At 40.6% G+C, this 57,671-nt stretch carries 48 protein-coding genes (1 of these 48 running past the window's edge); 35 read left to right on the top strand and 13 right to left on the bottom strand.

The genetic code is table 11. The features are described 5' to 3' along the window. The 7 genes from L1264_RS04690 to L1264_RS04660 all read left to right on the top strand — a co-directional run. Nucleotides 1-1,392: the 3' end of an NAD-glutamate dehydrogenase gene (locus L1264_RS04690; protein WP_135924798.1), read on the top strand. The gene continues 3,447 nt to the left of window position 1, outside the view; only the last 1,392 of its 4,839 coding nucleotides appear in the window; its start codon lies off the left edge, out of view; its stop codon occupies nt 1,390-1,392. A gap of 114 nt (nt 1,393-1,506) precedes the next feature. Then, nucleotides 1,507-2,517 carry a quinone-dependent dihydroorotate dehydrogenase gene (gene pyrD, locus L1264_RS04685; protein ID WP_135924796.1) on the top strand — a complete coding sequence of 337 codons (1,011 nt, stop codon included), beginning with the start codon at nt 1,507-1,509 and terminating at the stop codon, nt 2,515-2,517. 119 nt (nt 2,518-2,636) lie between these two features. After that, complete coding sequence (locus L1264_RS04680; protein ID WP_135924794.1) at nt 2,637-3,167, top strand: cell division protein ZapC domain-containing protein; 531 nt, start codon at nt 2,637-2,639, stop codon at nt 3,165-3,167. A gap of 178 nt (nt 3,168-3,345) precedes the next feature. Continuing rightward, nucleotides 3,346-5,463, top strand: coding sequence for a bifunctional 23S rRNA (guanine(2069)-N(7))-methyltransferase RlmK/23S rRNA (guanine(2445)-N(2))-methyltransferase RlmL (rlmKL, locus tag L1264_RS04675; RefSeq protein ID WP_138557573.1), 2,118 nt, complete (start codon nt 3,346-3,348; stop codon nt 5,461-5,463). Next, nucleotides 5,456-5,689 (top strand): glutaredoxin family protein, encoded by a 234-nt coding sequence (locus tag L1264_RS04670; RefSeq protein WP_138557572.1) that lies wholly within the window; start codon nt 5,456-5,458, stop codon nt 5,687-5,689. The genes rlmKL and L1264_RS04670 overlap by 8 nt, the downstream gene beginning before the upstream one ends. A gap of 14 nt (nt 5,690-5,703) precedes the next feature. Further along, on the top strand, nt 5,704-7,614 hold the full coding sequence (gene uup, locus L1264_RS04665; RefSeq protein ID WP_199526431.1) for an ATP-binding cassette ATPase Uup: 1,911 nt from the start codon (nt 5,704-5,706) through the stop codon (nt 7,612-7,614). Nucleotides 7,615-7,625: 11 nt separating this feature from the next. Beyond that, complete coding sequence (locus tag L1264_RS04660) at nt 7,626-9,368, top strand: DUF3466 family protein (RefSeq protein WP_138557571.1); 1,743 nt, start codon at nt 7,626-7,628, stop codon at nt 9,366-9,368. 86 nt (nt 9,369-9,454) lie between these two features. Here L1264_RS04660 and L1264_RS04655 read toward each other — a convergent pair whose 3' ends face one another. Continuing rightward, nucleotides 9,455-9,964 carry a DUF2062 domain-containing protein gene (locus L1264_RS04655; protein ID WP_135924782.1) on the bottom strand — a complete coding sequence of 170 codons (510 nt, stop codon included), beginning with the start codon at nt 9,962-9,964 and terminating at the stop codon, nt 9,455-9,457. A gap of 360 nt (nt 9,965-10,324) precedes the next feature. Here L1264_RS04655 and L1264_RS04650 point away from each other — a divergent pair, with 360 nt between their 5' ends. The 7 genes from L1264_RS04650 to tcdA are packed head-to-tail and all read left to right on the top strand — an operon-like array spanning nt 10,325 to nt 17,390. Next, complete coding sequence (locus L1264_RS04650; RefSeq protein WP_199526432.1) at nt 10,325-12,208, top strand: DNA internalization-related competence protein ComEC/Rec2; 1,884 nt, start codon at nt 10,325-10,327, stop codon at nt 12,206-12,208. A gap of 59 nt (nt 12,209-12,267) precedes the next feature. Continuing rightward, entirely contained in the window at nt 12,268-14,010 is a 1,743-nt protein-coding gene (msbA, locus tag L1264_RS04645) for a lipid A export permease/ATP-binding protein MsbA (protein WP_235403680.1), read from the top strand. Beyond that, a complete protein-coding gene (lpxK, locus tag L1264_RS04640) occupies nt 14,010-14,987 on the top strand; it encodes a tetraacyldisaccharide 4'-kinase (protein WP_199526434.1) in 978 nt (325 codons plus the stop codon). Before msbA ends, lpxK begins: the two co-directional genes overlap by 1 nt. Beyond that, nucleotides 14,977-15,174: a Trm112 family protein gene (locus tag L1264_RS04635; RefSeq protein WP_036968654.1), complete on the top strand. Its 198-nt coding sequence runs from the start codon at nt 14,977-14,979 to the stop codon at nt 15,172-15,174. The genes lpxK and L1264_RS04635 overlap by 11 nt, the downstream gene beginning before the upstream one ends. Then, the gene (kdsB, locus tag L1264_RS04630) at nt 15,162-15,917 is read left to right on the top strand and encodes a 3-deoxy-manno-octulosonate cytidylyltransferase (protein WP_199526435.1); all 756 of its coding nucleotides are present in this window, start codon (nt 15,162-15,164) and stop codon (nt 15,915-15,917) included. Before L1264_RS04635 ends, kdsB begins: the two co-directional genes overlap by 13 nt. Nucleotides 15,918-15,920: 3 nt before the next feature. Further along, on the top strand, nt 15,921-16,595 hold the full coding sequence (locus L1264_RS04625; protein WP_135924770.1) for a TIGR01621 family pseudouridine synthase: 675 nt from the start codon (nt 15,921-15,923) through the stop codon (nt 16,593-16,595). Next, complete coding sequence (gene tcdA / locus L1264_RS04620; protein ID WP_054561573.1) at nt 16,596-17,390, top strand: tRNA cyclic N6-threonylcarbamoyladenosine(37) synthase TcdA; 795 nt, start codon at nt 16,596-16,598, stop codon at nt 17,388-17,390. 3 nt (nt 17,391-17,393) lie between these two features. Here tcdA and L1264_RS04615 read toward each other — a convergent pair whose 3' ends face one another. From L1264_RS04615 to L1264_RS04605, 3 genes are all read right to left on the bottom strand, one after another. Beyond that, nucleotides 17,394-17,807 carry a SufE family protein gene (locus L1264_RS04615; protein ID WP_199526436.1) on the bottom strand — a complete coding sequence of 138 codons (414 nt, stop codon included), beginning with the start codon at nt 17,805-17,807 and terminating at the stop codon, nt 17,394-17,396. Between the two features lie 13 nt (nt 17,808-17,820). Continuing rightward, the gene (locus L1264_RS04610) at nt 17,821-19,035 is read right to left on the bottom strand and encodes an aminotransferase class V-fold PLP-dependent enzyme (protein ID WP_135924765.1); all 1,215 of its coding nucleotides are present in this window, start codon (nt 19,033-19,035) and stop codon (nt 17,821-17,823) included. A 111-nt stretch (nt 19,036-19,146) separates the two neighbouring features. Beyond that, nucleotides 19,147-20,433 (bottom strand): citrate synthase, encoded by a 1,287-nt coding sequence (locus L1264_RS04605; RefSeq protein WP_135924762.1) that lies wholly within the window; start codon nt 20,431-20,433, stop codon nt 19,147-19,149. A 408-nt stretch (nt 20,434-20,841) separates the two neighbouring features. Here L1264_RS04605 and sdhC point away from each other — a divergent pair, with 408 nt between their 5' ends. From sdhC to argA, 9 genes are all read left to right on the top strand, one after another. Then, complete coding sequence (gene sdhC / locus L1264_RS04600; protein ID WP_075593614.1) at nt 20,842-21,219, top strand: succinate dehydrogenase, cytochrome b556 subunit; 378 nt, start codon at nt 20,842-20,844, stop codon at nt 21,217-21,219. Continuing rightward, nucleotides 21,210-21,557: a succinate dehydrogenase, hydrophobic membrane anchor protein gene (sdhD, locus tag L1264_RS04595; protein ID WP_135924759.1), complete on the top strand. Its 348-nt coding sequence runs from the start codon at nt 21,210-21,212 to the stop codon at nt 21,555-21,557. The genes sdhC and sdhD overlap by 10 nt, the downstream gene beginning before the upstream one ends. Beyond that, nucleotides 21,558-23,330 (top strand): succinate dehydrogenase flavoprotein subunit, encoded by a 1,773-nt coding sequence (gene sdhA / locus L1264_RS04590; protein ID WP_135924757.1) that lies wholly within the window; start codon nt 21,558-21,560, stop codon nt 23,328-23,330. A gap of 10 nt (nt 23,331-23,340) precedes the next feature. Next, nucleotides 23,341-24,057 (top strand): succinate dehydrogenase iron-sulfur subunit, encoded by a 717-nt coding sequence (locus L1264_RS04585; protein WP_199526437.1) that lies wholly within the window; start codon nt 23,341-23,343, stop codon nt 24,055-24,057. Nucleotides 24,058-24,141: 84 nt separating this feature from the next. Next, nucleotides 24,142-26,961 (top strand): 2-oxoglutarate dehydrogenase E1 component, encoded by a 2,820-nt coding sequence (locus L1264_RS04580; RefSeq protein ID WP_199526438.1) that lies wholly within the window; start codon nt 24,142-24,144, stop codon nt 26,959-26,961. A gap of 3 nt (nt 26,962-26,964) precedes the next feature. Next, nucleotides 26,965-28,476, top strand: coding sequence for a 2-oxoglutarate dehydrogenase complex dihydrolipoyllysine-residue succinyltransferase (odhB, locus tag L1264_RS04575; protein ID WP_135924749.1), 1,512 nt, complete (start codon nt 26,965-26,967; stop codon nt 28,474-28,476). A 177-nt stretch (nt 28,477-28,653) separates the two neighbouring features. Beyond that, the gene (gene sucC / locus L1264_RS04570) at nt 28,654-29,820 is read left to right on the top strand and encodes an ADP-forming succinate--CoA ligase subunit beta (RefSeq protein WP_135924747.1); all 1,167 of its coding nucleotides are present in this window, start codon (nt 28,654-28,656) and stop codon (nt 29,818-29,820) included. After that, nucleotides 29,820-30,692 carry a succinate--CoA ligase subunit alpha gene (sucD, locus tag L1264_RS04565; protein WP_036968616.1) on the top strand — a complete coding sequence of 291 codons (873 nt, stop codon included), beginning with the start codon at nt 29,820-29,822 and terminating at the stop codon, nt 30,690-30,692. Before sucC ends, sucD begins: the two co-directional genes overlap by 1 nt. 195 nt (nt 30,693-30,887) lie before the next feature. Next, on the top strand, nt 30,888-32,228 hold the full coding sequence (argA, locus tag L1264_RS04560; RefSeq protein WP_135924744.1) for an amino-acid N-acetyltransferase: 1,341 nt from the start codon (nt 30,888-30,890) through the stop codon (nt 32,226-32,228). 74 nt (nt 32,229-32,302) lie between these two features. Here the strand turns inward: argA and L1264_RS04555 are convergent, their stop codons facing one another. Continuing rightward, nucleotides 32,303-33,373, bottom strand: coding sequence for a DUF3083 family protein (locus L1264_RS04555; protein WP_199526439.1), 1,071 nt, complete (start codon nt 33,371-33,373; stop codon nt 32,303-32,305). Nucleotides 33,374-33,601: 228 nt separating this feature from the next. Here L1264_RS04555 and glnS point away from each other — a divergent pair, with 228 nt between their 5' ends. Next, complete coding sequence (gene glnS / locus L1264_RS04550) at nt 33,602-35,269, top strand: glutamine--tRNA ligase (protein WP_135924739.1); 1,668 nt, start codon at nt 33,602-33,604, stop codon at nt 35,267-35,269. A gap of 90 nt (nt 35,270-35,359) precedes the next feature. On the opposite strand, the gene L1264_RS04545 is transcribed toward glnS, so the two are convergent. Beyond that, nucleotides 35,360-37,771, bottom strand: coding sequence for a TonB-dependent receptor (locus tag L1264_RS04545; protein ID WP_199526440.1), 2,412 nt, complete (start codon nt 37,769-37,771; stop codon nt 35,360-35,362). Nucleotides 37,772-37,925: 154 nt separating this feature from the next. Here L1264_RS04545 and L1264_RS04540 point away from each other — a divergent pair, with 154 nt between their 5' ends. Next, nucleotides 37,926-38,453 (top strand): YaeQ family protein, encoded by a 528-nt coding sequence (locus L1264_RS04540; RefSeq protein WP_135924734.1) that lies wholly within the window; start codon nt 37,926-37,928, stop codon nt 38,451-38,453. Here the strand turns inward: L1264_RS04540 and yfaE are convergent. The 5 genes from yfaE to ubiG all read right to left on the bottom strand — a co-directional run bounded on the left by yfaE (nt 38,450) and on the right by ubiG (nt 43,985). After that, nucleotides 38,450-38,722 (bottom strand): class I ribonucleotide reductase maintenance protein YfaE, encoded by a 273-nt coding sequence (yfaE, locus tag L1264_RS04535; RefSeq protein WP_135924731.1) that lies wholly within the window; start codon nt 38,720-38,722, stop codon nt 38,450-38,452. The genes L1264_RS04540 and yfaE overlap by 4 nt on opposite strands. Next, entirely contained in the window at nt 38,722-39,852 is a 1,131-nt protein-coding gene (gene nrdB / locus L1264_RS04530) for a class Ia ribonucleoside-diphosphate reductase subunit beta (protein ID WP_130051426.1), read from the bottom strand. The genes yfaE and nrdB overlap by 1 nt, the downstream gene beginning before the upstream one ends. Before the next feature lie 70 nt (nt 39,853-39,922). Next, nucleotides 39,923-42,208 (bottom strand): class 1a ribonucleoside-diphosphate reductase subunit alpha, encoded by a 2,286-nt coding sequence (gene nrdA / locus L1264_RS04525; RefSeq protein WP_135924729.1) that lies wholly within the window; start codon nt 42,206-42,208, stop codon nt 39,923-39,925. A gap of 392 nt (nt 42,209-42,600) precedes the next feature. After that, nucleotides 42,601-43,275, bottom strand: a complete 675-nt coding sequence (locus tag L1264_RS04520; protein WP_199526441.1) for an HAD family hydrolase — start codon at nt 43,273-43,275, stop codon at nt 42,601-42,603. Continuing rightward, entirely contained in the window at nt 43,275-43,985 is a 711-nt protein-coding gene (gene ubiG, locus L1264_RS04515) for a bifunctional 2-polyprenyl-6-hydroxyphenol methylase/3-demethylubiquinol 3-O-methyltransferase UbiG (protein WP_199526442.1), read from the bottom strand. The genes L1264_RS04520 and ubiG overlap by 1 nt, the downstream gene beginning before the upstream one ends. 176 nt (nt 43,986-44,161) lie before the next feature. Here ubiG and gyrA point away from each other — a divergent pair, with 176 nt between their 5' ends. From gyrA to pyrF, 9 genes are all read left to right on the top strand, one after another. Next, on the top strand, nt 44,162-46,858 hold the full coding sequence (gene gyrA / locus L1264_RS04510; protein WP_135924722.1) for a DNA topoisomerase (ATP-hydrolyzing) subunit A: 2,697 nt from the start codon (nt 44,162-44,164) through the stop codon (nt 46,856-46,858). Between the two features lie 69 nt (nt 46,859-46,927). Then, nucleotides 46,928-48,016: a 3-phosphoserine/phosphohydroxythreonine transaminase gene (gene serC, locus L1264_RS04505; RefSeq protein ID WP_199526443.1), complete on the top strand. Its 1,089-nt coding sequence runs from the start codon at nt 46,928-46,930 to the stop codon at nt 48,014-48,016. After that, nucleotides 48,017-49,297, top strand: coding sequence for a 3-phosphoshikimate 1-carboxyvinyltransferase (aroA, locus tag L1264_RS04500; protein WP_199526444.1), 1,281 nt, complete (start codon nt 48,017-48,019; stop codon nt 49,295-49,297). Between the two features lie 104 nt (nt 49,298-49,401). Next, nucleotides 49,402-50,115 carry a (d)CMP kinase gene (gene cmk, locus L1264_RS04495; protein WP_135924714.1) on the top strand — a complete coding sequence of 238 codons (714 nt, stop codon included), beginning with the start codon at nt 49,402-49,404 and terminating at the stop codon, nt 50,113-50,115. 92 nt (nt 50,116-50,207) lie between these two features. Beyond that, nucleotides 50,208-51,875, top strand: a complete 1,668-nt coding sequence (rpsA, locus tag L1264_RS04490) for a 30S ribosomal protein S1 (protein ID WP_063528811.1) — start codon at nt 50,208-50,210, stop codon at nt 51,873-51,875. Nucleotides 51,876-51,940: 65 nt separating this feature from the next. Further along, on the top strand, nt 51,941-52,228 hold the full coding sequence (gene ihfB, locus L1264_RS04485) for an integration host factor subunit beta (protein ID WP_036968575.1): 288 nt from the start codon (nt 51,941-51,943) through the stop codon (nt 52,226-52,228). Nucleotides 52,229-52,248: 20 nt separating this feature from the next. Continuing rightward, complete coding sequence (locus tag L1264_RS04480) at nt 52,249-52,530, top strand: lipopolysaccharide assembly protein LapA domain-containing protein (protein ID WP_054551349.1); 282 nt, start codon at nt 52,249-52,251, stop codon at nt 52,528-52,530. Nucleotides 52,531-52,532: 2 nt separating this feature from the next. Then, a complete protein-coding gene (lapB, locus tag L1264_RS04475) occupies nt 52,533-53,669 on the top strand; it encodes a lipopolysaccharide assembly protein LapB (protein WP_135924712.1) in 1,137 nt (378 codons plus the stop codon). A gap of 32 nt (nt 53,670-53,701) precedes the next feature. Beyond that, nucleotides 53,702-54,406, top strand: a complete 705-nt coding sequence (pyrF, locus tag L1264_RS04470) for an orotidine-5'-phosphate decarboxylase (RefSeq protein ID WP_138557554.1) — start codon at nt 53,702-53,704, stop codon at nt 54,404-54,406. 351 nt (nt 54,407-54,757) lie between these two features. Here pyrF and accD read toward each other — a convergent pair whose 3' ends face one another. After that, nucleotides 54,758-55,624 carry an acetyl-CoA carboxylase, carboxyltransferase subunit beta gene (gene accD / locus L1264_RS04465; protein ID WP_199526445.1) on the bottom strand — a complete coding sequence of 289 codons (867 nt, stop codon included), beginning with the start codon at nt 55,622-55,624 and terminating at the stop codon, nt 54,758-54,760. A gap of 105 nt (nt 55,625-55,729) precedes the next feature. Here accD and L1264_RS04460 point away from each other — a divergent pair, with 105 nt between their 5' ends. Beyond that, nucleotides 55,730-56,635 carry a LysR family transcriptional regulator gene (locus L1264_RS04460; protein ID WP_206769108.1) on the top strand — a complete coding sequence of 302 codons (906 nt, stop codon included), beginning with the start codon at nt 55,730-55,732 and terminating at the stop codon, nt 56,633-56,635. Nucleotides 56,636-56,893: 258 nt separating this feature from the next. On the opposite strand, the gene L1264_RS04455 is transcribed toward L1264_RS04460, so the two are convergent. Next, nucleotides 56,894-57,214, bottom strand: coding sequence for a DUF2834 domain-containing protein (locus L1264_RS04455; protein ID WP_199526446.1), 321 nt, complete (start codon nt 57,212-57,214; stop codon nt 56,894-56,896). Between the last annotated feature and the right edge of the window lie 457 nt (nt 57,215-57,671).

Raw genomic sequence — 57,671 nt, 5'->3', positions numbered from 1 at the left:
GGTGGTCGTGTTAACACTGACTTCATCGATAACGTAGGTGGTGTTGCGTGTTCAGATAACGAAGTAAACATTAAGATCTTACTTAATGGCTTAGTTGCTGAAGGTGACTTAACGCGTAAACAACGTGATGAGCTACTTTATGCTATGACCGATGAAGTATCGCAGCTGGTTCTTAAAGATTGTTATCGTCAAACGCATACCTTATCGATTACACAGTCAAAAGGCACATCAACACTTAAAGAAAAAGTACGTTTTATCCATGCCCTTGAAAAAGATGGCAAGTTAAATCGTGCAATTGAGTTCATTCCAACTGATGAAGAACTTGCAGAGCGCGCAGCAGCGGGTAAAGATTTAACTCGTCCAGAACTATCTGTACTAGTTTCTTACGCGAAAATGGTACTTAAAGAGTCTTTAGTGGTTGATGAAATCACTGAAAACCCTTATTACCGTCAGTTATTGGTTAATTCATTCCCGGTACCACTTCGTGAGAAGTTCAACGATGCAATGGATAACCACCCACTTCGTAAAGAAATTATCGCAACAAAACTTGCCAATAATATTGTTAACGATATGGGCCTTAACTTCATGGTTCGTATGCACGAAGAAACAGGTGCTAACGAAGCAGAAATCGCGCTTTGCTATTCAATTGCAAAAGAAGTGTTCCAGATGCCAGAAACATGGTCATCAATTGTTGCACTTGATAATAAGATCCCAGCAGCTGTACAAACAGAAATGCTCTATCAGTTACGTCGTACGGTTCGTCGTGCAACACGTTGGTTCTTACGTCATCGCAATAAAGCACAAACGATTGAGCAAGCAATTGAGTTCTTTGCACCAACATTTGCTGATTTAAGTGAAAACTTAAATAGCTACATGGTTGAAAAAGAAAGCGAGCGTTTAGTTAAAGCAGCTGAGAAGCTAATTGATAGCAATGTACCAAAAGCACTTGCGACACGAGTTGTGTCTCTATCAAGCCTATTCTCTGTAATGGACTTAGCCGAAATTGCTAATAATTCAGAGCGTAGCATTGCTATGGTATCTAACACGTACTTCAAGTTGGGTGCGCGTATGGGCTTACATTGGTTCCTTGACCAAATTACTAACCAACCGGTTGCAAATCACTGGCAAGCACTTGCTCGTGCTTCTTACCGTGAAGAGCTTGATTGGCAACAACGTACATTATCGGCTGTGGTACTTAATAGCTTTGCAGCAGACAGCAAAGACATAGATGCACAAATTGATGAGTGGATGGATAACCAAGATCTACTTCTACAACGTTGGAAACAGATGCTATCTGAATTCAAAACATCACAAAGCCATGATTTTGCGAAGTTCTCAGTAGCACTTCGTGAACTAATGTTGTTAAGCCACAACTGTGACACTTCCAAATAAGTGAAAAGTCGTTAAAATACATACCCCAGCTCGCTGGGGTATTTTTTTGCCCTTAATTTGCAATGGTCCGTTTATAAGCGGCTACCTTGTTTATTTTTACCTAAGGAACAAACCATGTTTTATGATCTAGCTCGCCGTTTTATGTTTACCCGTGATGCGGAGTGGGCTCATGAATTTGCACTTAATAATTTACGCCGATTTGCTCATACTCCATTGAGTGCAGCGTGGTCTCAATCTGTCCCTAATAAACCAGTTAACTTTTTGGGTTTAGAATTTAAAAATCCAGTAGGTTTAGCGGCAGGCTTAGATAAAAATGCAGAGTGTATTGATGCATTTTCACAAATGGGTTTTGGCTTCGTTGAAGTGGGTACTGTTACTCCTCGCCCTCAAGCTGGTAACGATAAGCCGCGTATTTTCCGTTTACCAGAATCAAATGCGATCATAAATCGTATGGGCTTTAACAACAAAGGCGTTGATAACCTAGTTAATAACGTAAAAGCGGCGAAATATGACGGTATTCTAGGTATAAATATAGGTAAAAATAAAGATACACCAAACGAGCAGGGTAAAGATGACTACATTCATTGTATGCGCAAAGTATTTGAGCATGCATCGTACATCACAGTAAATATTTCTTCACCAAATACTCCGGGTCTTCGTGATTTACAATATGGTGAAGCGCTTGATGACTTGCTACAAAGCTTAAAGAATGAACAACTTGATTTAGCTGCAAAGCATAACAAACAAGTGCCTATGCTTGTTAAGATCGCCCCAGATCTTGATGAAATACAAATTGCGCAAGTTAGTGAGTCATTGATCAACAATCAGATCGATGGTGTTATTGCTACAAACACCACACTTGAGCGTGCTGCAGTGCAAGGCCAACAATATGCAAACGAAGCGGGCGGTTTATCTGGACAACCAGTACGTCAGCGCTCAACCCACGTGGTTAGTGAGCTGAAGCGTTTAACTGATGGTAAGTTACCTATCATTGGTGTGGGTGGTATTGATGATGCAGACTCTGCAAAAGAAAAATTTGCAGCGGGTGCCGACCTTGTACAAGTTTATACTGGCTTTATTTATAAAGGCCCAGAATTGGTAAAAACGATCCTTAACGGCTTATAAGGATCAGTTATCTAAGCATTTGATCATTAATAAAATGTTCTAAAAAAGTATTTTATTAATGGTCAGGCTTAGCTATAATTTATGATTAATCGCACAGAATTCTAAGTTAGGGAGGAGACATGTTACAAGCATCGAAGCAATGGAAATGGCTTGCTTGTGCAAAAAATAATCGTCTTTTGGTTGACCTTGACCAAGATATGCAACTGTGCACACCTTACAAATTACGCCAACTTACTGATGCTGTTTTACAAGAGCCAAACTTCAGTCTTGAAGATGCTGCATTTTATCAGCAAGTTTATCAATATCTTGAAACATTCTCATTATGGAGTCCGGCAGAGCTTTGCCAAATTGCTCTTAACGCTACAGCAGTTAAATTTCATTTGAAGCCAGTACTTGCAAAGAGTTGGTTTTTTCATGAATACCAGGGTAGCCAGCCAAGTGTTGAAGCGGTTGTAAAGTTATACTCTAAGTCACAAGAAGGTGAGTTTTTAATTGTCGATCATTCACCAGAAGCATCTGTTTGTATTAATCTGAGCGCACACTTTCAGTTAGACGAAAATCTATCTCTAGAGCAGTTTGAAGCCATCAAGGTTCTAAATAATCGTATCCATCCTGTTTATATTCAACAAAAACAGTTTAAAACGGCCTAGGGCGTGTTGACCTTTGTGAATTAAAATATGTTCACTCTAGAGGCAATTTAATCGCGGCGAGAGATTCGCAACCTAGTGGGCTAAGTAAAAATCTAGCTAATATCCCTGCAAATGTTGGCGTTTTTGTTCGCCAAGCTATGCTATAATCCTGCGCAATTAGCATTTAAGGGTTTTTACTTTGCAATTTATCGCACTTACTTCTATCGGAATAGAAAATTTACTTGTTGATGAGCTTACAGCACTTGGTGCAGAAGTCTCTAAACAAACCGTGGGCTCTGTACGTTTTGAAGCAGATAGCTTGTTAGCACAAAAAATTTGTTTATCGAGTCGCTTCGCCACTCGTATCATGATGCTGATAGAAGAAAAAGAAGGCGTTAAAGACAAAGAAAGCCTTTATCAATTTGCACGACTACAGCCCTGGCAAGAGTGGTTTGGCCCAAAACAAACTTTCGCTGTTGATTTTAGTGGTACTAACAACGATTTAAAAAATACCCAGTTCTCTGGTCTTGTCGTAAAAGATGCGATTGTTGATTATTTTTCAGATCTATTTGAACAGCGTCCAGATGTTGATAAGTACAACGCTAATGTGCGTGTTGTAGCAAGATTAAATCGCCAAGGTGTTGCGCTTTATATTGACTATTCAGGTCCACGTTTATCTGAACGTGGTTATCGTCAAGACCAAGGTAAAGCACCGATTAAAGAGCATTTAGCTGCAGCACTTGTAAAGCGAAGTGGCTGGCTTGAAAATGTACAACAACCTTTATTTGATCCATGTTGCGGTGCTGGTACCATTTTAATTGAAGCAGCAAGCATGGCTCGTAATGAAGCGCCTGGCTTATTCCGAGAAGGTTTTGCATTTGAGCGCCTACCAAGTTTCCGCATCCAAAAATACAAAGAGTTAAAAGCAGAACTAACGGCTCAAATTACTGATCCAAAGCTTTGGCTTATTGGACATGATATTGATGCTGGTGTAATTAAAAAAGCACAAGAAAACGCAGAACGCGCAGACCTTGGTAATGTAATTAAATTTAAACAAAGCGATGCAACAAAGCTTACCTCAGTTGCTAAGCTTCCTGGTGTGGTGATTTCAAACTTACCTTATGGTGAGCGTTTAGGCTCGATGGCAGAGTTGGTTAACTTACACCGAAGCTTAGGTGTTGGCTTCAAAAAGCACTTTAACCATTGGAAGCTTGCTTTACTTGGCACCGACGAAAGCCTATTTAAGTTATTAAAGCTTGTTAAATTAAAACGCTATAAGTTCAAAAATGGCCCGTTAGATGTGGTGCTAAATTTATATCAACTTGACGATAAACAAGTTGAGCTAAGCAAAGAAGATAAACCAGCTCTTAATTTTGAAGGTTCAACAGCATTTGCAAACCGCTTAAAGAAAAACAAGCAAAACTTGAAAAACTGGTTAAAGCAAAATGAAGTAAGCTGTTATCGTGTCTACGATGCGGATATTCCAGAATATAACGTTGCAGTTGATGTGTACGATGATTCAGCGGTTATTTTTGAATATGCCGCACCTAAAGAAATCGATGACACTACGGCACAAAAGCGCTTACAAGATGTGATTAGCCTGACCGCTGAGCAGTTAGAAATTGCGCCAGAGAATATCGCAGTTAAAGTACGCAAAAAGCAAAAAGGCGAAGAGCAATATACTAAGGTATCAAAACAAAATCGCACACAAGTAGTCGAAGAGTTTGGTGCTAAATTTAAAGTAAATCTATTTGATTATTTAGATACAGGTTTATTCTTAGATCACCGTTTGGCTCGTCGTTATATTCAACAAAACGCACAAGGTAAACGTTTCTTAAACTTGTTTGCTTATACGGGCAGTGCATCTGTTCATGCTGCGATAGGTGGTGCCAAAGCAATTACTACCGTTGATATGTCAAAGACCTATTTAAAATGGGCGCAAGAGAATTTCGCGCTTAATGACTTGAGCAATACTCGTTTTCGTTTTGAGCAAGCTGACTGCTTGAAATGGCTTGAATACGCACAAGGTCAATATGATTTAATTTTCTTAGATCCACCGACGTTCTCAAACTCAAAACGTATGAAAGACGCATTTGATGTTCAGCGCGACCATATCAAGCTTCTTACTTGGGTTAAAAAGATTTTAAGTCCAAATGGCACGCTTATATTCTCTAACAACAAGCGTGGCTTTATCATGGATGAAGTTGGTTTAATGGGGCTTGGCTTAAAAGCAGAGAATATTTCTGACAAAACTTTATCGCCAGATTTTAAACGCAATAAGCAAATTCATAATAGTTGGCTTATTACACATGGCTAGTTTTACCTTGTATCACACAGATGGCTGTCATTTGTGTGAAATGGCAGATGAATTATTAGTTGCAGCAAACGTTTCCTTTGCTGCAAAAGATATCATGGATAGTGAACAGCTTATCGCGCTTTACCAAACCAGTATTCCGGTTGTTGAAGCTCATCAAGGCGAAAAATTATTTTGGCCTTTTGATGCACAGCGATTAGCGCAATTTATTGCTGATAATAAAGAATAAGAGTAGTAATCACGATGGATTTAATCAGAATAGCCAAAGCGCAACTCGCTTATGGTACGCATCCGTTACTAGATGATGCTGATGCAGTTATTGAGTCGGGTGAGCGTGTATGTATTGTTGGTCGTAACGGTGCAGGAAAATCAACATTACTTAAAGTACTTGATGGCCAAGTTATCTTGGATGATGGTGAAATAAACCAACTAGGTGGTATACGAATTTCGCGTCTAGAGCAAGATCCACCAAAGGGGGCTGCAGGATCAGTATTTGATTATGTAGCGCAGGGTATGCCTGATATTGCTAACTTATTGATTGAATATCACCAAGTTAGTAATCAGATGCAAACAGACTATAACGATAAGTTACTAAATAAGTTAGAGCGCTTATCAAATCAATTAGAAACAGTTGACGGCTGGCGTTTTGATACGCGTATTCAACTTGTGTTATCGCGCCTAGAGCTAGATCCAGAGGCTAAACTTGAATCATTATCAGGCGGTTGGTTACGTAAGGTTGCTTTAGCAAGGGCCCTAGTTAGTGAGCCTGATTTATTGCTACTTGATGAGCCTACCAACCACTTGGATATGAGCAGTGTTATTTGGCTCGAGCAATTTTTAAAAGAATTTAAAGGCGGTATCGTTTTTATTTCTCACGACCGTGCGTTCATTCGCGCAGTAGCTACTCGTATTCTTGATTTAGACCGCGGAAAACTAATTTCATATCCGGGTGATTATGCAACATACCTTGAACAAAAAGCGCATGATTTAAAGGTAGAAGAAACGCAAAACGCGTTATTTGATAAACGCTTAGCCGAAGAAGAAGCGTGGATCCGCCAAGGTATAAAAGCCCGTAGAACACGTAATGAAGGACGCGTTCGCGCATTAAAAGAGTTGCGTAAAGAGCGTAAGCAGCGAGTAGAGCAGGTTGGTAAAACAGATTTCAACATTGAAACTGCTGAGCGTTCAGGCAAGCTTGTTTTTGAAGCGAAAAACATAAGTCATGCATTTAAAGACAAAGTGATCGCTAAAGACTTCTCTACACTTGTTATGCGTGGCGATCGTATTGGCCTTGTAGGCCCTAATGGTATTGGTAAAACAACACTGCTTAAAATTTTATTTGGTGACTTAACACCTGATAGCGGCAGTGTTAAGCAAGGTGTTAACTTAGAGTTTGCTTATTTTGATCAGTATCGTCAAAAGCTTGATGAAGAAGCCACAGTACAAGATAACGTAGCTGAAGGTAAGCAAGAAGTGATGATGGGCGGGCGCTCACGTCATGTGCTTGGTTACTTACAAGACTTCTTATTTCCGCCAGCAAGAGCCCGCACACCTGTAAAAGCACTTTCTGGTGGTGAGAAGAACCGCTTGTTACTTGCAAAGCTATTTTTAAAGCCGTCTAATATTTTGGTACTCGATGAGCCAACCAATGACTTAGATATCGAAACATTAGAATTACTTGAAGATATTATTAACCAATATCAAGGTACCGTGCTTATTGTTAGCCATGACCGCGAATTTATAGATAATACCTGTAATTCAGTCTGGGCATTTGAAGGTGATGGTAAGATTACCGATATTATTGGTGGCTACAGTGACTATGAGGCTTATGCTGCCTACTTAGTTGAGCAAGAGAAACAACAACAGCAACAAACTAAGCAAGAAAAACCCGTGGTGCAAAACCAAGATAAACCACAAAAGAAAAGTAATAAACTCTCTTACAAATTAAAACTTGAATTAGAGGAATTACCCAGTAAAGTGGAACAACTTGAAAAAGCGCTCGATGCTCAGCAAGTTGTGGTCAATGACCCTGACTTTTTTAAGCAAGATGCTGCAATTACATCAGAAGCATTGAACCATTTAGCCCAGTTAGAGTCTGAGCTTGAAGCCGCTTTTGAGCGCTGGGAAGAACTCGAAGATTTAAAGAATCAGTAGTAAGGATTAAAATGAAATATAAATTACTCGCTGCCAGTATTTTAGCTACTCTAAGTACCTCAGCGATGAGCGCGACCTATAAATTAGAAGAGTTAGGTGGTCTGGAAGGCTCTAAGCATAATTATATAACGGATGTTAGTGAAAACGGTCATATCATTGGTCTTGCAAATGGTACCTATAAACTACCTGTAGACGTTTCTTATATCGATTTTGATGCAAGCAACATTAAAAACGCCTACGACCGAGAAAAAGCGCGATTTGAGTCAATTGACAAAGAAATTACGTTTACGTTAGATGATATCCAAAATAACGATGCAGTAAATACCAATGCTGATGCACACGCATTTATGATTTGGTTTTTATCTACTGATAGTCGTCCTAATGATTCTGAGTATCAAAAAATATCGAGTGCAATTGCCACTACTTATACTGCAGAAGGGTCTCAAGAGCAGGTTTTATTTGATGAAGCATCGCTTGATTATGATGGCTTAACTCGCTCAACATCAAACCTTCTATCTGCTGTTGCTGACGATGGCGTGATGGTGGGCTGGGGCAGTGCGCCTTACGAAAAGACCGCCTTTACCCAAACAGATGAAACCGAAGAAGAAACTCACTTCTTACGTGACTTTATAAGTCGCGGTATTGTTATTGGTGCTAATGGTGTCGAAGTACCTTTAGTTCCTGAATTTGATGAGCACGGTGGTATTAGTGCCGCATATGACATAGTCAAAACCAATAGTGGCTACGAAGTAGTAGGTACCGTATCTACCGGTATTCCAGTTGATCCTCAAGATGATATTGACGATCGTTGCGATAACGAAGATGAGCCAGTTTCAGATTGTGTTGAAACGCTTAATCGTAGCTTTAGTACGGGTATTTTCGATAAACGAGCCGTTAAATGGACCTTGGATAACGACCTAAATATTATCAATACGGAAATATTTGGCTTAGGTCTTACGCCAAAAGATGACGAAGATTTTGCATTTAGAAGCAGCGCTTTTGTCATTAATGAAAATGGGGTAATAGCTGGTACTTCAGATGTTCGCTATAAAGATCGAGATATTCGTATCACTATGCCGGTTATTTTTGAGAATGGTGAAGTAAAAGAGTTTCTTGACCAAGAAGATGATTGGACCTCGGGTCAGCCTTTAGCTATCAATAATGACGATGTTGTGGTTGGTTATGCAACCAAAAGAATCGAAGGTACAAACCGTACTAAATTTTTCTATTACGACAAGAAAAGTGACAGTGTTGTTTTCCCGACAGATTATTTCTCAAGTTCTAGCTCAATCGCTAATGACATAAATGATAATGGTGTGATTGTTGGTGAGGGTGAAACCGATATCTACAATACGTCTACACGTCGTCGTGAAGGCTTTATGTACACTATCGGTGAAGATAAAGTCGTAAATTTAAACGATTTATTACCTTGCTATGAAGAAGATGGTGAAACACGATTTAAATACGTTGTTGCTGAAGCCAAGTCGATTAACAACAATAATGAAATATTTGGTGTTGCTACCAAAACGGTAGAAAAAACAGATTCATTCGGTAACACGGTAGTGGATCTTAACGGTAATGTTGAATATGAAAGTATTGCAGTACCTGTTAAGTTAACACCAATTAGTGGTTCAATTGAAGAGTGCCCTGCAGAAGAAGTTGAACAATATGAGCGTCAGTCTGCAAGCTTCCCTTGGTATGCATTAATCTTGTTACCATTTGCAGCAGCACGTCGCTTTTTTAAAGCAAAGTAGCGTAAAAAATAACTTTTCAACTACATTAAAAAACCCAGCTTACAGCTGGGTTTTTTGTCTATACTCATATTTGAATTGTCAGTTTTTTATTTTTGATGTCGATGTAACCATGCTTTTCTTACAGAGCGCTTCCAAAGCATATCTGTTACGAAATAGCCAAGTATAGCCGCGGCTGTTGCACAAATAAGTGAACCAACTAAGAAAGCCGGACCAATGGTTGTTAAGCTTTCTAAAAACCATTGCCAGCTAGGCTCAAAATGGAAGTGTTGTGTAGGTTGCGCTAAGGCAATTGTTCCAACAATATACGAGCAGTAAAAAATAGGAGGCATTGTCAGTGGATTTGTGATCCACACCGTAGCAACAGAAATAGGCAAGTTTACACGAAATGGAATGGCCAGGGCGGCTGCTAGAACCATTTGAAAAGGAACAGGGATGAAAGCAAAAAATAAACCTACAGCAAATGCTCCTCGAGCAGAACGGCGATTTAAATGCCATAAATTGGCATCATGTAATAAACGGCCAAAAATTCTTAAGTATTTATGATCTCTTACCTTGTTGTGATCAGGTAAAAACCGTTGGATCGTTTTCTTAGCCATTTAAAGCAACCATTTACATCTGTTTGGTTATGCAGTGGTTTTATATTGGGTTGTTTTATTACCCTTTATACAGCAAACACTGCAGTGTTTTATCTAATAAGTTTTGCTGTTATTTTAGCAGCTGCCTATTTTAAGCCTTTTTTGCCAATATTGTCAGGGTTTATTTGCGGTATTTTTTTAGTATTTTTTCATTACTTAGTCTTTTATTCTCAAAGCGAATGCGACTTAAGACCTAAAAAACCAGTAATTGCTAATTTTCAAGTGATTTCAATACACTCAGCCCAGTCTCCTTTCTACGTTAAAGCAAGCCTGAAAAGCATACAGGGGTGCAGTCTCTCTATATTAAAACCACCTCTAGCAATGATTAGTGTTAGCACAGCGCAAAAACTGACGGTTGGTGATGAAGTGAGTGCGCAAATAAAGCTTAAGCCGTTTAGAAGCGTAAAAAATTATAATAGTTTTGATCGTGAACGACATGCGTTTAGACAAAGACTTTTTTATAAAGGGCGCACCGTTTCTAAAATACAGATAGAAAATCAGACTGGTAAACCTACTAGTACTGAGGTATATCGCAATTATATATCGACTATAACTACTGGCAGCCAATTACAATGGCTATACTATGCTTTGCTAACTGGCGATAAAAGCAAAATATCGCAACAAAATAAACAACAACTACGTGAATTAGGTATAAGCCATCTCTTGGCAATCTCAGGACTACACATCGGGCTTGTATATGCAATCGGCTTTTACTTCAGTAAATATATCACCCGTATAATGCGAATACCTGTCTCTCAAACCCGTCAGATTAATAGTTGGTTTATGCTGATAGGTTTTTGTTTTGCTGCTACCTATGTATATCTAAGTGGTTTTGCCGTGTCTGCAGTGCGCGCATTGTTGATGTTAGGCTGTTTACTATTTATCTACATCTTAAATAAGAATCCATTGCGATGGCGAACAATTCTTTATGCTCTTACACTAGTGCTTATTATTGATCCATTTACGTTATTAAACCCCGGTTTGTATTTTAGTTTTATTGCTGTTGCTATTATTTTTCTTGTTATTCGAAGCTCTCTAGGCAAAAACTTAGGTTTTTACAGACGTGTTATACAGCTTGGCTTAATACAATTAGCGTTATTTATAGGCCTGTTGCCATTGTCACTGTTTTACTTTGATGGCGTAAGTACGATTGGCTTGCTGGTAAATTTAGTTGCCGTGCCAATAATTAGTGTCATTGTTTTACCATTCTTAGTTTTGTACAGTTTTTTATCCTTACTTTTAGATTTATCGCTACTTCTATATGGCTTAGATTTTGTTTTAAATTACCTTTATCAATCGATAATGTTAGTCCCAAAACAATGGCGTTGGCTTGAGTTCGCATTTGTTGAGTTCAATACCTTAGTTTTGATTTACAGCACTCTGTTATTGTTTCTTTGTTATCCTTATCGATCATTTGCCATTATTCCTGTATTGATTGTAACTTTTGATTGGCTTTTGTCGCCGAAAAGCACTTTTCAGTTAGATGTATTTGACGTTGGTCATGGCTTAATGGTGATGCTCAGCGAAGAAAATAAGGCGGTGGTCTATGATTTAGGTCCACGTTATTTTGGTCGATATGACTATATTCAGTCAGTTTTATTAGCAAACATAAATGCGCTTAAGCTTGAGGTGATTGCCACTATAGTAAGTCATCAAGATAATGACCACATTGGAGGTCTTCACTCTTGGAATGAAAATGGCTTTGGAGCAACGTTAAAGTATTTTCATCCGCATGGCGTGAATGCTCGTTGTGAGCCAAAGCTTTTAAAAATCGGCAATGTTAGTTTAACTAGCTTTAGTATGCCTGGTGATAATAACAATGATCAATCTTGCATTTTGAGGGTGAAGTCGGGTGAGTATAGTGTGTTATTAACCGGCGATATTTCAGCTGAAGCAGAGCAACAACTCATCACCAGGCTCCCAGACCTGCAAGCGACAGTACTCGTCAGCCCTCATCACGGTAGTAATACATCGTCAAGTCAGGCGTTTATTGAGCAGGTGCGGCCTAAACTGGTTATCCACTCAAGTGCATATCAAGGGCAGTGGCAGTTTCCTCACCCTGAGGTTGTAAAACGTTATCAAGACCGTGATATAGCGCAGTTAAGTACAGCAGACAGTGGCCATATTAGAATAAAATTCTATAACGATACCTTTTTAGTTGAATCAGCTCGCGAGCATGAAAGTTACTGGTTCGAACAAGATTGACGTTTTGTTTTTACCCCCATAAGGCTACAATAGTCGAAGTCTATGAATAAGAGAGTGTTATGGATCAAACTACATCCCAAATTTATAAGCGATTAATCAGTTATGTGGGTGATTATAAATTAATCGCATTTTTCGCTATTGTTGGCATGGTTGGCTATTCTGCCATGGATGCACTGTTTATCAATTTAATGAAACCTTTTATTGATGAAGGCTTAAATGCTCGTAATACTGATGTATTAACTTATGCACCATTCGTTGTTATCGCGTTAGTGTTTGGTCGAGGCATGTTTAATTACATGTCATCTTACTGCTTGAGTTATGTTGGCTCCCAAGTTGTTAGAACTCTTCGCCAACAATTATTCGAACATATATTACATTTACCTGTGTCTTTTCATGACAAAAATTCTAATGGTGATTTAATTTCTAAAATCACTTTCGATACAGAGCAAGTACAACAGGCAATTACTAAAGCGCTGTTAATTGTGGTGAGAGAAGGGGCGTTTGTTGTTTTTTTACTTTTCAATATGTTTTATACAAGTTGGAAGTTATCGCTGATTTTCTTGGTTATTATTCCGCTGGTGGCAGTGATTGTTGCCTTTGTATCGAAACGCTTTCGGATGATCTCTAAAAAAATTCAATCAGCGATGGGGCAAGTTACTCGTAGTTCAGAGCAGATGCTCTCTGGGCATAAAGTAATCCACGGATTTGGTGGTCAGCAGCAAGAGATTGCTCAGTTTTCAGCGATTAATAACCATAATCGTCAGCAACGTATTAAAATGGATGCAACAAAGGCGTTAAGTGTTTCGGTTATTCAGATCTTAGCTGCGAGCGCAATGGCAGTGATTTTATGGGTCGTGTCAATGCCATCAATGATAGACACAATCAGCTCTGGTGATTTCGTATTACTAATATCATCAATGATGATGTTATTACGTCCACTTAAGCAACTTTCAAATGTAAATAGTGACTTACAACGTGGTATTTCTGCAGCACAAAGTATCTTTTTGGTACTTGATGAAGATGTAGAAAAAGACACTGGCACCTATAGTATTGATAAAGTGACAGGGCACATTGAAATAAACAACGTTACTTTCAAATACCCAACTAAAGATGAACCAGTTTTGAAAAACTTGTCGCTAACGATTAATGCCGGCGAAAGCATTGCATTAGTGGGGCGCTCTGGTTCTGGTAAATCGACCATTTCAAATTTATTGCCACGTTACTATGAGCTAGAAGGTGAAAGTGAAATTTTACTCGATGGTGTCAATATCGCTGACTACAAGCTAACGGATCTTCGTAAGCAATTTGCATTGGTTTCACAGCAAGTGGTGTTATTTAACGATACTATTGCAAATAACATATGCTATGGCCTTGAACGTGAACTCAGTCATGAAGAGTTAATGGCGGTTGCCAAACAAGCCCATGTTTGGGAATTTGTTAAAGACTTGCCAGAAGGTTTAAATACCATGGTGGGTGAAAACGGCGTGATGTTATCAGGCGGTCAGCGTCAACGTATCGCGATTGCACGTGCCATTTTAAAAGATGCACCTATTTTAATTCTCGATGAGGCGACATCAGCTCTCGATACTGAGTCTGAAAAACTGATCCAACATGCACTTGATAGCTTAATGAAAGAAAAAACATCAATTGTGATAGCACACCGTTTATCAACAATAGAAAACAGTGATTGTATTTATGTTATTGATCATGGTCAGGTTATCGAAAAGGGCACGCATAGCGAGCTGCTTGAAAAAGACGGCACCTATTCCGCTCTTTGTAAAATGCAATTTGGTGAGCAGTAGTGAGTGTTATTGAAAAAAGCTGGTATAAAAGACCAGGTTTACTCAGTGTTTTACTCTTACCTTTGAGTGTGCTTTTTTGGCTAATCTCAACACTTCGTGTATTGCTATACAAGCTTAATATTCTGAAGGCTTTTAAAGCGCATGTACCTGTTATAGTGGTTGGTAACATAAGTGTGGGTGGCAACGGCAAAACGCCATTTGTAATATGGCTTGCTGAGTTCTTACAACAACAAGGTTTAAAAGTGGCGGTGATCAGTCGTGGTTATGGTGGTCAGTCTGACTCGTATCCATTGTTAGTTACTGATGAGACGACTACAACACAAGCGGGTGACGAACCTGTTCTTATTAGACGTCGTTTAGGTTGTGTTGTTATGGTTGGACCTGACCGTCAAGCCAGTATTAAAAAATTAGAACAGCACGATATTGATGTCATCATTTCTGATGATGGTATGCAACATTACAAAATGGCCCGAGATATAGAATGCTGTATTGTTGATAGTGAACGCCAGTTTGGTAACGGTTTATTAATGCCAGCAGGTCCACTTCGTGAAACCAAAGCGCGCTTAAAATCGGTTGATTTAGTCATAGAAAATGGCGGCAATGCACAAAGCCGCTATGATTTAGCATCGAGCCCATTTCGAACCGTGAGTGATTCAACACTCGCCAATTCAGTTCAAGATAAAGGCCATGCAGTCAGTGCTATTGGTAACCCCAAACGCTTTGAGATAAGTCTTGAGCAGCAAGGCATTAACTTGCTATCGACTCATCATTTTCGCGATCACTATGCCTACCAAGCAAGTGACTTTACCATGTTTGGTGATGACGCTGTTTTTATGACAGAAAAAGATGCAGTTAAATGCTTTAGCTTTGCCAAGCCAAATTGGTATTATTTGCCTGTTGATGCAAAGCCGACAACAACGGTTATCGAAAAACTAAATTTATTATTAAAACAAAAAGGGATCCTCAATGGCCTTTGATACAAAATTACTTGAAATTATCGCCTGTCCAGTGTGTAAAGGTAAATTACGTCTTGATAAAGAAAATCAAGAGCTGATTAGTACAGCAGCGAAACTTGCTTATCCAATCAAAGACGATATCCCAGTGCTTTTAGAAAATGAAGCACGTGAACTAAGCCAAGAAGAGGTTGATAAGTGGAATTCGTAGTTGTAATTCCTGCCCGTTACGCATCGACACGTTTACCAGCTAAACCACTTGCTGATATATGTGGTAAGCCAATGATCCAACATGTTTATGAAAAAGCAGTTGCTTCAGGCGCATCACACGTTTATGTTGCCACCGATCATCAAGCAGTATTTGACGCTGTTAGTGAGTTTACAAGTAATGTTCTAATGACGCGTGAAGATCATCAATCAGGGACAGAACGTTTAGCTGAAGTGGTTGAACAACTCCAACTTGAAAGTGATACCATTGTCGTTAACGTGCAAGGTGATGAGCCTTTATTAGCTAGTGAAAATGTCTCGCAAGTGGCTAAACTGCTCGCTGATTCTGACGCGCCTATGGCAACATTGAGCACAAGTATTGATGATATCGACGATATATTTAACCCTAATTGTGTAAAAGTGGTTAGCGATGCGCACAACAATGCAGTGTATTTTTCGCGTGCAACCATTCCTTATCATCGAGATGCGATGATGAGTAATCAAACTGATAAAATCAATCTTGATGATTATGCCCGCCATATTGGTATTTATGCTTACCGAGCAGGGTTTATTACTCAATATATTAAGCTGCCAGAATCTCCGTTAGAAGTCCTTGAATCTCTAGAGCAGCTTCGTGTGCTTTATCATGGTTATAAAATCAAAATAGCTAAGGCATTATGTGCTCCACAAGCAGGTGTAGACACGCCAGAGGACTTAGCCCGCGTCATTGCAGTGCTGAGTAAATAACCAATGCACGATGTAAATACAGTTCATCTTCATGCAAGTGAAGATGACTTTTTTGTATTTTATAAACCAGCAGGTGTAAGCTTTCATAGTGAAGAATGTGCTGGTTTTGTTGTACTTGCAGAGCAACTTGTAAACGAAAAACTATATCCTGTACATCGCCTTGATAAAGTCACCTCGGGTTTAATTATTTTAGCCCGTCACAAAGAAGCAGCAGCAAAGTTCACTGCGCTATTCAGCGCCCATCAAGTGCATAAATTTTATCTTGCACTCAGTGATGCAAAACCAAAGAAGAAACAAGGTTGGATAAAAGGGGATATGGAAAGAAGTCGTCGGGGCGCTTTTAAATTGCTAAAGAGCCAAACCAACCCGGCTGTTACCCGCTTTTATTCAAAAAGTATTCGCCCTGGACTACGTGCCTACCTATTAAAACCTTTTTCGGGTAAAACACATCAACTAAGAGTCGCGATGAAAAGCTTGGGTGCGCCAATTCTTGGTGATAGCACGTATGCAGGAAGTAAAGACGAGCGCACAAATTTGCATGCTTATGCATTACAATTTAGCTATAAAGGGCAGCTTAAAGAGTATCGATGCGATTACACTTTGGGTGCTCATCTCAATGAAGTTTTTAACTCAGACGAATTCAAAGAGTGGACAGCTCCTTGGACGTTGGATTGGTAAATGAAAGAAACAACACAAGACATCCGTTTTGGTGGCATTAAACGTTTATATGGTCATCAGCAATTTGATTGGTTACAACAAGCACATTTTTGTGTCATTGGTATTGGTGGTGTAGGTAGTTGGGCCGCTGAAGCGCTAGCTCGCACGGGTGTAGGACAACTAACCTTAATAGATCTTGATGATATTTGTGCAACTAATGTTAATCGTCAAATCCATGCTTTGACTGGCACCGTAGGTGAAGCAAAAGTTGAAGCGATGAAAACACGTTGTGAGCTGATAAACCCAGATATCAAAATTAATGTTATTGATGACTTTATAACGCTAGATAACATTCGTGAGCATATTCAAGGCTTTGATTATGTGATTGATTGTATTGATGCAGTGAAAGAAAAGGCCGCGTTAATTGCACATTGTAAGCGTATAAAATTACCCGTTATTACAACCGGTGGCGCAGGCGGACAAACTGATCCGAGCCAAATTAGCTTTGGTGATGTAGCTAAGACAACCCATGATCCTTTGCTTGCAAAAGTACGGTATATTTTGCGAAAACAGTACAACTTTAGTAGCAATCCAAAGCGTAAATTTAACGTAGATTGTGTTTATTCAACTGAACAGCTTGTATATCCAACCTCTGAAGGCGAAGTTTGCCAAGCAAAACAAGGCGCAGATGGTTCAATGAATATGGATTGTAACAATGGTTTTGGCTCAGCCACAATGGTAACAGGAAGCTTTGGCTTTTTTGTCGCAGCCAAAGCAATCAGAAAATATTTAGATAAAAAACAGCGTTCTTTATAACATTTAGCGGTCTTGCTCAGCCATGGTTTGAATTTTATCAACCATGGCTTTGATGCCATTGCCGCGAGAAGGGCTTAAATGGCTAATTAGACCGAGTCGTTCAAATTCATCATAGGCATTTATTTGTGCTGCTTGTTCCGGTGTTAGACCATTGTATAAGGCTAAAATTAAAGCCAATAGTCCTTTAACGATACGGGTATCTGAATCACCAGCTAAAACAAGGCTATTTTCTGTATGATCAAAGTCGATATATAGCCACACTTTACTTTCGCAGCCTTTAACTAGGGCATCATCTACTTTAAGCACTTCTGGCATAACTGGTAATTGCTTACCTAATAGCATTATCTGGCGGTATTTTTGCTGCCAACCTGCAGCTGTTTCAATGTTTTTACTAACGGCTTCAAACGTTGAATTCATAACTTATCCAAATTTAATCTAATAACTCAATACTGTTTTTAAGAGCATCAATAAACGCATCTACATCATCTTTATTGTTATATAACGCAAAGCTTGCTCTTACTGTACCAGGAATGTGCAAATGGCTCATTATAGGTTGTGTGCAATGGTGGCCACTGCGCACGGCAACGCCAAACCCATCAAGCAGAGTGGCTAAATCGAAGGGATGTTCATCGCGATAATTAAAACTAATGTTACCGATGTTATGTATTTGGTTTGAATAGATATTAATACCATCAATAGCTGATAATTGTTTTATCGCATAGTCAAAAACTGTATGCTCATGTTGACGCATTTGCTGAAAATCTAACGATGTTAAATACTTTATTGCCTCACTAAAGGCGATTACACCCGCAATATTAGGTGTTCCTGCTTCAAATTTACCCGGTGCATCCCGAAAAGTGCTTTGCGTGAGGCTCACTGTTTCGATCATTTCGCCACCGGTTTGATAAACATCGAGCGAATTTAACAGCTCAAAACGTCCATAAAGACCACCCAGACCTGTAGGCCCGAGCATTTTATGGGCAGAAAATACGTAAAAGTCACAAGAAATTTCTTGTAGATTAGGGCGTAAATGCATCGCAGCCTGCGCACCATCAATCACAGAAATAGCATTAATGGCTTTACATGCTGTAATGATAGGCGCTAAATCAGTGATATTACCTAATGTATTTGATGCATGAGTAACAGCAACTATCTTAGGCTGATACAGTTTTATAAACTCACTGCACCTTACGCTATCAATGACCAAGTCATCTTCAATAGGTAAAATAATTAGTTCTGCACCAGTACGCTGTGCTAGTTGTTGCCATGGCACTATGTTGGCGTGATGTTCAATCGCAGAGATAGCAATTTTATCGCCTGGTTTAAGCCGAGAAGCCAGACCATTTGCGATTAAATTAATCGATTCAGTCGCTCCTTTGGTCCACACTAACTCATTGGCTTTAACAGAAAAATAATCTGCAAGTAGCGTTCTGGTGTGTTCATATTGGCGGGTCGCGTTTTCACTGAGTGTATGACGGCCACGATGCACATTGGCATTCTCATGACTATAAAAACGGGCAAGGGCATCAATAACTGCTTGTGGCTTTTGTGAGGTCGCTGCTGAGTCTAAATACACCAGAGGCTGCTCATTAACCGTTTCATTCAGTAATGGAAAGTCAGCGCGTATTTTTGCAATATCGAACATGGAAGGCCTTAAGCTACGAGAATGCGACGATTTTAATTACTTTGCACAAATAGACAAGTGCAGGGCAACAAAAAAGGCCGCATAGCGGCCTTTTTTAAACGCAAATTCGTATTAACGCTTGTCTGTTGGTACGTAATCGCGTGAAGTTTCACCAGTGTATAACTGACGAGGACGGCTGATCTTGTGACCAGGTTGAGAAAGCATCTCATCCCAGTGAGAGATCCAACCAACAGTACGTGACATTGCAAAGATTACAGTGAACATGCTTGTTGGAATACCGATAGCTTTTAAGATGATACCTGAGTAGAAGTCTACGTTAGGGTAAAGTTTCTTCTCAACGAAGTATGGGTCTTCTAGTGCAATTTGCTCAAGCTTCATTGCGATATCAAGAAGTGGATCTTGAATGTTTAGCTCAGCTAGTACTTCGTGACATGTTTGACGCATTACTGTCGCACGTGGATCGAAGTTTTTGTATACACGGTGACCGAAGCCCATAAGACGGAATGGATCTGACTTATCTTTTGCTTTAGCAACGTATTCGTCGATACGGTCTACTGAACCGATTTCTTCTAACATGTTAAGACATGCTTCGTTAGCACCACCGTGTGCAGGACCCCATAAAGATGCGATACCAGCCGCGATACACGCGTAAGGGTTTGCACCTGATGAACCAGCTAAACGTACAGTTGACGTTGAAGCGTTTTGCTCGTGGTCTGCGTGAAGCATGAAGATTTTATCCATTGCTTTAGCAAGAACAGGGCTAACTTTATATTCTTCAGCAGGTACTGAGAACATCATGTGTAAGAAGTTTTCTGCGAAGCTTAAGTCGTTACGCGGGTGTACAAACGGTTGACCTACGTTGTATTTGTAAGCCATAGCAGCGATTGTTGGTAACTTAGCAATTAGTTTGATTGCACTAGTTTTACGTTGTGTTGCATCAGTGATGTCTAAATCTTCGTGATAGAAAGAAGATAAAGCACCTACAACACCACATAGCATCGCCATAGGGTGAGCATCAAAACGGAAACCTTGGAAGAAGTTTGCGATTTTAGTATCAAGCATAGTGCTATGCGTGATTTCTTTTGCAAACTCATCGTATTGTTCTTTAGTTGGTAATTCGCCGTTTAACAGTAAGTAGCAAACTTCGATGTAGTTAGACTCATCAGCTAGTTGCTCAATTGGGTAACCACGGTGTAGTAATACACCTTTACCGCCGTCGATATAAGTGATTGAAGATTCACAAGAACCGGTCGACATGAAACCTGGGTCGTAAGTGAAGTAGCCATGAGAACCTAACGTACGTACGTCGATTACGTCTTGGCCAGCAGTGCCTTGGTAAATTGGAAGTTCGATTGGATCAAGACCATCAATATGGACCGTGGCTTTATTATCCGCCATCTATTTATCTCCTATTAAGATAACAACTCTGATTGTTATGTTCTGAATCTGTTTAAGCACATTCTTTTCATTTTAACGTGAAAGAGGGGTGTAAAGTCAATTTTTATAAACATTATGCATAAATGGATAATAAATATTCTGCCAGGATTAAATATTATACCATTGGCTAATTCGCAAACGACTCTTACTAAACAAGAATTGTAAAAAGACCTTTGGCTATATATACTATCCAAGGTTTTATACCGTATTGTCTGTAGGTAAACTTTATTTTTACATTTAAGTTTTGCATAAGTGTGAACTTTTTGTGTATCAACACGGTTTACTTAGATAGTTCCATCGAAATTCATTTTGATGGGTTTAGAAAAACAAGTAGATGAGCTCCTAAGTGGGCAAGATGGGCAAGTAACTGTGAAAAAGCAAAGACCTGTAAATCTAGATCTAACAACTATATCTATGCCGGCAACGGCTAAAGCATCAATTCTTCACCGCGTCACCGGTGTGGCACTATTTTTTGCTTTAACGTTTGTCATTTGGGCTTGGTCTGAGTCTCTTTCTTCTCCAGAAGGTTTTGAATTCGTCAAGGGTCTGTTCAGCGGATTCATTGCCAAATTCATAGCGTGGGGTACCATTTCTGTGTTGGCATATCACCTAATCGGTGGTGTTCGTCACATCATTATGGATATGGGTCACTGGGAAGAACTTGAATCAGGTAACTTCAGCGCTAAAGTTGCGATGGCTTTAGGTGTTGTAGCTGCAATTCTAGCAGGAGTGTGGATATGGTTTTAAATCAAGCAACTCTTAAACGTGATGGTGTACAAGATTTTGTATCACTTCGTACAACAGCATTAATAATCAGCGCTTATGCGATTTTTATTATCGGCTATTTTTTATGTACACCAGAAGTCACTTTTGAAGCCTGGCAAGGCCTATTCTCTAATCTAGCAATGAAAGGGTTTACACTAATTGCCCTTGTTTGCATTATGGTTCACACCCGTATCGGTCTTTGGCAAGTTCTAACTGACTATGTCAAAAATGCGAAATTACGTGCTGTTTTAGGCTTTGTATTAAACCTTATGGCCGTTGCTTACGTAGCAATTGGTCTAATCGTTTTATGGGGTGTTTAAGTGAATTATTCTGTTCGTGAATTTGACGCAGTAGTAATTGGTGCAGGCGGCGCGGGTATGCGCGCAGCACTTGCTATTACTGAATCAGGCAAAACCTGTGCACTTATCTCTAAAGTTTTCCCTACACGTTCTCACACTGTGTCAGCACAAGGCGGCATTACTGTTGCGTTAGGTAACTCGCATGAAGATAACTGGGAATGGCACATGTACGATACTGTTAAAGGTTCTGATTTTATCGGTGACCAAGACGCTATCGAATATATGTGTAAAACAGGCCCAGAAGCTATTACTGAATTAGAAAACATGGGCTTACCATTTTCTCGTTTTGAAAATGGCCGTGTTTATCAACGTCCTTTCGGCGGTCAGTCGAAAAACTTTGGTGGTGAACAAGCAGCACGTACTGCAGCAGCAGCTGACCGTACTGGTCACGCACTGTTACACTGTCTTTACCAGCAAAACGTTAAAAACAAAACAAACGTATTTTCAGAGTGGTATGCACTAGATTTAGTTAAAAACAGCGATGGTCATGTTGTTGGTTGTACAGCAATCGACATTGAATCAGGCCAAGTTGTTTACTTCAAATCAAAAGCCGTTGTTTTAGCAACAGGTGGTGCAGGTCGTATCTACGCATCAACAACTAACGCACACATCAATACAGGTGACGGCGTTGGTATGGCAACCCGTGCTGGTGTTGCATTGCAAGATATGGAAATGTGGCAATTCCACCCAACAGGTATCGCAGGCGCTGGTGTACTAGTAACTGAAGGTTGTCGTGGTGAAGGTGGTTACCTTCTAAACAAAGACGGCGAACGCTTCATGGAACGTTACGCGCCAAATGCTAAAGACTTAGCATCTCGTGACGTTGTTGCTCGTTCAATGATGACTGAGATCCGTGAAGGTCGTGGTTGCGATGGTCCTTACGGTCCACATATCAAGCTTAAACTTGACCACTTAGGTGAAGAGACGCTTAATTTACGTCTTCCTGGTGTATGTGACCTTGCGAAAACATTCGCACACGTTGACCCAGCTAAAGAACCAATTCCAGTAATTCCAACATGTCACTACATGATGGGTGGTGTACCAACTAACGTAAATGGTCAAGCATTACAAATCGATGCAAATGGTCAAGAGAAAGTAGTTGAAGGTTTATTCGCTGTGGGTGAAATTGCCTGTGTATCTGTACACGGTGCTAACCGCCTAGGTGGTAACTCACTTCTTGACTTAGTTGTGTTCGGACGTGCAGCTGGTAACTTCTTAGGTAAATACCTAAATGGTGTTGAAGCAGGTAAAGATGCGTCTGAATCAGATCTTGAAGCATCGCTTGCGCGCTTCAACCGTTGGGAAAGCTCTAAAGCTGGCCAAGGTGAAGACCCAGTTCAAATCAAGAAAGACCTACAAATGTGTATGCAGCTTAACTTCTCGGTGTTCCGTGAAGGTGATGCAATGGCTACAGGTCTTAAAGAGCTTAAAGAAATTCGTGAACGTCTGCAGTATGCTCGTCTTGACGACAAGTCAACAGAGTTCAACACTGCGCGTATCGAATGTCTAGAGTTAGACAACTTAATGGAAACAGCTTACTCAACTGCAGTAGCTGCAAACTTCCGTACAGAAAGCCGTGGTGCACATTCTCGTTTTGACTTCCCAGATCGTGATGACGATAACTGGTTATGTCACTCTATCTTTAACCCAGTTACAGATGAAATGACAAAACGTGAAGTAAACTACGCGCCGAAACTGCGTGAAGCTTTCCCACCTAAAGCACGTACATACTAGGAGCGAGACGATGGCACAAGTACAATTTTCCGTTTATCGTTACAATCCAGATGTTGATAATGCACCACGTATGCAGGACTTCACGCTAGAAACGCAAGAAGGCCAAGATATGATGGTTTTGGATGCTCTAATGAAACTAAAAGAGCAAGATCCAACATTATCATTCCGTCGTTCATGCCGTGAAGGTGTGTGTGGTTCTGACGGTATCAACATGAATGGTAAAAACGGTTTAGCATGTATTACTCCTTTATCAACGCTACTTAAAGGTGGCAAAGGTAAAATCGTAATTCGTCCATTACCTGGTTTACCTGTGGTACGTGACCTTGTTATTGACATGAGTCAGTTCTACACTCAATACGAAAAAGTTAAGCCTTATCTAATTAATGACACGCCAGCGGCGGGTGAGCGTCTTCAATCTATCGAAGAACGTGATAAGTTAGATGGCTTATATGAGTGTATTTTATGTGCATGTTGTTCTACATCGTGTCCTTCGTTCTGGTGGAATCCAGACAAGTTCATCGGTCCTGCGGGTCTTCTTCATGCGTATCGTTTCTTGGCTGATAGCCGCGATACAGCGACTGAAGAGCGTCTTGCAGATCTTGACGATGCGTTCAGCGTGTTCCGTTGTCACAGTATTATGAACTGTGTTAGCGTGTGTCCTAAAGGTCTTAATCCGACTAAAGCAATTGGACAAATCAAATCAATGCTTTTAAACCGCGCTGTTTAAAGCTTGAATATGTAAGGTGGTTAAGTGATTAACCACCTTGTTTTTACAACAATTAATTTCTGCGCTAAAGAAAAGGGCTTATAAATGCACGAAGGTGTGATGAAGGCATGGCTAGAATCTTCTCACTTAAACGGCGGAAACGTTGCTTACGTAGAAGAGCTTTATGAAGCGTACTTAGATGATGCGACTTCTGTGCCAGAAGAATGGCGAGAAGTGTTCGAACAATTACCAAAAGTAGATGGTGTGGATGTTGACGTAAAACATTCAGAGGTTCGTTCACAATTTGCGGAGCTTGCTAAAAACAAGCATAGAGAAGTAGTGGTAGCAGAGGGTGGCTCTGGCGATCCTAAACAGGTCAAAGTGCTACAACTTATTAATGCTTTCCGTTTCCGTGGTCACCAAAATGCTAACCTAGATCCATTAGGTATCTGGGAACGCGAACGAGTTCGAGATCTTGAACTTGAATACCACGATTTATCTGAAGCTGATTTTGACCGTGAATTCAATGTGGGTTCGTTTGCCGTAGGTCGCGACACCATGCCTTTAGGTGAGCTATACCAAGCACTTAAGACCACGTATTGTGGTTCAGTTGGTGCAGAATATATGCACATCACTTCAACTGAAGAAAAACGTTGGTTACAACAGCGTTTAGAATCAGTGCAATCTCGTCCAACGTTCTCTAAAGAAGAAAAGCTACGTATCCTTAAAGGATTAACAGCTGCAGATGGCCTTGAAAAATATTTAGGGGCTAAGTTCCCTGGTGCAAAACGTTTCTCACTTGAAGGTGGTGATGCGTTGGTACCAATGCTTAAAGAACTAATTCATCGTGCAGGTGAAAGCGGACAAAAAGAAGCTGTTATTGGTATGGCTCACCGCGGTCGCTTGAACGTACTAGTGAACGTTTTAGGTAAAAACCCATCAGAATTATTCGATGAGTTCGCTGGTAAACACAAAGATACTTTAAGCTCAGGTGATGTTAAATATCACATGGGTTATTCATCTGACTTCGCTACAAAGGGTGGCAACGTGCATATGGCACTTGCGTTTAACCCATCTCACCTTGAAATTGTTAACCCAGTAGTTATGGGTTCGGTACGCGCTCGTTTAGACCGTTTAGGTGATAAGTCAGGTATTAAAGCATTACCAATTACTATTCACGGTGACTCTGCAATCGCAGGTCAAGGTGTTGTTCAAGAAACATTTAACTTATCGCAAACTAATGCATTTAGTTGTGGTGGTAGTATCCGTATCGTGGTAAACAACCAAGTTGGTTTTACAACGTCAAAACAAGCGGATGTTCGTTCTACACCATACTGTACTGACATTGCGAAAATGGTTCAGGCACCTATTTTCCACGTTAATTCTGACGATCCAGAAGCGGTTGCATTTGTTACTCAAATCGCACTTGATTTCAGAAATCAATTCAAACGTGACGTTGTAATTGATTTAGTATGTTATCGCCGTCATGGTCATAACGAAGCGGATGAGCCGAATGCGACTCAACCACTTATGTACCAGAAAATCAAAAAACACCCAGTTCCACGCCTAATTTATGCTGACCAACTTGTGTCTGAAGGTTCATTTACAGAAGATGAAGTCAAAGCACTTGCTGATGAGTACCGTAACGGTCTTGATGGCGGTAACTGTGTTGTTGAAGAGATTCAACCAGAAACATCTCACTCTTCGGATTGGGCTAAATTCGTTGGTCACGATTGGGATGTTGAGTACGATGCAAAACTTTCTGTTGAAAAATTAAAAGAACTTGGTGAAAAAGTATCAAGCTACCCAGAGAACCATAAAGCTCAGTCGCGTGTTAAGAAAATTTACGACGACCGTAAGCTAATGGCATCAGGTGAAAAACCACTTGATTGGGGTATGGCAGAAACGCTAGCTTATGCTTCACTTGTTGATGCAGGTACAGATATCCGTTTAACAGGTCAAGACTCAGGCCGTGGTACTTTTTTCCACCGTCATGCTGTTATCCATAACCAAAAAGATGCATCAACCTACTTGCCGCTGCAAAACATCAGCGAAAAACAAGGTTCATTTGAAGTATACGACTCAGTACTTTCTGAAGAAGCGGTACTTGCATTTGAATATGGTTACGCAACAGCTGAACCAACTTCACTTGTAATGTGGGAAGCACAATTTGGTGACTTCGCTAACGGTGCACAAGTTGTATTTGACCAATTCTTAAGTTCAGGTGAACAAAAGTGGGGCCGTTTATGTGGTCTTACATGTTTACTTCCACATGGTTATGAAGGTCAAGGCCCAGAGCATAGCTCGGCACGTCTTGAGCGTTTCTTACAATTGTGTGCTGATCACAATATGCAAGTGTGTGTGCCTTCAACACCTGCGCAAGTTTATGCAATGCTTCGTCGTCAATCTGTACGTCCTTTACGTCGTCCATTGATTGTTATGACACCTAAGTCACTACTTCGTCATCCGCTGGCAACTTCAACACTTGAAGAATTATCTGAAGGTGTGTTCCACAATATGATCGATGAAATCGATGATATTGCAGCAGATAAAGTAGAACGCGTTGTATTCTGTAGTGGTAAAGTTTATTACGAGTTACTACAAGAGCGTCGTAAACAAGAATTAAATAACATTGCTATTGTTCGTGTAGAACAATTATATCCATTCCCACACGCTGAGATGGATACAATCATGCAACGTTACCAACACGTTAAAGATTTTGTTTGGTGTCAAGAAGAGCCGCAAAACCAAGGTGCATGGTATTGTTCTCAACATCATTTTGTTGATGCAATTCCTGAAGGTGCTAAATTAACTTACGCAGGTCGTAAAGCATCAGCATCACCAGCGTGTGGTTACATGTCAGTGCATAATAAAGAACAACAAGCGCTCGTTGCAGACGCGCTTACTATTGAAAAGAAAGGATAAGCAATGAGCACAGAAATTAAAGTTCCTGTACTTCCTGAGTCGGTTGCTGATGCTACTGTTGCAACATGGCACGTAAGTGTTGGCGACAAAGTAAGCCGCGACCAAAACTTGGTTGATATCGAAACAGATAAAGTTGTTTTAGAAGTTGTTGCACCAAACGATGGTGTAATCACTGAAATTTCACAAGAAGAAGGTGCAACGGTACTTGGCGAGCAAGTAATTGCATTACTTGGTGATGCAGATGCTGCACCAGCAAGTGACGACTCTGCCAAAGAATCTGCACCAGCAAAATCAGAAGACGCGCCAGAGGCGCAATCAGCACCAGCATCAGAAGGTAAAGAAGTGGACATTAAAGTACCTGTACTTCCAGAATCAGTCGCAGACGCGACAATTGCTACTTGGCATGTTCAACCAGGTGAAGCGGTAACTCGCGATCAAAACCTAGTTGATATCGAAACTGATAAAGTTGTTCTTGAAGTGGTTGCTCAAGAAGACGGTATCATGGGTGAGCACATTCACGCTGAAGGCGAAACAGTACTTGGTGAGCAAGTAATTGGTACAGTTAAAGCAGGCGCAGCGCCAGCTAAAGCACCTGCAGCAAAAGCTGAAGAGGCTACTGCAAGCGAATCAAATGATAGCTCTGATGTGTTAACACCATCAGTTCGTCGTTTAATCGCTGAGAAAGGTCTTGATGCATCTAAAATCAAAGGCACAGGCAAAAACGGCCGTGTGACTAAAGAAGATGTTGATACATTCTTAAAAGCACCTGCAGCAGCACCAAAAGCTGAAGCAGCGCCTGCAGCACCTATGGGTGACCGTACACAAAAACGTGTTCCTATGACACGTTTACGTAAAACTATCGCTAATCGTCTTCTTGAAGCGAAAAACTCAACTGCAATGTTAACTACATTCAACGAAGTTAACATGAAGCCAATCATGGATCTTCGTAAGCAGTATCAAGAAGTGTTCGAAAAGCGTCATGGTATCCGTTTAGGTTTCATGTCTTTCTACGTGAAAGCAGTTACTGAAGCACTTAAGCGTTTCCCTGAGGTGAATGCATCTATCGATGGTGATGATATCGTTTATCATAACTACTTCGACATCAGCATTGCGGTTTCAACTCCACGTGGTCTTGTTACACCAGTTCTTAAAGACTGTGACAAGCTATCAGTGGCAGAAATCGAAAAAGGTATCCGTGAATTAGCACTTAAAGGTCGTGACGGTAAACTATCTATCGAAGATATGACTGGTGGTAACTTCACAATTACTAACGGTGGTGTATTCGGTTCATTACTTTCTACACCTATCATCAACTTGCCACAGTCTTCAATCTTGGGTATGCATAAAATCCAAGATCGCCCAATGGCTGTTAATGGTAAAGTTGAAATCTTACCAATGATGTATTTAGCGTTATCTTACGATCACCGCCAAATCGATGGTAAAGAATCAGTAGGCTTCCTAGTAACAATTAAAGAGTTACTTGAAGATCCAACTCGTTTACTACTAGATGTTTAATCTGGTTGTATAAAAACTAAGCTGTGAACCCTGTTCACAGCTTTTTTTTTGCGCCTTTGGTCTAACTGGGGTTTTCATGTGGAGCCTTGGGATTTATACTAAGTGCGCAATTTGGGATAGCTGTTTATTTTGCATAAATATTCAGCTCTTTTAGTATAAAAAATTGGATAAAGCATCATGAATTTGCATGAGTATCAGGCAAAACAACTTTTTGCCGAATATGGTTTACCAGTTTCTCAAGGTTTCGCTTGCGATACACCTGAAGAAGCTGCAGCAGCTGCTGAGAAAATCGGCGGTGATATGTGGGTTGTTAAAACACAGGTTCACGCAGGTGGCCGTGGTAAAGCTGGCGGTGTTAAGCTAGTTAAAACAATCGACGAAGTAAAAGAGTTCGCTGCGAACTGGTTAGGTAAAAACTTAGTTACTTACCAAACAGACGAAAATGGTCAGCCAGTAGCTAAAATCCTTGTTGAAAGCTGCACTGACATCGCTAACGAATTATACCTTGGCGCTGTAGTAGATCGTGCTTCTCGTAAAGTTGTTTTCATGGCATCTACTGAAGGTGGTGTTGAAATCGAGCAAGTTGCAGAAGAAACTCCAGAACTAATTCACAAAGCTGAGATCGATCCACTAGTTGGTCCACAAGCATACCAAGCTCGTGAATTAGGCTTCAAACTAGGTTTAAACCCTACTCAAATGAAACAGTTCGTTAAGATCTTCATGGGTCTTGCTAACATGTTCAACGATTTCGATTTCGCACTATTAGAAATCAACCCGCTAGTAATTACAGACGAAGGTAACCTTCACTGTCTAGACGGTAAAATCGGTGTAGATGGTAACGCGCTTTACCGTCAACCTAAAATCCGTGAAATGCACGATCCTTCACAAGAAGATGCACGTGAAGCTCACGCTGCAAGCTTCGAGCTTAACTACGTTGCACTAGACGGTAACGTTGGTTGTATGGTTAACGGTGCAGGCCTTGCAATGGGTACTATGGACATCGTAAACCTACACGGTGGTAAGCCAGCTAACTTCCTAGATGTTGGTGGTGGTGCTACTAAAGAGCGTGTATCTGAAGCATTCAAGATCATCTTATCTGACGACAACGTTAAAGCTGTTTTAGTTAACATCTTTGGTGGTATCGTACGTTGTGACATGATCGCTGAAGGTATCATTGGCGCAGTTAAAGAAGTAGGCGTAAACGTTCCTGTAGTAGTACGTTTAGAAGGTACTAACGCTGAACTAGGTCGTGAAGTACTTGCTAATTCTGACCTTAACATCATCGCTGCTGAATCACTAACAGACGCAGCTGAAAAAGTTGTTGCTGCTGCGGAGGGCAAATAATGTCTGTATTAATCAATAAAGATACAAAAGTTATCTGTCAAGGTTTCACAGGTGGCCAAGGTACTTTCCACTCTGAGCAAGCGCTTGAGTACGGTACACAAATGGTTGGTGGTGTAAGCCCAGGTAAAGGCGGTCAAACGCACCTTGGTCTTCCAGTATTCAACACAGTACGTGACGCTGTTGAAGCAACTGGTGCAACTGCATCAGTTATCTATGTACCAGCACCTTTCTGTAAAGATGCAATCTTAGAAGCTATCGATGCTGGCATCGAGCTTATCGTTTGTATCACTGAAGGTATCCCAACACTAGACATGGTTGACGTTAAAGTTAAGCTTGAGCAAACTGGTGTTCGTATGATCGGTCCTAACTGCCCAGGTGTTATCACTCCGGGTGAAACGAAGATCGGTATCATGCCTGGTCACATCCACAAGCCTGGTAAAGTAGGTATCGTATCACGTTCTGGTACTTTAACTTACGAAGCGGTTAAACAAACTACTGACGCTGGTTTCGGCCAATCAACATGTGTTGGTATCGGTGGTGACCCAATCCCTGGCACTAACTTCATCGACGTTTTAGAAATGTTCGAAAAAGACGAGCAAACTGAAGCAATCGTAATGATCGGTGAAATCGGTGGTACTGCAGAAGAAGAAGCTGCAGAATACATCAAGCACAACGTGACTAAACCAGTTGTTTCTTACATTGCAGGTGTTACTGCTCCTCCAGGTAAGCGCATGGGTCACGCAGGTGCAATCATCGCAGGCGGTAAAGGTACTGCTGATGAGAAATTTGCTGCATTAGAAGCTGCTGGCGTAAAAACTGTACGTTCACTAGCTGACATCGGTGCTGCACTTAAAGAGAAAACAGGCTGGTAATCAGTTTTAATCTCTTAAAAAAGGCTCGCTTATGCGGGCCTTTTTTGTATCTGAGAGTTTCCTAGTTTGTGCACGAAAATTCTAGCTGTAAATTAAGAATAATAATGCTTTATTTGTGAATAAAAATTCCATACACTGATACCTTGTTTATTTGTTTTTATATAAAACGCTGTTATTAAAAAAGGTAAATATCACGTGCGTACCACAGAATTGGTAGATGGATTTCGCCAGTCAACTCCTTATGTTAATGCTCACCGAGGTAAAACTTTCGTTGTAATGCTCGGCGGAGAAGCAATTGATCAGCCAGGTTGTCGTAGCATCATTAATGATGTTGCATTATTAACGAGCTTAGGTATCAAAATCGTTTTAGTGTTTGGTGCAAGGCCACAGTTCAATGCGGCACTGCAAGAATTTGGCATAACTAGTCAGTTTCATAATGAAATACGTGTTACTGATAACGCGACTTTTGATGTAATAAAGAAAGTTGCGGGTGCAATGCAGTTCGATATTACTGCACGTTTATCGACCTCGCTAAGTAGTACTCCTATGACTGGCTCATACTTGAATGTGGTCAGCGGTAATTTTGTTATCGCTCAGCCTTTAGGAGTTGACGAAGGCATTGATTATCATCACTCAGGCCGTGTAAGACGTATTGATGTTGAAGGGATTCGTCATCAATTAAACAATAACAGTATTGTACTACTTGGTCCGATTGCCGCCTCAGTGACAGGTGAAAGTTTTAATTTAACCGCTGAAGAAATTGCCACTCAGGTTGCATTAAAACTACGTGCCGACAAAATGCTTGGTTTTTGTAAAGAGGCCGGTATCTTGGATGAAAACGGTGAAGCAATTGCCGAGCTTATGCCAAATGAGGCGGAATCTGTCTTAGCAAACTACCGTAATCAACCTGATTCATGTTTAAGTGCAACGGTATTCTTACAAGCGGCCATTGATGCATGTCGTGGCGGCGTACATCGTTGTCATCTAGTTAGTTACAAAGAAGATGGCGCATTATTACAAGAGCTTTTCTCATTAGATGGCATTGGTACGCAAATCGCGCCGCAAAGCTCTGAACAGTTACGTAGTGCAACAATATCTGATATTACCGGGATTATTAATCTGATCAGACCGCTTGAAGAGCAGGGCTATTTAGTTAGGCGTTCTAGAGAGCAGCTTGAGATAGAAATAGAGCAATTTACTGTCATTGAGCGTGATGGTTTAATTATCGCCTGTGCCGCTTTATACCCATTTGCTGAAGAACAAGTGGGGGAGTTTGCAAGTCTGGCTGTTCATCCACAATACCGAGATGCAGATAGAGGGAGTTACCTACTGCGTTTTATTATTAATAAAGCCAAACGTGCGGGTTACTCGCATTTATTCGCTTTAACCACACGCAGTATTCATTGGTTTTTAGAACAAAGCTTTGAATTGGTGACCGTTGATGAGTTACCGGCGAAGAAAAAGGCACTGTATAACTATGAGCGCCGTTCTAAAGTGCTGCGACTGGACCTTACTAAACTAAGTAAAAACCGTTGATAGTACAACTGAGTGGGTTGCTATAAAAAAGGTGACGCATGTGCGTCACCTCTAATTCTATATATTGTATTTAATTAATACTCATAGTTAATGTGCTGATAAAAGCGCACACGTAAATCTTGGCGCGTTGGATTAAAGGCCAGCTCGTCAGTTACTTCATTAATTGCGCTTTGCACTTGATTCATAAACTTACCATAACCAATGTCATGCTTGTCTTTATCGGCTGCGGCAATTACAAAATGTAAAGAATCAACAAGTTGATTTGCATCCCAATAATGTTGTAATTGCACTTGCTCTGAGCTGCAATCAAAGGTTAGCTTTTGCAGTTCACTGTTACTTTGTGCGTTATCAATATTGCTATTACGAACAATAGGGCGGGTACCATTAGCGATAAAAGCACCAAGGGTTAGCGCCCGTTTTTCGCAAGCTCGTTTGAATGCATCAAAAATATATTGATAAAACTGCGTGTAATTCTCTTCATTCAACATATGTTGAAATTGCGTTTTAATCGCGCGGGTTACTGGAATAGAAAACCCAGCATAAGTCATTTCACTGTGCTGTGTTGGTAAATGACATTGGCGAGATTGATAGCGTGGATATAAGCTACGCAATTTATAGCCATAGCTTTCTTTGTGACCTTTTGCTTTAGCAAATAAATCATAAGTAAGATGCTGGTGATCGCGAATTTTAAGTGGAGGTTGACCGCTTAATAGCTTTTCTTGTAATGAGTTTATTACGCGCTGTACGTTATGGTGAAAACTTGCTGCATTAGCACGAATATCTTCACCTGTAGCCAAAAATAATAAACGAATTTTTTTGCATTTTACTTCATCAGCGGCAAACACATTATGTGCTTCGTGGTATTGTGGGTTATAGAAAAATAAAATCTGCTTAGCGGTTTCTAAACTATATGCCTCATCATGGTAACGAACGACAGGTAACTTATCGTTAGCGATCAGATGTACATTGTGCAGTTCATATTCATCACATAGTGCAAATAACTCCCTTGCAAGACGCTTATAAGCACAGCTTACATTACTAAACTGAGCAAAAAACTCATCAGTAGGTTTAAACTCAACTAGCACATACTGGTTAGCACGCGCAGAGCTTGGAATATAGACTCTATGTTGATTGAGCGAAGCCATCTTTTTTCCTTATTGGTAGTGAAACTGACGGCACTATATCGCTAGTCAATGATCATTTTATTGCGTTAGAACAATTTTTTTACCGATTTTGCAGCGTCTGTAAACGATGTATTCAATAATCGGCTTATTATCTTCAATAAACATGGTTCAACTACTGTATGTTAGGGTTTGTTTTTGTAATAATGCATTAGTTTTGTCACCATGCAATATTTTGAGGATTATGCTCCTATGGCGGAAATTGAGAATCGCCCAAGTAACTTTATTAGAACGCGTATCGACGAAGATCTCGCAAGCGGTAAGCATGCGACTACACACACGCGTTTTCCACCTGAACCAAACGGTTTTTTACACATTGGTCATGCAAAGTCTATCTGTTTAAATTTTGGTATTGCCCAAGATTATCAAGGTCTTTGTAACTTACGTTTTGATGATACGAATCCAGAAAAAGAAGACATCAATTACGTAAATTCAATTAAAGAAGATGTGCAGTGGTTAGGTTTTCAGTGGGATGGTGAAATTAAGTATTCATCTAACTATTTCGATGCGTTATACGGCTATGCTGTTGAGCTTATCGAAAAAGGCCTTGCGTATGTGTGTTTCTTATCGCCAGATCAAGCACGTGAATACCGTGGTACTTTAAAAGAGCCAGGTAAAAATAGCCCGTACCGTGATACGCCAGTAGAAGAAAACCTAGCGCTATTTGAAAAAATGCGTAATGGCGAATTCAAAGAAGGCGAGTGTGTACTGCGTGCTAAAATCGATATGGCTAGTTCATTCATGGTATTGCGTGATCCGATTTTATACCGTGTACGTTTTGCTCACCACCACCAAACAGGTGATAAGTGGTGTATTTACCCAATGTACGACTTCACGCACTGTATTTCAGATGCGCTAGAAGGTATCACGCATTCATTATGTACGCTTGAGTTCCAAGATAACCGTCGTTTATACGATTGGGTATTAGATAACATCAGCCTTGAGTGTCACCCACAGCAAATCGAGTTTTCACGATTAAACCTTGAATACACCATTATGTCTAAGCGTAAATTAAACGACTTAGTGGTTAATGGTCATGTTGAAGGCTGGGACGACCCACGTATGCCAACGATTGCTGGTTTACGTCGTCGTGGATACACACCTGCGTCAGTGCGTGAGTTCTGCTCGCGTATCGGTATCACTAAACAAGAAAACATGGTTGAAATGGGTATGCTAGAAGCATGTATCCGTGAAGACCTAAATGAACATGCACCACGTGCAATGGCTGTTCTTGATCCGGTGAAGATTGTTATCGAAAACTATGATGCAGATAAAGTAGAGACTTTATCAGTTGCCAATCACCCGAATAAAGAAGAGATGGGCCGTCGTGATGTGCCTTTCACGCGTGAGATTTATATCGAACGTGAAGACTTCCGTGAAGAAGCAAATAATAAGTTCAAACGTTTAGTACTTGATAAAGAAGTACGTTTACGTGGTGCTTATGTAATTAAAGCTGAGCGTGTTGAAAAAGACGAGAACGGTGAAATCACCACTATTTTCTGTTCTTACGATCCAGAAACGCTAGGTAAAAACCCAAGCGATGGCCGTAAAGTTAAAGGTGTAATCCATTGGGTATCAGCCAGTGAGTCAATCACCGCTGAAGTACGTTTATACGACCGTTTATTTAACGTACCAAACCCAGCTGCTGCTGAAGACTTCAATGCAACGCTAAATCCAGAATCACTCGTGGTTCTTGCTAACGCGAAACTTGAACCGTCTCTTGCTAATGCACAAGCAGAGCAGGGCTTCCAGTTTGAACGCATGGGCTATTTCTGTCGTGATAACAAAGCCGACTCACTAGTATTTAATCAAACTGTGGGTCTTCGTGATTCATGGGCAAAGATTGAACAAAAGGGCTAAACTTTTAACTAATTGTTTAAGTTTCTAAGCTTAATAAAAAACCCTTTCATTTTAAAAATGAAAGGGTTTTTTTATAACTATTAAAAGTGATTAAAAATAGCCGCGAATACCTAAGCTAAAGTTACGACCAGGTAGTGGTGCTTTTTCTTTAATAAATGAACTGTGAACGAAACCTAATTCATCCGTTAAGTTATCAGCATTAATGTACAGCTGCGTATCGACAGGACCTAAATCAAGTTGGTAATTTGCCGATGCGTCAAACAGGGTATAACCGTCAGTTTTTGTTTCATAAGCGGTAATATCTGACTGCTCAAAATAATGAGTGCCTGCTAGGCTAAATTGCCAACCGCCAACAGTATACTGTAGTTCAGAACCAAGTTTGTTTGCTGGAATACGTGGTAGGTAACCTTCGCCATCTTTTAATTTAGCAGTTGTTGAATCACCAAACACTTTAACCAATGTGCTAGGTGACACTTGGTAGTGGACGTCAAACTCAATACCGTAAAGTTTTGCATCTTTACTTGCAAATTGATACACCGCCATTGCGTCTTCGTCAGCCTCTGCTGCTGACTCTAGACCGTGTTCTTCATCGAATACGAGCCCAGTACTTTGCTGGTAATAGTAGTTTTCAATGTCGTTGTAGAAAAAGTTAACGGTGTAACCAAAGTCACCAATAAAGCGGCGGAAACTTAAATCAAAGTTGGTTGCAGTTTCTTGATCGATATCTTCAGGCTCAAAGTGTATTTCTCCGTCTTCGATATGATAACCAAGGCCTAACTCATATGTGCCAGTTGCAATGTGTACACCATTTGAAAGTAGTTCAGCACTAAGAGGCGCGCGCTCTGAACGAGATACGCTAAGCGCAACACTTTGGCCTTCTTGATATTGCCAGATTGCACCTGCAGAAAAACTTAGATTTGTGAAATCTTCGCTGTAATTGATGATTTCTGCTTCTTCGTCATCGTGACCTTCTTCCTCTTCGTGAGCGTGGTCATGATGGTGCTCTGCCATACTAACAGCCGAGTCAATTTGGTAATCCTCAATACGTGCGCCTAATTCAACGGTTACATCACCAAATTGACGCTCTTCAAGCATGAATAGTGCATTGGTTTTAGTTACACTTGCTGGTGTAAAGGCTTCTTCACCATCAGCATCGTAGTCTGATTCTGTGTAGTGGTAGCCAGCCATACCGTGCCAAAGGCCTAATTTATGTTCAACGGTTGCACGTGCTTCAGTGGTTTTGTTAGAAAACACAGTGCCAACTGCACCATCTTCAATTTCGGCATGTTTATAGTCTGTGTAACCCACACGTAGTGAGATATTTTCAATCCAGTTATCATGTAGCGCATAGCTCATGTAACCTTGCCAGCGATCTTGCTCTAATTGCGCGAAGACAGACTCTTCGTGTTCTTCTTCACCTTCGTGTTCATCATGATGCTCACCTTCTTCATGCTCTTCGTGATGATGGTGTTCATGGGCGGGAATACCGTAATCTGTTTCGATGCGACCATATGACACACCCAATGTTAGGTGGTCGCCAACATAACTCGTACCAAAATTAACATTTTGGCTATCGATAAAGGTGTTTTCTACACGGTTAGCGGTTTCGTGCTCTTCATGATCTTCACCCTCATGTTCGTCATGCTCTTCAGGAAGCTCGAATGTTGGTGTTTTATAATCATGACCTTTGCGCTTTGTGCCATCAAAATGGAAGTTGAAACCTTCATTACCGGTTTCAAGTTTTGCGGCATAAGTATTGGTGTTTGATACTGTGTCATGGGTGTATTGCGCAGCGCCTGTTAAAGTGTCTATATTGTCGGTAGGAATACGATTATCAACAACATTTACCACACCACCTATCGCACCGGAGCCGTAAAGTAGGGTAGCAGGGCCTCGTAGCACTTCAATTTGTTCAGCGGCTAGGCTGTCATTTGATGTTGCGTGATCTGGGCCAATACGTGATGCATCACTGCTATCAAGGCCATTTTGAGTGATTTTCACACGCGGACCATCTAAGCCGCGAATGATTGGGCTTGATGAAACTGGACCAAAATAACTAGCATTCACACCAGGTAGGCCTTTTAGTGTTTCGCCTAAGGTCGGCTTAGCCTTATTTTTAAGATTATCACCAGCCAATACGTTAACAGGTGAGATCATTTCAAGGCTATTTTTATGAAGCGCAGAAGCATAGACAACAACTGTTTCTACAGATGTTGGCGTGAGAGTAATAACTAGATTTTGATTGTCACCATTAATTTCAACACGTTTATCGATAAAATCATCTTTGCTGATGTGTAATTGGCCTTTGTTATCTACATCGATTTTAAACTGGCCTTGTTTATTGGTCACAACGCTTTGTGACTTACCATGAACGTGAACTTCAGCGTTACTGATAGGTTGCTGATTTTTATCTAATACTTGACCTGTGATCACAGCAGCCATTGTTGATTGAGAGAACAGCGCAGCGGCAACAGCACTAGAAAGAATTGAAATTTGCTTCATTATTACTACTTCTAAGTTTGTTGTTGAGTGTTGTGATATAATATAACACTGCAATTTTTTATCTGCAATAACGTTATACTATAACTTTTAACTAAGTCGCGAATTTTACACCGTAAACTATACTTAGAATGTTTCAGTTAGATGGACATTCGTTATGTCTGATAAGAATCGTGTTTTTAAAGCCAATTTTACTATTGCAGATTTGCGCGAACAGCGAAATCACCAAGAGGTTTTCACCACGGCATGTGATAGGCAAGAAAGCTATGAACATTTTGTGTTAAAGCTTTTAAGCTACTGCTTATTTTCTCATAATAAAATGGCAACCATGAACGCACGGCTTAAAAGTAGTGAGCCAGATGTGTCAATTAAAGCCCTTGATGAGCATTATGAAATGTGGCTAGCAGTTGGAGAACCTGATTTTACAATATTGAGTAAAATTGCTAAACGTGTTGACGAACTATGGGTTGTAACTACGCTAAACAATGAGTGGTTACAAGAATATGAGCATCAATTAGAGCTGATAAATAACAGCCATTTAATTGCCTTTGATGGAAACTTTATTGAGCAATTGGCGAGCCATTTGACTAAAAACTTACAGTGGGATGTAACGATAGATCAACAAACAGTAAGTGTCTCAGACAAAGAAAACTTCTACCAAACAAACGATCTTGTGTGGCATTAAAGTTCAATTTTTACCTTACCGTTGGGTTTACTACAACACAGCAACACTTCACCTGAGCGAACAAACGCAAGTGGTTCTTGGTTATAATTCACATCACCTTCGACTAATTTAGCGCGGCATGCGCCACAATAACCTTCACGGCATTGGTAGGGGACGTCTATTTTGTGTTGTTCTAGGCATTCAAGGAGAGATGAACAGCCAGAATCAAATTCGAGACTCTGGCTGTCTGTTCCTGCAAGGATAACCTCTGCAGTAGTGTTAGTGCTCATTACAGATCGAAGTCACCAAAATCTGATGCATCAACCTGAGAATCAATTTGGCCTACAAGGTAAGAGCTAATTTCAGCTTCTTGTGGAGCAACTTGAACGTTGTCTGATACTAACCAAGAGTTGATCCATGGAATAGGGTTACTCTTACTTTCGAACTGTGCAGGTAAGCCAACCGCTGTCATACGCGCATTTGTGATGTATTCAACATATTGACATAAGATATCTTTATTTAAGCCAATCATAGAACCATCTTTAAACAAGTATTCAGCCCAATCTTTTTCTTGCTCAGCTGCTTCAACAAACATCTGAATCGCTTCTTCACGGCATTGTGCAGCAACGATTGCCATTTCAGGATCGTCTTTGCCTTCTTGCATGATATTTAGAATGTGTTGCGTGCCAGATAAGTGGAGCGCTTCATCACGGGCAATAAGCTTGATGATTTTCGCATTACCTTCCATTAGTTCACGCTCTGCGAACGCGAATGAACAAGCAAAGCTTACATAGAAACGAATAGCTTCTAGAATGTTAACCGACATCATAGCTAGGTAAAGTTGCTTTTTAAGGTCAAATAAGCTGACTTTAACTTCTTCACCGTTGATCACATGTTTACCTTCACCATATAAATTGTAAACAGAAATCATATTGATTAAATCATCGTAGTATTTGGTAACCGCATCAGCACGTTCACTGATCTTCTCGTTACTGACGATATCATCAAAGATAAGCTCGGGAGACTGCGTAACGTTACGAATAATATGCGTGTATGAACGGCTGTGAATTGTTTCACTAAACGCCCATGTTTCAATCCAAGTTTCAAGCTCAGGAATAGACACAATGGGTAGTAACGCAACGTTAGGTGAACGACCTTGCACACTATCTAGCAAGGTTTGATATTTCAAGTTGCTTAAAAAGATGTGTTTTTCGTGGTCCGGTAACGCTTGGAAGTCAAGACGGTCTTTACTTACGTCAACTTCTTCAGGACGCCAAAAGAACGATAATTGTTTTTCAATTAGCTTTTCGAAGATAGGGTACTTTTGTTGGTCGTAACGTGACACGTTTACAGTTTGGCCGAAAAACATCGGTTCTTGTAATTGGTTATTATGGTTTCGGCTAAAAGTTGTATATGACATAGTGATTTCTCAAAAAACAGTCAGGACAAAGCGGGCAAATGAGCCCGCTTTTGTTATGTTATTAATTTAATTAGATTTTACAAGCGCCGCCTGCACAACCGTCATCTTCTACCTCTGGTGTTAGCTCATCTTGAGCATCCGATGCACCGTCACGTGTGTTGTGGTAGTACAAGGTCTTCACACCAAGTTTATAAGCAGTCAGTAGGTCTTTTAATAGCACCTTCATAGGTACTTTACCGCCTTCGTACTTAGATGGATCATAATTAGTGTTTGCAGAAATCGTTTGGTCAACGAATTTTTGCATAATACCAACAAGCTGAAGGTAACCATCGTTTGATGGAATATCCCACAGTAGCTCATAGTTGTCTTTCAGGTTTTCATAATCTGGAACTACTTGCTTTAAGATACCATCTTTACTTGCTTTAACGCTGATATGACCACGTGGTGGCTCAATACCATTTGTTGCGTTAGAGATTTGTGATGATGTCTCTGATGGCATTAATGCAGATAGCGTAGAGTTACGCATACCGTGCTCTTTAATGCTCGCACGTAAAGAATCCCAATCTAAATGAAGTGGCTCATTACAGAACTGATCTAGGTCACGCTTGTAAGTATCTGTCGGCATGATGCCTTGAGAATACGTTGTCTCGTTAAATTTAGGACACGCACCGCGTTCTTTCGCTAACTCGTTTGATGCTTTCATTAGGTAATATTGAATTGCTTCAAACGTTTTGTGAGTTAGGGCATTTGCACTACCATCAGAATAACGTTTACCGTTTTTAGCAAGGTAGTATGCGAAGTTAATTACACCTATACCCAGCGTACGACGGCCCATCGTTGCGTTTTTAGCCGCAGGAACAGGGTAGTCTTGGAAATCAAGTAAGTTATCAAGGGCACGTACTGCAAGTTCAGCAAGCTCTTCTAATTCATCTAATGACTCAATCGCACCTAAGTTAAATGCAGATAGCGTACAAAGTGCAATTTCACCTTCTTCATCCATTACATTGCTAAGTGGCTTAGTTGGTAATGCGATTTCTAAACATAGGTTAGATTGACGAATTGGCGCCACAGTCGAGATAAACGGGCTGTGTGTATTACAGTGGTCAACGTTTTGTAAGTAAATGCGACCAGTGCTTGCACGCTCTTGAGCAAACATTGAGAATAACTCAATAGCTTTAATACGCTTTTTACGAATTGACTCGTCTTGTTCGTACTTAACATATAGCTCATCAAACTTCGCTTGGTCTTCAAAGAATGCATCATATAGACCCGGTACATCTGACGGGCTGAACAATGTGATGTAATCGTCTTTGATTAAACGGCTATACATTAATTTGTTGAACTGTACACCGTAGTCAAGATGACGTACACGGTTGTCTTCAACACCACGGTTGTTCTTAAGGACAAGAAGATTTTCAACTTCTAAGTGCCAAAGTGGGTAGAACAACGTTGCTGCACCGCCACGAACACCACCTTGTGAACAGCTTTTAACCGCTGTTTGGAAGTGTTTATAAAACGGAATACAACCTGTGTGGTAAGCTTCACCATTGCGAATAGGGCTACCAAGAGCACGAATACGGCCCGCGTTAATACCAATGCCAGCACGTTGCGAAACATATTTAACAATCGCAGACGATGTCGCATTAATAGAATCAAGGCTATCACCACATTCAATCAATACACATGAGCTGAATTGACGTGTTGGTGTACGAACACCGGCCATAATTGGTGTAGGTAATGAAATCTTAAATGTAGACACTGCATCATAAAAACGCTTGATATAATCAAGACGTGTCTCTTTTGGATAATCAGAGAATAAGCTTGCCGCAACTAAAATATATAAAAACTGTGCACTTTCGTAAATTTCGCCAGTAACACGGTTTTGAACTAGATATTTACCTTCAAGTTGCTTTACAGCAGCGTAGCTGAAGTTTAAATCACGATTATGATCAATATATGAGTCTAACTCATCGATTTCTTGCTCTGTGTAGTCGACAAGTAAATGCTGATCGTAACGTTTGTCTTCAACTAATTTTGTAATGTGATCATATAAACGTGGTGGCTCAAATTGGCCATACGCTTTTTTACGCAAGTGGAATACAGCTAAGCGAGCAGCTAGGTATTGATAATCAGGCGTATCTTTTGAGATTTGATCCGCTGCCGCTTTGATGATTGTTTCATGAATGTCGTCGGTGCGAATGCCATCATAAAATTGAATATGTGATTTTAATTCAACTTGTGAGACAGACACATTATTCAGACCTTCTGCGGCCCAAGCGATTACGCGATGGATCTTATCTAGATCGAGTGACTCTTTACGGCCGTCACGTTTGCTTACAGATAGCTGTTGGTTCATAGTTTTGCCTGTATTCCTTGGGAAATTTTAGTTGTAAAGACAAAGGTATTCTTTATGTAATTATTATTATTAAACACTATATGCAGCTAATTGAATAACATTTAGCCACAATATCTGGTGTTGTTTAAATTGCAGATCACAAGATAGTGTGGTCTGCGCTGTTTTGCAAGGGATAGAATTGCCCCATTTTGTGGATAACTATTGGATAAGCGCATTGTGTTAGTGACCATTAACCTTTGAACATTCACAGACGACGAAATTTGTAGAAATCAACTCAAGATCCAGAAAATTTACCGTTTTAAAAAATAAATTTCGACTGATTTTTTTATCATCAAAGAATGTTCAAAAGTGAATCAGATCACAATATATGGTGTTTTAGATAATAAATAACACTATATATGGTTAAAGCCATCAATTGGCGAATGCCAATTAAAATCTGCCTGCCAGCCAAGCGCAGCGTCAACACTCGGTATGTAACCCCAAAGCGCCGTTGCACTGTACATATTAGCTGCTTTTGCAGCTTGAATATCTCGCTCAGCATCACCGATATACAAACAACGAGTTGGATCAACCGCTAAGATCTCAGCTGTATGTAACAGTGGATCCGGTGATGGTTTTGAAACAGCTAATGTATCGCCACTGACAACGGCTTGAGCATTGCTTAAAGATGGGATCGCTTGCACTAAGGGCTCAGTTAAAAAGCCGGGCTTATTGGTCATAATGCCCCACTTAATATTGTTTTGCTCAAGTGCAATTAAAAGCTGCTCGATGCCGTTGAAGCATTTACTGTGTACGGCAATATCATCAGCGTAATAATCGAGTAACTGTTGACGTAAAGCCAGTTGTTCTACATCAGGCCACTTATCACCAAAACCAATCTCTAATAATGCATTGGCTCCGTTTGAAGCTGCAGGACGATAAATATGTTCAGCGACTGGGGCAATATCTGCATCGGCTAATACACGATTTAATGCATGACCCAGATCATCGGCGGTATCAAGGAGCGTACCATCGAGATCAAAAATAAAAGCATCAAAATCGATAGAGGGTGCGTTTACACCACTCATTAGGCTAATTTCTCAAAGTGCAGGATGTAATTAACACTTACATCATCATTTAAACTGTACTGCTTAGAGAACGGGTTATAGTTCAGGCCTGTGCTGGCTCTTACTTTTAATCCCGCTTCTTCAGCCCAGGCAATAAGTTGTGCAGGTTTGATAAACTTTTTATGGTCATGGGTACCTTCAGGCACCATTTTTAAAAGCTTTTCTGCACCCACAATGGCAAATAAATAAGCTTTTGGTGTTTTATTTAATGTTGAAAAGAAGACATCGGCGCCCGGTTTAGCAAGTTCTGCTACAGCACGAATAATAGACGCAGGATCTGGAACATGTTCTAGCATTTCCATACAGGTAATAACGTCAAAGCGAGCAGGGTGCTCAGCCGCAAACTGTTCTGCTGGTACTTTTATATAGTCAACAGGGACACCTGTTTCTAAACTGTGTAACTTAGCAACGGTAAGTGGCTCTTGGCCCATATCGATGCCGGTTACTTTAGCGCCCATGCGCGCCATGCTTTCACTTAAGATGCCGCCACCACAGCCAACATCTAAGGTTTCCTTATCAAATAAGCCGCCTACTTTATCGGCGACAAAATCCAAGCGAAGAGGATTTATTTCATGAAGAGGTTTGAACTCTCCGTCGCGGTCCCACCAACGTTCTGCGATGGCTTCAAACTTTGCAATTTCTGCGTTATCTACATTTTGATGTTCGGTCATAAAAAACTTCCTCGTCAATCTGAGGCCATTATATAGGGGGAAATTACTAAATCGCAAAGATTTAGCGCCTGTAAATCTAAATAAATTGTGATAGCATGGTCTGGAAATAATAACTAAAGCTCTTAAGACGGCATTGTGCCTCTTTATGAGTCAATACTGAAGGAATGTGAAATCAAATGACTGATCTCGCCAATGAAATTCTGCCAGTCAATATTGAAGATGAATTAAAAAATTCGTACCTTGATTACGCAATGAGTGTAATCGTTGGACGTGCATTGCCAGACGTACGTGACGGCTTAAAGCCAGTTCACCGTCGTGTTTTATTTGCAATGAACGAACTCAATAATGATTGGAATAAACCTTACAAGAAATCAGCACGTGTTGTTGGTGATGTAATCGGTAAGTACCACCCACATGGCGACAGCGCGGTATATGACACCATCGTTCGTATGGCGCAGCCTTTCTCATTACGCTATATGCTTGTTGACGGCCAAGGTAACTTTGGTTCTGTTGACGGTGACTCTGCGGCAGCAATGCGTTATACGGAAGTCCGTATGGCGAAAATGTCACATGAATTATTAGCTGACTTAGAAAAAGAAACCGTTGATTACGTACCTAACTATGATGGTACTGAGCAAATTCCTGACGTATTACCTACTAAAGTACCTAACTTACTAGTAAATGGTTCATCAGGTATTGCGGTTGGTATGGCAACGAACATTCCTCCGCATAACTTAACAGAAGTTATTAACGGCTGTTTAGCGCTTATTCAAAACCCAGATATGTCAATTGCTGATCTAATTGAATATATCCCGGGTCCAGATTTCCCGACTGCGGCGATTATCAACGGTAAAAAAGGCATTGAGCAAGCGTACCTAACAGGTCGTGGTAAAGTATATATCCGTGCTCGTGCTGAAATCGAAGTTGACGAAAAAACCGGTCGTGAAACAATCATCGTTCACGAAATCCCTTATCAAGTTAACAAAGCGCGTCTTATCGAAAAAATCGCTGAGTTAGTTAAAGATAAGAAAATTGAAGGTATTAGCGCACTACGTGACGAATCAGATAAAGACGGTATGCGTATCGTTATCGAAATCAAACGTGGTGATGTTGGTGAAGTAATCTTAAACAACCTATATGCACAAACTCAGTTACAAACTGTGTTTGGTATGAACATGGTTGCACTTGATAACAACCAACCTAAGTGCTTTAACCTTAAAGAAATGCTTGAAGCGTTTATCATTCACCGTCGTGAAGTTGTTACACGTCGTACTGTATTCGATTTACGCAAAGCCCGTGACCGTGCTCACACGCTTGAAGGCTTAGCAATTGCTCTTGCGAACATCGACCCAATTATCGAACTAATTCGTAAGTCACCAACACCAGCTGAAGCTAAAGTGGCACTAACAGCTCGCCCTTGGGAGCTAGGCACTGTTAAAGCTATGCTTGAAAAAGCAGGTGAAGATAACGTTGCTCGCCCTGATTGGTTAGCTGCAGACTTAGGTATTCGCGATGGTCAATACTATTTATCTGAGCAACAAGCACAAGCAATTCTTGACCTACGTTTACACAAACTAACGGGTCTTGAGCATGAGAAGATCTTAGACGAGTACCAAACGTTACTTGATCTAATTGCCGAGCTTTTACACATTCTTTCAAGCCCTGATCGTCTAATGGAAGTTATCCGTGACGAGCTAGTAGAAATTAAAGAACAATATGGTGATGAGCGTCGTACTGAAATCAGCGCTGCTGCTCACGATATCAGCCTTGAAGACTTAATCAATGAAGAAGACGTTGTAGTAACGCTTTCTCACGAAGGTTACGTTAAGTATCAACCATTATCTGACTACGAAGCACAGCGTCGTGGTGGTAAAGGTAAGTCAGCAACGAAGATGAAAGATGAAGACTTCATCGAGCGTCTATTGGTTGCTAATACACACGATACAATTCTGTGCTTCTCAACTGCAGGCCGCTTATACTGGTTGAAAGTATATCAGTTACCATTAGCAAGCCGTGCAGCGCGTGGTAAGCCAATTGTTAACCTATTACCACTTGAAGCAGATGAGCGTATTACTGCTATCTTACCGGTACGTGAGTACGAAGAAGATAAATACATCTTCATGGCTACTGCGTTTGGTACAGTTAAGAAAACACCATTAACAGCTTATAGCCGCCAGCGTGCGAGCGGTATCATTGCCGTTAACCTTAATGAAGGCGATAGCCTAATTGGGGTTGATATCACAGATGGCACGAATGAAATCATGCTATTTACTGATGCTGGTAAAGTTGTACGCTTTAAAGAAGCTGAAGAGTCTGAAGTATTAGACGAAAACGGCAACCCAGTACTTGATGAAAACGGTAACCCGGAAATCCGCTTTAAAGGCGTACGTCCAATGGGCCGTACAGCAACAGGTGTTCGCGGTATTAAGATGGCAGACGATCAACGCGTTGTATCGTTAATCGTTCCTAAATCAGATGGTGCAATCCTAACTGTGACAGAAAATGGTTACGGTAAGCGTACAGCACTTGAAGATTACCCATCGAAGAGCCGTGCAACACAAGGTGTTGTATCAATCAAAGTTAGCGAACGTAACGGCGCTGTGGTTGGTGCAGTACAGGTTGATGAAAACGACGAAATCATGATTATCTCTAATCGCGGTACACTTGTACGTACTCGTGTAAATGAGGTTTCTACGGTTGGTCGTAATACTCAAGGCGTTATTTTGATACGAACTATTGACGAAGAGCAAGTAGTTGGTTTACAACGTATCGAAGAAATCGAAGTTGATGAGCTTGCAGCCATCGAAGGCGAGGCCGTTGAAGTAGTCGATACTAATCCTGAAGAAGCGGGTGATAACCCACCTTCAGAATAACATTGATTTAAAAAGCGGCTTCGGCCGCTTTTTTTATCCGCACTATAATTACTGGAATGAGGCAAAGTAATGACTAAATATAATTTTTGTGCAGGACCGGCAATGCTACCGCCGGCAGTTATGCAAAAAGCACAAAAAGAATTTATTGATTGGCAAGGTTTAGGTGTATCTGTGATGGAAATTAGCCATCGCAGCAGCGACTTTTTAGCGCTTACTGCTAAATGTGAAGCAAGCCTGCGTCGCTTAATGAATATTAGCGATGAGTTTGAAGTATTATTTATGCATGGCGGTGGTCGTGGTCAATTTAGTGCTGTGCCACTGAATCTTCACCTTGATGGTAAGCCAGCTATTTACTGTGAAAATGGCGTGTGGTCGAAAGGTGCAACAGAAGAAGCGGCAAAATTCACCACAGTTCAAAGTATCAACGTACGTGATGATGAACAGCAAAATGGTCAGTTTTCAATTAAGCCTGCAAGCAGCTGGGAATTACCTACTGATGCGTCATACATTCACTATTGCCCGAATGAAACCGTAGATGGCATCGAAATTTTTGATGTACCATCACACCCATCAGCACCGATTGTTGCTGATATGTCGTCGACTATTTTATCGCGCGAATTTGATGTAAATCAGTTTGATCTTATTTACGCTGGTGCGCAAAAGAATATCGGCCCATCTGGTTTATCTATTGTAATTATCCGTAAAACCTTACTTGAACGTAAAGGTCTTGCAAAGCCAGGTATTCTTGATTACGCATTAGAAGCGAAACAAGGCAGCATGTACAACACACCACCGACATTTGCATGGTACTTAGCCGCTGAAGTGTTTGAATGGCTAGAAGCAAATGGTGGCGTTAAAGCGATGGAAGAGCAAAACATCGCAAAAGCCGAGCTACTTTACAATTATATTGATAGCTCAGATTTTTATAGCAATAAAGTTGCTAAGCATTGCCGTTCGCGTATGAACGTTCCGTTTTGGTTAAATGATGAATCGCTGAATGATAAATTCATTAGTGAGTCAAAAGAAGCAGGCTTATTAGCCCTTGAAGGTCACCGTATTGTCGGTGGTATGCGCGCAAGTATTTACAATGCAATGCCACTTGAAGGCGTGCAAGCCTTGGTTGATTTTATGGCTAAGTTTGCAAAGGAGAATAGTTAAATGGAACAACTACGTCTTGAACCTATTGCAAAAGTTAATGGTAGCGTAACCTTACCCGGCTCAAAAAGCTTATCAAATCGTATTTTACTCTTAGCAGCGCTTGCTAAAGGTACAACAGTGGTTGAAAACCTGCTTGATAGCGACGATATCCGTCATATGCTTGGCGCACTAAAATTATTAGGTGTTAATGTTACGCTTAATGAAGACAAAACAGTGGCGACCGTTGAAGGTGTAGCGGGTAAATTTAATACACCATCTGAACCGTTATTTTTAGGTAACGCTGGAACTGCATATCGCCCGCTAACAGCTGTACTTGCTGCTGTTGAAGGTGAGTATGAGCTTGTTGGTGAGCCACGCATGGAAGAACGCCCAATCGGCCATTTGGTTGATGTATTGCAAGCACTGGGTGGTGATGTAACTTACTTAAAAAATAACGACTATCCACCACTGGCTATCAAAGGCGGTAAAATCAATGGTGGTAAAGTAGCCATTGATGGCAGTATTTCAAGCCAGTTTTTAACAGCGCTATTAATGGCTGCACCGTTATTTAATGGCGACACAGAAATTACCATTAAAGGCACGCTGGTATCTAAACCTTACATTGATATTACCCTAGATGTGATGAAGCGTTTCGGTGTTACTGTAAGCCATGACAACTACGAAACGTTTTATGTAAAAGGCTGTCAGCAGTATCAAGCACTTGAGCGTATTATGGTTGAAGGTGATGCATCAAGTGCTTCTTATTTCGTTGCTGCAGCTGCAATAGCGGGCGGCGAAATTGAAATTAATGGGGTAGGTGCGGCGTCTGTTCAAGGTGATATTGGCTTTGCCAAAGTTATGGAACAAGTGGGCGCAAAAATCGATTGGTACGATGAAAAGCTGGTGGTTCGCAAAGGCGAGCTGAATGCTGTAGATATTGATGCTAACGCAATACCTGATGCGGCCATGACACTGGCAACTGTAGCACTTTTTGCAAAGGGTAAAACGGCGATTCGTAACATCTATAACTGGCGTGTTAAAGAAACTGACCGTTTATATGCAATGGCAACCGAACTGAGAAAAGTAGGTGCAGAGGTTGTAGAAGGTGAAGATTTTATCGAAATTACTCCACCTGACACATTTAATGATGTTGCGATTGATACCTACAACGATCACCGTATAGCAATGTGTTTTGCGATGGTTGCAGTGGGTGGCAAGCCGATAACCATTAACGATCCTAAGTGTACGTATAAAACGTTTCCTACATTTTTCAAAGTTCTAGAGTCTGTCTCAAGTCAATAAAACAGAAGAAAATATAAAAAGTTACACTCTAAGTGCGGATCTATTTTAATAACTGGCGTATAATATTCCGGTTTTATTTTGGTGTGCATTGCAGGAGGTTATAAATGCAGGCGTTATCAATGCCCGTAATCACCATCGATGGTCCAAGCGGTTCAGGTAAGGGAACTGTATGTCGCTTGTTAGCCGAGAAATTAGGTTGGGATGTATTAGACAGCGGTGCGATTTACCGTGTGCTGTCACTTGCTGCGCTTCACCATCAGATTGAATTAGATAATGAAGATGCATTAGTACCACTTGCAGCAAACTTAGATGTGCAGTTTTTGGTTGATAGCCACACTCACACATCGAAAATTGTGTTGGAAGGCGAAGACGTCACAACCACGATTCGTAATGAAGAAGTGGGTGCAGCTGCATCGAAAATAGCAGCGTTACCACGAGTGAGAGAAGCATTATTACGCCGTCAGCGTGCATTTCGTACAGAAAATGGCTTAATTGCTGATGGTCGTGATATGGGCACTGTTGTGTTTCCTGATGCACCGTTGAAAATATATTTAACTGCTACAGCTGAAGAGCGCGCACGTCGTCGCTTTGCTGAGTTGAATGAACGCGGTCTTGATGTTACACTAAGTGGTCTACTTGAGGACATAAAAGCGCGAGATCACCGTGATATGACACGTGAGGTTGCGCCATTAGTGCCTGCAGAAGACGCCATTGAAATCGATACTAGTGATTTTGATGCGATGCAAGTGTTTGATAAAGTAGTAACTTTACTCGACGAAGCAGTACTTGCAGGAAAGCTTCCAAAAGCTAAAAAGTAAATTTATAAGGTGCCGGCAGGATGCTAGCGCGATTTTAACAACCCCATGCAGCATGGTTGCTAATTGGTTATTTAATTATTTAGAGACGTATAATGTCAGAAAATTTTGCGCAGTTATTTGAAGAAAGCCTTAAGGGTTTTGAAGCAGAGCAAGGCTCTATCGTTAAAGGTACTGTTATCTCAATCGAGAACAACATCGTACTTGTTGATGCTGGTCTTAAATCTGAAAGTGCAATCCCTGCTGAGCAATTCAAAAATGCTGCTGGTGAACTAGAAGTTGCTGTTGGCGACGAAGTAGATGTTGCTTTAGACGCAATCGAAGACGGTTTCGGTGAAACTATCCTTTCTCGTGAGAAAGCGAAGCGTCACGAAGCGTGGATCCGCTTAGAAAAAGCATGTGAAGAGCAAGAGACTGTTACTGGTGTTATCAACGGTAAAGTTAAAGGCGGTTTCACTGTTGAAGTTGATTCAATCCGTGCCTTCCTACCTGGTTCACTTGTTGATGTTCGTCCAGTACGTGACACAACTCACCTTGAAGGTAAAGAGCTTGAGTTCAAAGTAATCAAGCTTGACCAAAAACGTAACAACGTTGTTGTTTCTCGCCGTGCAGTTATCGAATCAGAGAACTCACAAGAGCGTGAAGAGCTTCTTGCTAACCTTGTTGAAGGTCAAGAAGTTAAAGGTATCGTTAAGAACCTTACTGACTACGGTGCGTTCGTTGACCTTGGTGGTGTTGACGGTCTACTACACATCACAGACATGGCGTGGAAGCGTGTTAAGCACCCTTCAGAAATCGTTAATGTTGGCGACGAAATCGCAGTTAAAGTTCTTAAATTCGACAAAGAAAAGACTCGTGTATCTCTAGGCCTTAAACAGCTTGGCGAAGATCCATGGGCAGCTATCGCTGGTCGTTACCCAGAAGGTTCTAAGCTTTCTGGTCGTGTAACTAACCTTACTGACTACGGTTGTTTCGTTGAAATCGAAGAAGGCGTAGAAGGTCTAGTACACGTTTCTGAAATGGATTGGACTAACAAGAACATCCACCCTTCAAAAGTTGTTTCACTAGGTGACACTGTTGAAGTTATGGTTCTTGAAATCGACGAAGAGCGTCGTCGTATTTCTCTTGGTCTTAAGCAATGTATTGCTAACCCATGGCAAGAATTTGCTCGTCTACAAAACAAAGGCGATCAAGTTACTGGTAAGATCAAATCAATCACTGACTTCGGTATCTTCATCGGTCTTGAAGGCGGTATTGACGGTCTTGTTCACCTTTCAGACATTTCTTGGAACACGCCAGGCGAAGAAGCTGTACGTGAATTCAAGAAAGGCGACGAAATCACTGCTATCGTATTACAAGTTGACCCAGAGCGTGAGCGTATCTCTCTAGGCGTTAAACAAATCGAAGCTGACCCATTCAATAACTACCTGGACGCAAACAAAAAAGGTGCTATTGTTAAAGGTAAAGTGACTGAAGTTGATGCGAAAGGCGCAACTGTTGAGCTAATCGAAGGCGTTGAAGGTTACATCCGTGTAGCTGATATCGCTCAAGAGCGCGTTGAAGATGCTACTACTGTAGTTTCTGTAGGCGACGAAATCGAAGCGAAATACGTTGGTGTTGATCGTAAGAACCGCACTTTAAGCTTATCTGTTAAAGCTCTTTTCGAAGCAGAAGAGAAAGAAGTACTAGAGAAGCTTAAGAAAGAAGAGCCAGCGTTCGAAAACGCTATGGCTGCAGCATTCAAAAATGCTCAAAAAGACTAATATCTAGTCTTTTTAAATTGGAAGGGCAGCTTTGCCCTTCCTTTACCACTCTTTAAGGAAACGCTATGACTAAGTCAGAATTGATAGAACAACTTGCTGAGCAACACGCACACATCCCTGTGAAAGATGTTGAAAATGCCGTTAAAGAAATTCTTGAACAAATGGCCGGCTCATTATCTAGCTCAGATCGCATCGAGATCCGTGGCTTTGGAAGTTTCTCATTGCATTATCGTTCTCCTCGCACAGGTCGTAATCCAAAGACTGGCGAAACAGTTGAGTTAGACGGTAAGCACGTACCACATTTTAAACCAGGTAAAGAATTACGTGACCGCGTAAATGCGAGTATTGCCTAGTTTTATACAGGAGTAGTTACTTGTTTAGGGTATTAAAAATTGTATTAATTGCGCTGTGTTTATTTATTGCGTTTGTACTTGGTTCACAGAATCCACAATTGGTGCAAATCAATTATTTAATCGCCAGTAATACCTTACCCCTAGCTGTTGTAATAAGTATCTGCTTTATTTTAGGTGTCGCAATTGGTTGTTTTATAAGCTTTACACTGTTTTCTCAGTTAAAGTGGCAGAATTATCGCTTAAAGAAGAAATTAGCGCCTGAAAAAAACAATAAAAAGCTTGTTGCTAATAAAGACACCTAATCATGATTGAGCTTCTGTTTTTACTTTTACCCGTTGCAGCCGGTTACGGTTGGATAATGGGCAAAAACAGCGCTAAAAACCAAGCTCATCAGCTTAACCGCCAAATTACCTCTGAATATTCTAAAGGCCTTAAATTTCTCTTAGATAGAGAAGAAGACCAAGGCTTAGAACACCTTATTAATCTACTCGAAGTTGCAGCTGACTCAGTTGAGCATTATTCAACATTGGCCACCATGTTTCGCCGCCGCGGCGAGCTTGATCGCGCAATTAAAATTCATGAGCTGCTATTAAAACACCCAAGCCTTGATGAACAACAAGCTGCAACCAGTCGCCTAGAACTTGCTGAAGATTATATTATGGCAGGTTTGCTAGACGGCGCAGAAGAGCATTTAGTGTGGCTTGTAAAGGCAGGGCATAAAGAGGCACTAGAGCCAATTATTAACCTTTATTCACAAACACGTGAATGGGAAAAGGGCATTAACATGTTCGAGGCACACAGTGATTTATTTACTAAACCTCAGCATGTGAAAGCCATTGCTAATTTTTACTGCGAAGCAGCCTTACAAGATAACGATACGCAAATTATGCGTAAAGCTATTAGCTTAAATCATAAAGCCATTCGCCCATTGTATGAGCTTGGCCACAGTGCCTTTACCAATGAAGATTATGTAAAAGCAATTTATTATTGGCGCGAGCTTATTAGCCAGTTTACATTTTTTGCGCCGGTATTTATTGAAGAGCTTGCAGTTAGTTATCAAAAATTAAACTTAACCCACCAATTTCATGAGTTACTCAACGAGTTGCTCGATAAAGGTGGTGTATTAATAAAAATAAAACATTGCCAAGCTTTACTTGAGCAAGGCCATATCGAGCAAGCAATTAAATTTTTAACGGATAGTTTAAAGCGTCATCCGACTATTCGTGGCTTTAGCTTTTTATTACAGCTACTTGCCAAGCAAAACAACGATATTAAAGATGTACTCGATCAAATTGATAAGCTAGTAACATCTTATATCGCAACCAAACCTGATTTTCAGTGCCAGCACTGTGGCTTTACCAGTCATACCATTTATTGGGTATGTCCATCGTGCAAGCACTGGGAAACAATTGTTCCAAGCCGTGGCATAGACGGTTTTTAATTCATATTAGTCCATTAGTTTTTAGGAAAGTTATGTCTGTCGAAGATTCAAAAAAAGTATTAATTGCCCTTGATTACGATGATCAACAAACAGCTCTTGCGTTTGTAAAGCAATTATCGCCTGATACGTGTCGCCTTAAAGTAGGCAAAGAAATGTTCACGTATTTTGGTCCTAGCTTTGTTAAGGAACTAATCGACTTAGGTTTTGATGTATTCTTAGACCTAAAATTTCACGATATTCCTAACACAGTGGCTAAAGCTGTAACCGCAGCTGCAAAAATGGGTGTGTGGATGGTTAACGTGCATGCCTCTGGCGGTGTTGAAATGATGACTAAAGCAAAACAAGCTTTAGAGCAGTTTGGTGATGACGCACCATTACTGATTGCAGTAACTGTACTTACTAGTATGGATGCCGCAGAGCTTACTCGTTTAGGTGTAGATAAAACGCCAGAAGAGCAAGTAATTTACCTAGCAAAACTTGCTAAAGAGTCAGGCCTTGATGGGGTAGTGTGCTCAGCACAAGAAGCGAAAAAGCTAAAAGCAGAACTTGGCGCAGGCTTTAAACTGGTTACCCCAGGTATTCGCCCAGCAGGCAGCGATGCAGGTGACCAAAAGCGCATCATGACACCAAAACAAGCCGTTGAAGATGGCAGCGACTATTTAGTTGTAGGCCGCCCAATTACCCAATCGGCAGACCCAGTTGCAACATTAAAAGAAATTAACGATTCACTAAAATAACCTCGTTATTTAAAAGTAGTCTTTAAAGAGCATTGTAAGCGAGAATTATATCGCGCTATATACAATGCTCTTTTTGTTTTGGCGATTTCAAAAAAATATTCAGCGAAAAACAGACGAGCGGGCAAACTCGTTTTTGGATAGAATCGACTTAACGTAAATGCTCTACAATCCTGCTTTCAGGTAACTTTTTGTATCCAAAAACGTCTAAGACTACTTTTATTAGCGGTGGTCGCAATAGAAAGTTCTAGGCATAAATGGCTTTATAACTTTGAATACCTCTAAATGGTTTTATACATATTGGAGTGAGCTTTATCCAGTTAGCTAGCTCTGCTTCGTTACAGAACCTATAAATTATGGCTTTAAAGGAATAGTTGTATTTGTCATTTTAGCCAGCAATCCACCAACTCGTTTACGCATCTCACGCCTATCTATAATAATATCTATAGCGCCATGCTCTAAGAGGAACTCGCTCCGCTGAAAGCCCTCGGGTAATTTCTCCCGAACGGTTTGTTCTATCACGCGTCGACCAGCAAAGCCGATAATTGCCTTCGGTTCGCCAATATTAATATCCCCTAGCATGGCTAAACTCGCTGAAACGCCACCCAGTGTTTGGTCTGTTAATACAGAAATATATGGTAAGCCTTTACTGGATAAACGATTTAACGCAGCACTAGTTTTTGACATTTGCACTAACGATATCAGAGACTCTTGCATACGAGCGCCCCCACTCGCTGAAAAGCAAACTAATCCACAATTTGCATCTACAGCAGCTTCAACTGCCTGAACAAAACGTGCACCTACAACTGAGCCCATCGAGCCTGCCATAAAAGAAAACTCGAATGCGCAGGCAACAACAGGTAAGCCCATAAGTTTTCCTTTCATCGCTACTAAGGCATCTTTTTCTCCAGTACTTTTCTGGGCTAGAACTAGGCGTTCTTTGTAGCGTTTAAGATCTTTAAAATTCAGAAAGTCCTTCGGTTCAAGCTCACTCGCAATCTCAATTCGCTCTCCTTTATCTAAAAAGCTGTCTAAGCGGCGGCATGCCGACATTCTCATATGATGACCGCATTTTGGGCACACCTCTAAATTTTCTTCGAGGGCAATGCGATATAAGATCTGAACACAGGATGGGCATTTAGTCCAAATTCCCTCTGGGATCGAAGCTTTACGTGTACTGATTATATTCTTCTTATCTAATAGTTTTTCTAACCAACTCATCGGAAACCTTTTCATATAACCTTAGTGATAAGTATTGTATAGACCTATTTTTGGTAATAAAGTGTGCTTTATTGTTTTTATAATCCAACAAAATGGGATTAAAATATGGTGCTTGATAAAATTGACCAGCAGTGGCTAAAAAGTTTTCACTCTGTCTATGAGAACAACAGTTTTAAACGGGCTGCTGAATTTTTAAGTTTGCCAACATCAAATGTCAGTCGTCATGTTGCTTTGCTGGAAGAACGACTAGATATACGGCTATTCAACCGAACCACACGCCGAATCGCTCCAACAGATGCAGGAGAACATCTCTACTTACGCACACAGCCTTTGTTTGACAAACTTAATGATGCTCTTGAGGAAGTGAAACTGCACTCTCATGAAGTCATAGGGCAGCTTAGAGTTTTAATGCCAGACTCGCCTGCTTTAGCTCAAGCAGTTGTGTCTTTTTGTACCAAGCATCCCTCAATTTCACTATGTTGCGATACAAGTATCAGCCCGAAAGAGGATTTACTTGATGGGTTTGACATCATATTAAGTTTTCACCGAGGAAAGCTCGAAGATAATAATTGGGTAGCTAAGGAGTTAAAACGTTGGCCAAGTACTGTTGTGGCATCGCCAAAACTCTTAAAGACCTATCCTAGACCTTTTCAGATTACCGACTTGAAGCACGTCCCGTGTATCAATACTTTTACTGCGTTAAATGGAGTACCTTGGGTTTTCAAAAATACTAAAGGTGAGCTTATTACTCAAAAAGTTCAGTCTTCATTTAAGGTCAATAGCGGGCATCTTGCTAAATCTGGCACATTGGCAGCTCTGGGCTTTGCTATACTGCCAACCGAATCCTGTCGTAATGAGATAGATTCTGGCTCTCTGGAAGTAGTGAAAATGGAATATGAGCCCGAAGATTTGGTTTTGTATGCCTTTTACTCTTCCAGAAAATACTTGGCAAAAAAGGTCTCGGTGTTTATTGATCATTTAAAGCACCAAGCAAGTTTAGATAGAGGCTGATAAGTAAAGAAAGATGTCAATAAAAATGATTTGTCTGAACCACTTTTTAGAGGAGGTGATTGGCTGAGCAAGTCTTTGTACAAAAGTGAGGCTGCGGGTTGTACTATGGAGGATGCACTAAATTGGGATGAATTGCGTACAAGCTTTCAACTAATAGTAAAAATGTTTGTTAAAACTCAGTACTATGCTCTGAACTGTGTAATGAATCTAAAAGGAAATAGGAATAAATGTTCCGACCCAGATCCGACTGACTCGAAGTTAGGGCTGTGGTTGGAGAGATTGTTTTTCTTTGAAGTAAAGATACATTGGGAGCCCAAACGACACTCCAATTAATAAAGTTCCAAGCACGGCAAAATATCGATACTTCACTTTATGTCTTTGGCCATCTACTATGACAAAACCTAACAAAACAATCGCCGTAACTAAGACATCAAGCCAAGCGAATATACTAATTGGGTTTGCGACCGCTTCACTGAACAAAAGACCTATATCTAAGCCATTGGTTACTAGCCAAGGAACAAACGCACCATAGGGTAGCAATACACCTAGCACAGTAAAAATTAGATAAAACCTTACCATTTCGTCATCCTTGTTAATTTTTGTTGTAAATCCAAACATGTTTATAGCAAGCAAGTCGCTCGTTTTTCTACCGCAGCGTCATTCGCTTTTCATAATGACTCATTTGTAACAAACTTCTTAACTAATTGCCAATACTACTAAAACACAGTGGTTTTAGCTTTTGTCACGGAACAAAAACGAGCGATTGGGTCATTTTCTTGAGTATGCGAGCAATATACTTTTACGAAATAGAAAAGCAATTGTGAACGGCTGAAGTTCGCTCTTTTGACAAATTCTCGTAAATACTTCTTGGGGCAGAAATGAGTTAATCCGGAAAGTCTGCTTATTACACAGACTGTGTGAAAACTAATTTTTAATAAATTGTCTTGGGTATGTTCTTAGTTTGAAACCATTTAAGATGGTTGCGATCGATTTTTTCTCAGTATCGCAATTTTCTCCGCGCGAGCGAAACTGCTAT

This window comes from Pseudoalteromonas sp. APAL1, assembly GCF_021532475.1.
Classification (GTDB): domain Bacteria; phylum Pseudomonadota; class Gammaproteobacteria; order Enterobacterales; family Alteromonadaceae; genus Pseudoalteromonas; species Pseudoalteromonas lipolytica_C.
Note: the sequence above shows the minus strand (reverse complement) of the source record. Positions and strands in the feature narration are given on the sequence as shown.

What these genes read in the sequence shown, in the direction of transcription:
- L1264_RS04650 (WP_199526432.1), top strand. Translation starts at nt 10,325, where the DNA reads ATGATTAGTGTTAGCACAGCGCAAAAACTGACGGTTGGTGATGAAGTG.
- aroA (WP_199526444.1), top strand. Translation starts at nt 48,017, where the DNA reads ATGGAACAACTACGTCTTGAACCTATTGCAAAAGTTAATGGTAGCGTA.
- L1264_RS04625 (WP_135924770.1), top strand. Translation starts at nt 15,921, where the DNA reads ATGCACGATGTAAATACAGTTCATCTTCATGCAAGTGAAGATGACTTT.
- L1264_RS04585 (WP_199526437.1), top strand. Translation starts at nt 23,341, where the DNA reads ATGGCACAAGTACAATTTTCCGTTTATCGTTACAATCCAGATGTTGAT.
- glnS (WP_135924739.1), top strand. Translation starts at nt 33,602, where the DNA reads ATGGCGGAAATTGAGAATCGCCCAAGTAACTTTATTAGAACGCGTATC.
- sdhD (WP_135924759.1), top strand. Translation starts at nt 21,210, where the DNA reads ATGGTTTTAAATCAAGCAACTCTTAAACGTGATGGTGTACAAGATTTT.
- L1264_RS04555 (WP_199526439.1), bottom strand. Translation starts at nt 33,373, where the DNA reads ATGGCTTCGCTCAATCAACATAGAGTCTATATTCCAAGCTCTGCGCGT.
- odhB (WP_135924749.1), top strand. Translation starts at nt 26,965, where the DNA reads ATGAGCACAGAAATTAAAGTTCCTGTACTTCCTGAGTCGGTTGCTGAT.
- sucC (WP_135924747.1), top strand. Translation starts at nt 28,654, where the DNA reads ATGAATTTGCATGAGTATCAGGCAAAACAACTTTTTGCCGAATATGGT.
- L1264_RS04655 (WP_135924782.1), bottom strand. Translation starts at nt 9,964, where the DNA reads ATGGCTAAGAAAACGATCCAACGGTTTTTACCTGATCACAACAAGGTA.
- lapB (WP_135924712.1), top strand. Translation starts at nt 52,533, where the DNA reads ATGATTGAGCTTCTGTTTTTACTTTTACCCGTTGCAGCCGGTTACGGT.
- L1264_RS04520 (WP_199526441.1), bottom strand. Translation starts at nt 43,275, where the DNA reads ATGAGTGGTGTAAACGCACCCTCTATCGATTTTGATGCTTTTATTTTT.
- serC (WP_199526443.1), top strand. Translation starts at nt 46,928, where the DNA reads ATGACTAAATATAATTTTTGTGCAGGACCGGCAATGCTACCGCCGGCA.
- gyrA (WP_135924722.1), top strand. Translation starts at nt 44,162, where the DNA reads ATGACTGATCTCGCCAATGAAATTCTGCCAGTCAATATTGAAGATGAA.
- msbA (WP_235403680.1), top strand. Translation starts at nt 12,268, where the DNA reads ATGGATCAAACTACATCCCAAATTTATAAGCGATTAATCAGTTATGTG.
- pyrD (WP_135924796.1), top strand. Translation starts at nt 1,507, where the DNA reads ATGTTTTATGATCTAGCTCGCCGTTTTATGTTTACCCGTGATGCGGAG.
- cmk (WP_135924714.1), top strand. Translation starts at nt 49,402, where the DNA reads ATGCAGGCGTTATCAATGCCCGTAATCACCATCGATGGTCCAAGCGGT.
- ihfB (WP_036968575.1), top strand. Translation starts at nt 51,941, where the DNA reads ATGACTAAGTCAGAATTGATAGAACAACTTGCTGAGCAACACGCACAC.
- L1264_RS04460 (WP_206769108.1), top strand. Translation starts at nt 55,730, where the DNA reads ATGGTGCTTGATAAAATTGACCAGCAGTGGCTAAAAAGTTTTCACTCT.
- pyrF (WP_138557554.1), top strand. Translation starts at nt 53,702, where the DNA reads ATGTCTGTCGAAGATTCAAAAAAAGTATTAATTGCCCTTGATTACGAT.
- L1264_RS04610 (WP_135924765.1), bottom strand. Translation starts at nt 19,035, where the DNA reads ATGTTCGATATTGCAAAAATACGCGCTGACTTTCCATTACTGAATGAA.
- uup (WP_199526431.1), top strand. Translation starts at nt 5,704, where the DNA reads ATGGATTTAATCAGAATAGCCAAAGCGCAACTCGCTTATGGTACGCAT.
- sucD (WP_036968616.1), top strand. Translation starts at nt 29,820, where the DNA reads ATGTCTGTATTAATCAATAAAGATACAAAAGTTATCTGTCAAGGTTTC.
- L1264_RS04545 (WP_199526440.1), bottom strand. Translation starts at nt 37,771, where the DNA reads ATGAAGCAAATTTCAATTCTTTCTAGTGCTGTTGCCGCTGCGCTGTTC.
- L1264_RS04540 (WP_135924734.1), top strand. Translation starts at nt 37,926, where the DNA reads ATGTCTGATAAGAATCGTGTTTTTAAAGCCAATTTTACTATTGCAGAT.
- L1264_RS04615 (WP_199526436.1), bottom strand. Translation starts at nt 17,807, where the DNA reads ATGAATTCAACGTTTGAAGCCGTTAGTAAAAACATTGAAACAGCTGCA.
- accD (WP_199526445.1), bottom strand. Translation starts at nt 55,624, where the DNA reads ATGAGTTGGTTAGAAAAACTATTAGATAAGAAGAATATAATCAGTACA.
- L1264_RS04680 (WP_135924794.1), top strand. Translation starts at nt 2,637, where the DNA reads ATGTTACAAGCATCGAAGCAATGGAAATGGCTTGCTTGTGCAAAAAAT.
- L1264_RS04605 (WP_135924762.1), bottom strand. Translation starts at nt 20,433, where the DNA reads ATGGCGGATAATAAAGCCACGGTCCATATTGATGGTCTTGATCCAATC.
- tcdA (WP_054561573.1), top strand. Translation starts at nt 16,596, where the DNA reads ATGAAAGAAACAACACAAGACATCCGTTTTGGTGGCATTAAACGTTTA.
- L1264_RS04635 (WP_036968654.1), top strand. Translation starts at nt 14,977, where the DNA reads ATGGCCTTTGATACAAAATTACTTGAAATTATCGCCTGTCCAGTGTGT.
- L1264_RS04660 (WP_138557571.1), top strand. Translation starts at nt 7,626, where the DNA reads ATGAAATATAAATTACTCGCTGCCAGTATTTTAGCTACTCTAAGTACC.
- L1264_RS04455 (WP_199526446.1), bottom strand. Translation starts at nt 57,214, where the DNA reads ATGGTAAGGTTTTATCTAATTTTTACTGTGCTAGGTGTATTGCTACCC.
- L1264_RS04580 (WP_199526438.1), top strand. Translation starts at nt 24,142, where the DNA reads ATGCACGAAGGTGTGATGAAGGCATGGCTAGAATCTTCTCACTTAAAC.
- ubiG (WP_199526442.1), bottom strand. Translation starts at nt 43,985, where the DNA reads ATGACCGAACATCAAAATGTAGATAACGCAGAAATTGCAAAGTTTGAA.
- nrdB (WP_130051426.1), bottom strand. Translation starts at nt 39,852, where the DNA reads ATGTCATATACAACTTTTAGCCGAAACCATAATAACCAATTACAAGAA.
- yfaE (WP_135924731.1), bottom strand. Translation starts at nt 38,722, where the DNA reads ATGAGCACTAACACTACTGCAGAGGTTATCCTTGCAGGAACAGACAGC.
- nrdA (WP_135924729.1), bottom strand. Translation starts at nt 42,208, where the DNA reads ATGAACCAACAGCTATCTGTAAGCAAACGTGACGGCCGTAAAGAGTCA.
- rpsA (WP_063528811.1), top strand. Translation starts at nt 50,208, where the DNA reads ATGTCAGAAAATTTTGCGCAGTTATTTGAAGAAAGCCTTAAGGGTTTT.
- L1264_RS04670 (WP_138557572.1), top strand. Translation starts at nt 5,456, where the DNA reads ATGGCTAGTTTTACCTTGTATCACACAGATGGCTGTCATTTGTGTGAA.